Origin of the sequence: Streptomyces sp. P9-A4, assembly GCF_036634195.1 — a bacterium.
Taxonomy (GTDB): Bacteria; Actinomycetota; Actinomycetes; order Streptomycetales; family Streptomycetaceae; genus Streptomyces.
Genome location: NZ_JAZIFY010000001.1, coordinates 4,917,925 through 4,974,040, shown reverse-complemented (window position 1 = coordinate 4,974,040; position 56,116 = coordinate 4,917,925). Strand labels below are relative to the sequence as shown.

Below are 56,116 nucleotides of genomic sequence, written 5' to 3'. Positions count from 1 at the left end.
CGTCCCCCGTGCCAGCCAGCGCTCCTCCAGGGCCTGGGCCCCGTGCACCCGCTTCCACGCGGCCTCGTTCGAGGTCATCGGCAGGAGCGGCAGAAAGCGCACCGGGTCCATCGGCTCGTCCAGGTCGAGGTCCTCGACCAGACCGCCGGACTCGGCGACCAGCACCGAGCTGAAGGCGGCGCCCGGCCAGAGGGGATCGCCCACGTCGAGCGAGGCGCCCGGAGCGACGATCACCCCCTCGACCTGTGGGGTGGCGGCGAGGACCGCGAGCGGGCGCAGCACCTTGTCGGTGTCGGCGAGCCCGGCCCGTACGGTCAGGACCAGCTCGGCGCGCGGACCCTTGACCGGGTCGGCGAGCGCCGCGGTCGGATCGGCCATCGGCTGTGCGGACATGCCGAGGGTCGCGTACCGCACGAGATCGCCGTCGACGAAGCGCAGCACCTCGATCCGGTCCGTGCCGAGGAACGTCACCGCGGCCCGCGCGTCCGGTTCTCCGAGGGCCGTCCGCAACCGGGCCTCGACCAGAGCAAGAACTTCTCCCATGGGTTGAGCATAAAGCGCGTATGGAACGGGCAAAGGAAGGGATTGACCCTCAGTCGGCTGATAGTCTTGGCCGCTGGTCGGGAGTCCCGAACTCCCGACTACTCGTCACACGTCATCCCTCACGAGGGACCGGCCGGAGGAGGTGGGGCTGCGATGGACCGAAGTCGATCGGGCAGTACCAGTCGCTCTTCCGACCCGCACCCGAGCCCGGTGCGTACGTCTCTCCGGTGATTCCAGGTCCGCACGGATCTTCTTCTCCGGCATCTCGCACGACGGAAGAGCATTTCGCCTTTGCCTGTCAGTAGCGAACGCCGTCACCGCGACCATTCGGTGCCGCCCGCTTTGTGGACGACGTAGCTCCACGTCCCCATTCCGGGCTGTGCCGTGCTCGCCGACGGCCTCTCCGTGAAGGAGCATGCCCATGTCGATGATCCGTGACCTGCGCGCCGCCGTCCGCCCGAGCCTGCTGCACCCGCTGCGCAAGACCCCGACCGCGTACACCTCGTACGACCCCACCCGCGACCACTCGGCCTCCAGCGCCGTGGTCGACTGCGCCGTCTACCGCGACGGGCGTCGCATCGACGACCGCGAGTGCCTGACGCCGCGCGGCGCGATGAGCCAGGTGCGGGAGAGCGGCGGCTTCGCCTGGATCGGTCTGCATGAGCCGACCGAGGCCGAATTCGCCGGTATCGCCGCCGAGTTCGGGCTGCACCCGCTCGCCGTCGAGGACGCCGTCCACGCCCACCAGCGGCCCAAGCTGGAGCGGTACGACGACACCCTCTTCACCGTCTTCAAGACCATCCACTACGTCGAGCACGCCGAACTCACCGCGACCAGCGAGGTCGTGGAGACCGGCGAGGTCATGTGCTTCACCGGCCCCGACTTCGTCATCACCGTCCGGCACGGCGGCCAGGGCTCCCTGCGCAACCTCCGGCACCGCCTCCAGGGCGAGCCGGAGCTGCTCGCCAAAGGCCCCTCGGCCGTGCTGCACGCCCTCTCCGACCATGTCGTCGACGGCTACATCGCGGTCGCCGACGCGGTCGAACTCGACATCGACCAGCTGGAGATCGACGTCTTCTCGCCGGCCGCGAAGGGCTCCACGCGCGGTACGGACACCGGCCGGATCTACCAGCTGAAGCGCGAGGTGCTGGAGTTCAAGCGGGCCGTCACACCGCTCATGCGCCCGATGCAGCTGCTCAGCGAGCGGCCCATGCGGCTGGTCGACCCCGACATCCAGAAGTACTTCCGGGACGTCGCCGACCACCTCGCCCGGGTCCAGGAGCAGGTCGTCGGCTTCGACGAACTGCTCAACTCGATCCTCCAGGCCAACCTGGCGCAGGCGACCGTCGCGCAGAACGAGGACATGCGCAAGATCACCTCGTGGGCGGCGATCGTCGCCGTCCCCACGGCGGTCTGCGGCGTGTACGGCATGAACTTCGACCACATGCCGGAGCTGCACTGGAAGTACGGCTACCCGATGGTGCTGACCGGCATCATCGCGGTCTGCTTCACCATCCACCGCACCCTCAAGCGCAACGGCTGGCTCTAGGACTGTCTTCCGGATCATGCCGGGCTCGCGGGGCCTGGCATGATCCGGCCTGATCCAAAGGACAGGCCCTGGGTACTCTTCGGCCATGACCGACACGCTGCTCACCGGCGCCCTCGTCGAGGAGGCCACCAAGAAGTCCGGCCTCGTCTGGGTGCGCGGCACCGGACCCGCCCGCGCGCTCTGGCACGTCTGGCACGACGGGGCCGCCTTCGTCGTCGGCGACGGCCCCGGCGAGCAGCCGCTGCCGGGCCTCGCGGACGGCGGGACGGCCGAGGTCACGGTCCGCAGCAAGGACAAGGGCGGCCGGCTCGTCGCCTGGACCGCCGCCGTACGCGAACTCGCCCACGGTACGGACGAGTGGGACGCGGCGGTCGCCGAGCTCAAGGGCAAGCGGCTCAACGCACCCGACGGCGAGGCCATGACCGGCCGCTGGGCGCGCGAGTGCCGGGTGCTGCGCCTCGAACCCCGCGCCTCGACCACGGAGCTGCCGGACGGCTCGCTGGCCGCCGTACCGCTGCCGACGGAGGCCACGACCCGCGAACCGGTACCGGCGGGCCTCCCGAAACTCCTGTTCAAGCGCCGCAGGCGCTGATCACCTCAGCCTGCCGGACCGCTCAGGTCCGGGGCAGCTGCTTGCCGTAGTCGAGGGTCTCCCCCGTCGAAGGCGCGGCGAGCGGGAAGTCCTTGTTCCACTCGGAGAGCATCACGACGCCCGCGCCCCCGCCCCGCGCGAACCTCAGCGGGTACGGGGAGCCCTCAAGGGCCACGTCGAGAGTGCCGCCCTCGCCGTCCGCGCCGCCCTTCACCTTGACCGTGCGGACCCCGCCGATCTGGTCCCGGTCGCCCTTGACCATGTCGCCGTGCAGACCGATCAGCCCGTCGAGCAGCAGCCCCATGTCGGTGAAGCCGCGCAGCTGCTTGTACGAGGGGTCGCCCTGCGGCACCTTCACGTACTTGTCGTCGAGTTTGTCGGCGGCCTCGGCGTCCGCCTTCGTCGGCGTGTCGCCGCCCTTGTCGTCGTGCGCCCAGAAGTCCGCGTCGGCCTTGAGATAGAGCGCGTCGCCGACCCGCAGCAGCTCGAAGGTGCTGTTCTTCGTCACCACGGAGCCGGTGGCGCCGTCCTGCTTGAGGCGCATGTTCAGCTTGAACGTGTCGCCCTTGCTGACCAGGGTGCCGGAGAGCCGTACCGCCTTCGCCGCGTCCGCCACGGAGCGCGCCTTGCCCTCGATCTCGGGCGCGGAGAGCCTCCCCACGCCGTTGGTCCCCTCGTCCGGGTCGGCGGCGCAGGCGGTGACCCCCACGCTCAGACCGGCGCAGAGCGCCAGGGGCACGACGGCCCTGCGGATACGCGACGACGGGGCACGAACGGCCATCAGCGCTACCTCTCATGTCGTGGGGGACACGGGCCGCGGCCGTACCGGACTACGGGATACCGGGGCGGCGGCCGTCTGAACTGCCTGGTCCGCCGGGCGGCGGACCGCCGGCGTGCCGGTGGGGACGGCAGACCGCAGCGTACCCGGGCCGGGTGACGGCCCCGGCGGCAGCCGTACGGAGGCGCTGCCGGGGCGGGCCGGAACGCCACGGGCTAGCCTGAACGCGGCAAAGCTCGGCAATGACTCGAATCGTGCGGCACCGAGGAGGCGCGTGGCATGGCGGCAGGCGCCCCCCGGATCTTCGTCTCCCATCTCGCGGGAGTCCCCGTCTTCGACCCCGTCGGCGACCAGGTCGGCCGGGTCAGCGACCTGGTGGCCATGCTGCGGGTCGGCCGCAGACCGCCCCGGCTGCTCGGCATGGTCGTGGAGGTGCTGAGCCGCCGCCGGGTCTTCGTCCCGATGACCCGGATCACGGGCGTCCAGTCCGGCCAGGTCATCACCACCGGCGTCGTCAACATGCGCCGCTTCGAACGGCGCCCCACCGAGCGGCTGGTCCTCGGCGAACTCCTCGACCGGCGCGTCCGGCTGGTGGGGCCCGGCGGGGAGGAGGGCGAGGAGGTCACCGTCCTCGACGTCGCCATCCAGCAGCTGCCCGCCCGCCGCGACTGGGAGATCGACAAGGTCTTCGTCCGCAAGGGCAAGGGCGGGGTGCTGAGCCGCAAGGGCGAGACGCTGACCGTCGAGTGGTCGGCGGTCACCGGCTTCTCCCTGGAGGAGCACGGACAGGGCGCCGAGAGCCTGGTCGCCACCTTCGAGAAGCTGCGCCCCGCCGACCTCGCCAACGCGCTGCACCACCTCTCCCCCAAGCGGCGCGCCGAGGTCGCCGCGGCGCTCGACGACGACCGGCTCGCCGACGTCCTCGAAGAGCTGCCGGAGGACGACCAGATCGAGATCATCGGCAAGCTGAAGGAGGAGCGGGCGGCCGACGTCCTGGAGGCGATGGACCCGGACGACGCGGCCGACCTGCTGTCCGAGCTGCCCGAGGAGGACCAGGAGCGGCTGCTGACCCTGATGCAGCCGGACGACGCGGCCGATGTGCGCCGCCTCCTGGCGTACGAGGAGCGCACGGCGGGCGGTCTGATGACGACCGAGCCGATCGTGCTGCGGCCGGACGCCACGGTCGCGGACGCGCTCGCCCGGGTCCGACAGCAGGACCTGTCGCCGGCGCTCGCCGCGCAGGTGTACGTGTGCCGGCCGCCGGACGAGACGCCGACCGGCAAGTACCTGGGCACGGTGCACTTCCAGCGGCTGCTGCGGGATCCGCCGTTCACGCTGGTCAGTTCGCTGGTGGACAGCGATCTCCCGCCGCTCGGCCCGGACACCCCGCTGCCGGCCGTCACCAGCTACCTCGCCGCGTACAACATGGTCGCGGCGCCCGTGGTCGACGAGAGCGGTTCGCTGCTCGGCGCGGTGACCGTCGACGACGTCCTCGACCACCTGCTGCCGGAGGACTGGCGGGAGACCGAGTTCCACGAGGAGGGGGCGGGGCATGGCGGCTGAGCGCACACAGGAGCGGGACCGGGAGCGCGAGCGGACGGGTCCCCGCATCCGGCTCGACCTGCCGCGCGAGCGGCGGGCCCGGTTCCTCCCGGAGTACGACCCCGAGGCCTTCGGCCGGCTCTCGGAGCGGATCGCCCGGTTCCTGGGGACCGGGCGGTTCCTGGTCTGGATGACGCTGACGATCATCGTCTGGGTCCTGTGGAACATCTTCGCCCCGGGGCCGCTGAAGTTCGACGAGTACCCGTTCATCTTCCTGACGCTGGCGCTGTCCCTCCAGGCCTCGTACGCGGCGCCGCTGATCCTGCTCGCGCAGAACCGGCAGGACGACCGGGACCGGGTCAATCTCGAACAGGACCGGAAGCAGAACGAGCGGTCGATCGCGGACACCGAGTACCTGACCCGGGAGATCGCGGCGCTGCGGATGGGCCTCGGCGAGGTCGCCACCCGCGACTGGATCCGGTCGGAGCTCCAGGACCTGGTCAGGGAGCTGGAGGAGCGCCCCGGTCTATTCCCGTCCGGCGACTCCCGGGGAAGTGACGTACCCGACCGTTGACAGGCCTTTCATGGGCCGGTGGTATGCGCCGTACCATCATCGGTATGGCTACGGAAGACGCGGTGCTCGAAGCGCTGGCGACGGTGAACGACCCTGAGATCAACAAGCCGATCACTGAGCTCGGCATGGTCAAGTCGGTGGAGATCGAACCGGACGGCAAGGTCGCCGTCACGGTCTACCTGACGGTCTCCGGCTGCCCGATGCGCGAGACCATCACACAGCGCGTGACCGAGGCCGTCTCTCGGGTCGAGGGTGTCACCGCCGTCGATGTCTCGCTGGACGTGATGAGCGACGAACAGCGGAAGGAGCTGGCCGCGGCGCTGCGCGGCACGGGAGCGGAACGCGAGGTGCCGTTCGCGAAGCCCGGATCGCTGACACGGGTGTACGCGGTGGCCTCCGGCAAGGGCGGTGTCGGCAAGTCGTCCGTCACCGTGAACCTGGCCGCGGCGATGGCCGCCGACGGTCTCAAGGTCGGTGTCGTCGACGCCGACATCTACGGCCACAGCGTGCCGCGGATGCTGGGCGCCGACGGGCGTCCGACCCAGGTCGAGAACATGATCATGCCGCCCTCGGCACACGGCGTGAAGGTCATCTCGATCGGCATGTTCACCCCGGGCAACGCCCCGGTCGTGTGGCGCGGCCCGATGCTGCACCGCGCGCTCCAGCAGTTCCTGGCGGACGTGTACTGGGGTGACCTGGACGTCCTCCTGCTCGACCTGCCCCCGGGCACCGGCGACATCGCGATCTCGGTCGCGCAGCTCGTCCCGAACGCGGAGATCCTGGTCGTCACGACCCCGCAGCAGGCGGCGGCCGAGGTCGCCGAGCGGGCCGGCTCGATCGCCGTCCAGACCCACCAGAAGATCGTCGGCGTCGTCGAGAACATGGCGGGCCTGCCGTGTCCGCACTGCGACGAGATGGTCGACGTGTTCGGCACCGGCGGCGGCCAGCGGGTCGCGGACGGTCTGACGCGGACCACGGGCGCGACGGTCCCGGTCCTCGGCTCGATCCCGATCGACGTACGGCTCCGCGAGGGCGGCGACGAGGGCAAGCCCGTCGTCCTGTCCGACCCGGACTCCCCGGCGGGTGCGGCCCTGCGCGCCATCGCCGGCAAGCTCGGCGGCCGTCAGCGCGGCCTCTCCGGCATGAGCCTGGGCATCACGCCGCGCAACAAGTTCTGAGACCGGCCCGTTCCGGCAGAGGGCGCCCCTTCGGGGGCGCCCTTCGTCATGCCGTCAGGCGTACGCGTCGAGGTCCTTGATCTGTGAGAACCCGAGCCCGTAGGCGCTCATCCCCCGCCCGTACGCCCCGATGTGGACGCCGTCCGCGGACCCGGCGAGGACCCAGCCGAACTCGGACTCCCGGTAGTGGAACGGCACCGGGACGCCGTCCACCGGCAGCGACAGCGTCGACCACTCCGCCCCTTCGAGGTCGTCGGCGAGCTCGAAGGCCGTCTCGGTCTGCTGGTCCAGCCAGTTGTCGCGCGTCGCGTGGTCGAGCGAGGCGGGCCAGGTGTGGACGAGCAGCCCGCCGCCGGCCAGCCAGGCGGCCGAGGAGACGGTGGTGGCGTCGAGGACGCCGGTGCCGTCGCCGGTCCGCCGGACCGGGCTCGCCGCGACCGTGACCACGACCGCGAACCGCTCCTTCTCCGCGGCGCTCGCGTCCGACTTTATCGACGGCGCGTCACCGTGCCCGGTCGATCCGTGCTGGACACTGCCGTCCGCCGCCGTGCCGACCTGCATCAGCCAGCGGGGCCCGGTGAACGCCTCGTCGAGGCCGTACCAGGCGAAGGGCGCGCGCAGATAGCCCTCGGCGGTCCGCCGGGCCGTCGGTACGCCCTCCACCCGACTCGTGGTCTCCATCAAGGCCGCCTCCTCGTTCCGTCAACAGAGGGAGGATAGCCACCAGGACGCGTCGGGGCGGTGACAGCCCGTCGTCAGGTCGCGTCGGAGTCGTACGGCGGACGCTCGGTGGTGTCCGGCTTGTCCTGCTTCTTGAGGAGGTCCGGGGTGCCGCCGGCGGCCGTGACGGCGCCCGCGGAACCGTTGACCGGAGTGCCGTTGACCGGGGTGCCGGTGACGGCGGACGGCTGCGGTTCGCGGCCGTGGACCGCGTCGGCGACCTCGTTCATCTCCTTCTTGAGGTCGAAGCTGCCGCGCAGCTCCTTGAGTTCCTTGAGGTCCTCGTTCTGATCCAGCTGCTTGCGCAGGAACGTCTTGGGGTTGAGGTCCTCGAACTCGAAGTCCTTGAAGTCCGGTCCCAGCTCGCTGCGGATGTCCTCCTTCGCGCTGTCCGAGAAGTCACGGACCTTCCGGATGAAGCGCGAGACGTCCTGGATCACCTTCGGGAGCTTGTCCGGCCCGAAGACGAGCACGGCGAGGACCACGAGCGTCACCAGCTCGAGTGCGCCTATGTCGCTGAACACCTTGTAGCTCCTTCACGCCGGTCCAGGGCCCGGTCCACGGTACCCGCCGAAACTGCCGCGCGGGTACCTTCCGGTGGCCGCCACATGGCACTCAGGTGCCCTGCGAGGAGCCGAGGGTCAACGTCTTTGTCAGCTCTTTGCCGTTGCGGGTCAGCGTGAGCTCCAGCTTGTCGCCGGGGCGGTGGGCGCGGATCTTCACGATCAGCTCCTCGCCGTTGTGCACGCGCTGGCCGTCGACCTTGGTGATGACGTCCCCGGGCCGGAGTCCGGCCTGGGCGGCCGGGCCGCCGGGCGTGACGGAGGCGGAGCCGTCCTTGCCCTTCTCGCCGACGCGGGCGCCGTCGCCGTTGAACTGCATGTCGAGGCTCACACCGATGACGGGGTGGCGGGCCTTGCCGGTGTTGATGAGCTCCTCGGCGACGCGCTTGCCCTGGTTGATCGGTATGGCGAAGCCGAGGCCGATGGAGCCGGGCTGGCCGGCGCCGGCGCCCTCGCCCTCGCCGGAACCGCCGGCGGCGCGGATCGCGCTGTTGATGCCGACGACCCGGGCCTTGGAGTCGAGCAGCGGACCGCCGGAGTTGCCGGGGTTGATGGGGGCGTCGGTCTGGAGCGCGTCGACATAGCTGATGTCGGTGCCGTCGCCCTTCTCGCCGCCCGCCGTGATCGGCCGCTCCTTGGCGCTGATGATGCCGGAGGTGACCGTGTTGGAGAGGTCGAAGGGGGCGCCGATGGCGACGACGGGGTCGCCGACGCGGACGTTGTCGGAGTTGCCGAGCGGCAGCGGCTTGAGGCCGGAGACCCCGGTGACCTGGACGACGGCCAGGTCGTAGCCGGTGTCCTTGCCGATGAGCTTGGCGCGGGCGCTCTCGCCGCTGGAGAAGGTCACCGTGATGTCCTCGGAGGACGCGGCGCCGTCGACGACGTGGTTGTTGGTGAGGATGTGGCCCTTGGTGTCCAGCACGAAGCCGGTGCCGGTGCCGGAGGAGCCGTTGCCCTTGACGTGCAGGGTGACCACGCCGGGCAGCGCGCTGGCGGCGATCCCGGCCACGCTGTCGGGGGCCCGGCCGATGTCCTCGGCGTCGGCCTGCGGCAGTTCGACGGTGGTGATCCCGCCGTTCCGCTCGACGTAGGCGCCGATGCCGCCGCCGATGACTCCGGTGACGAGCGCGAACACGAGCGCTCCGGCGACGGCGAGCCCCTTGCGGGACTTCTTGGCGGGCGCGGGCGGGAGCGCGGGCCCGCCCGCCCCCCAGGGGTCGTACTGCACCCAGGGCGCGCCACCGGCGGGCGCGTGGGCCTGCGGGTGGCCCTGCGGGTGGGTGTGCGCCCCCGGGAGGGGCTGCGGCTGTACGGGGGGCACGTGGGCCTGCTGCGGCGGTACGGGCGCCGGCGGGCGCTGTACGGGCGGTGCGGGCGCCCACGGCCCCGGCTCGCCGTAGGGCGGCGTCCGGTACTCGTCGGGCGCGTGCAGCGGCTGCGGGGCGCCCTGCGCGGGGGCGGGGGCCTCTGCTGACGGGGCCTCGGGTCCCGGTGCCGGGGCGGTGTCCGTGGGAGCGGGGGCCGTGTCCGGGGCGGCGGGGGCCACGGAAGTCCCGTCCGCCGCGGCGGCGGTGTCGGTGAACGCGGCCGGCTCGCCCTTGGTGAGCAGCACGGTCGGCTCGGGCGCCGCCGCGACGGCCGGCGCTTCCGGCCCGTCGGCCGGGGCCGGCGAGTCCGTCACGTCCGTGCCGCCCGTGTCCCCGGCCGGCGGCTGGGGCGCGGGCAGCGGAAAGTCGCCGTCGCCGTCAGCGGTGCCGACCCCCGGGCCGGTGACGTCGTCGGCCGGAGGCGGCGAGGGTATCCGCGCCGCCTCCGGTGTGCTCGAAGGCCGGCTCCACCAGTTCGGCTTCCCGTTGTTCATGCTCTCCCCGCAACCGCTGGCCCGTCCGCGCCCCTGGGTCGGGCGCCGGTGTCCCTGGATTCAACCAGGTCGCGGGTCAGCGGTGGGAGCCGAGCGGCCCGGTCGTCGGACTCGCCGCCGGACTCGGCCCGGGGGCGAAGGCCAGCTGGAGCCCCGGACCCGTCGGCCGTATGAACGGCGACAGGGCGAAGAACGACTGCGGGACCGGGTCCTGGAGGCGTACGGCCGTCATCGGTGTCGTGGGGGAACGCACCGCGTCCCGCGGCACCGCGCCCGCCGGGACCGTGCCCTGACCGGCCTTGGACACCGGGCCGTGCGGCAGCCCGGCGGGCACCGCCGAGAACGGCGGGTCCCCCGCGACCGGCTGTCCGGCCTCGGCCGGCTGAGCGCCGGACCGGTCGCCGGAGCGGGTGCCCCGGGAGACGGCCGTGCCCGAGCCGGGACCCGCGGCGGTGGCGCGCAGCGGCGTGACCGCGCTGCCCGTGCCCTGGCCGCCGCGCGCGCTCGCGCTCACCGAGGCCTCCAGCGGCAGGGTGCCGCCGAGGGCGATGGCCGCGAAGGAGACCGCGCTGGCCGCCGCGAAGGCGAACCGGCGCCCGCGGCCGGAGCCGCCGGACACCCGGTCGCCGACCTCGTGGATACGGAAGCCGGTGTGCGGGGCGTGCGGGGTGACGACCGCGGCGGTGGCGAAGCCGTCGGACTTCAGTCCGCCGGCGCCGAGGAGTTCTTCGAGGGGCCCTCTCGGTCCTCCGGAGCGTCCGGGGCCACCGGGTCCGCCCGGTTCGCCAGGACCCCCGGGCAACCCCTGGAGGCGCGCGAGGAACCCTTCGGAGGGCGGCGGGGGCGCCGCGGAGGCGAAGACGCTCTTGAGGCTGCGCTGTGCGTCGGCCTCCGCCTTGCAGCGGGCGCAGGTCGCCAGGTGGGCGAGGACCCGCTCGCGGGCGTCATGGCCGAGTTCGCCGTCGACGAGCGCGGCCAGCCGGTCCCCGAGGTGGTGTTCCGCGGGGGTCGGCGACGAGGAACGCGATCCGCTCACGCTGTCCCTGCCTCCCATCCGACGGAGGCGAGGGCACGCTCCGCCCGTGCCTCGGGCGAGCGGTGCTTGAGCGCCTTGCGCAGGTGGGAGCGACCGCGGTGGATCCGGCTGCGGACGGTGCCGAGCTTCACACCGAGGGTCGCGGCGATCTCCTCGTACGACAGTCCTTCGATGTCGCAGAGGACGACCGCGGCGCGGAACTCGGGCGCGAGGGTGTCGAGCGCCTGCTGCACGTCGGCGTCGAAGTGGGTGTCGTTGAACACCTGCTGCGGCGACGGCTCGCGGCTGGGCAGCCGCTCGGCGGCGTCGTCGGCGAGCGCGTCGAAGCGGATGCGCTGCTTGCGGCGGACCATGTCGAGGAAGAGGTTGGTGGTGATGCGGTGCAGCCAGCCCTCGAAGGTGCCCGGCGTGTAGGTCGACAGCGAGCGGAAGACGCGGACGAAGACCTCTTGCGTCAGATCCTCGGCGTCGTGCTGGTTGCCGGTGAGGCGGTACGCGAGCCGGTAGACCCGGCCACTGTGCGTGCTGACGATCTCCTCCCAGCTGGGAGGGGTCCACGCCTGCGATTCCGCATCCGATGCGAAGGTCGCGGTGGTGGGAGCGGAGTCGGTGGAGCGGAAACGGTCAGCTGTGTCGGTCACGGATTTCGGCTCACCCGCCGACCTGAGAAGACGCCGAAGCACTCCTCCCCGATCCACAGGCGCAGCCGCACCTCCCCTGTCGGCTCTGGTGGTGTCCAGTGGAGCCCCTACCATAGCCACCTCGCCCGTTAGCTCCGGATAAGAATCTTTACGCGAATTTGGAACCGGCTCGCCCGGCTGCCTCCTGTCGCGTTCTTCCCCTGGTGAACGCCCGGTCCCATCTGCGGGTTCCCGCTCACAGCGGATACAGTCACCGTTGCGTCAACTACGGGGACAGGAGAGGGCCATTACCGCCAACCGGCAGACGAGCTGGTCGTTCGCCGACGCCTTTGTCGCCGAGGACGACGCTCTGCGCTGGGCCCGGGAGCGGGCCAGGGAGGCAGGGCTGCCCTCGGTGTCCCCCGGTACCGGCGGCGCGCTGCGCCTGCTCGCCGCGACGGCGGACGCCAAGGCGGTGGCCGAGATCGGAACCGGCACGGGCGTGTCGGGCATCTATCTGCTGCTCGGGATGCGGCCGGACGGCGTCCTGACCACGGTGGACCTCCAGCCGGAGCGGCAGCAGCTCGCCAAGACGGCGTTCCGGGCGGCGGGCTTCGCCGGCAACCGGGCCCGCTTCATCCCCGGCCGCGCCCTGGACGTACTGCCCCGGCTCGCGGACGGCGGCTACGACCTCGTGTTCTGCGACGGCGACCGGCTGGAGTACCTGGACTACCTCGCTGAATCGTTGCGCCTGCTGCGACCGGGAGGTCTGGTCTGCTTCGAGGGCGTCTTCGCGGACGGCCGCACGGTCGACTCGGCGGCCCAGCCGCCCGAGGTCCAGCGGATCCGCGAACTGCTCCGCGCGGTGCGCGAGAGCCACGAGCTCGTCCCCTCCCTGCTGCCGGTCGGCGACGGCCTGCTCTGCGCGGTCCGCCGGGGCTGAGACGCCCGCGGAACCCCCGTAGCACCGGACCTTCCGGCCCCCGTGGCCCCGTAGCACCGGACTTCCCGGCCCCCGTGGCCCCGTGGACCCCACCGAAGTTCCCCGCGCGCCCTCACCCGAGCCCCCCGCCCCCGGGCACACCACTGCCCCGGTACGGGCAGGCCGTACCGGGGCAGTGGTCAGGATGTCGAGGAGATTCGGGTCAGCCGACGACCTTCTTCAGGGCGTCGCCCAGCGCCTCGGCCTCGTCCGGGGTCAGCTCGACGACAAGCCGACCGCCGCCTTCGAGCGGAACGCGCATGACGATGCCCCGCCCCTCCTTGGTCACCTCGAGCGGGCCGTCACCCGTCCGCGGCTTCATGGCCGCCATGCTTGTTCCCCTTCCTGAAACCAGCTCTTTGTCAGCCGGGCAGCTCCATGATGTGGAGCACGCGTCACCGGCTTCGAACACATTGCTTCCAGGTCATTATCCCGCATGGCAGGACCCGATGACCAACATCGATTGGCATCGCTTCCGCAACGCGCTCCCGCAAAACCCCACATTTCGGCGGTCCGCCTGCGATACTTCGCCGCTCGGCGTCCGCCGGGAGCCTCCAAATCTTTGACGCACCTCACATGGGCGGTGCGGGTGATGTCCGCCATGCTGGGCTGGTCAACCACGCGAAGAGGCGAAGGGATCACGATGGCCGACACGGTTCTGTACGAGGTGAGCGACGGACTCGCCACCATCACGCTCAACCGCCCCGAGGCCATGAACGCCATGAACGTGGCGACCAAGGTGGCCCTCCGGGACGCGGTGGAGACCGCCGCGACGGACCCCGCCGTACGGGCGGTGCTGCTCACCGCGGCCGGCGACCGGGCGTTCTGCGTCGGCCAGGACCTCAAGGAGCACGTGGGGCTGCTCATGGCGGACCAGGAGTCCGGCACCAGCGAGACCATGAACACGGTCCGCGACCACTACAACCCGATCACCACGGCCCTCGCGGGCATGGCGAAGCCGGTGGTGGCGGGCGTGAACGGCGTCGCGGCGGGGGCCGGCTTCGGCTTCGCGCTCGCGGCGGACTTCCGGGTGGTCGCGGAGACCGCCTCGTTCAACACCGCGTTCGCGGGCGTGGCGCTCACCGCCGACTCGGGCGTGTCCTGGACGCTGCCCCGGCTGATCGGCGCGAGCCGGGCGTCCGACCTGCTGCTCTTCCCGCGCACGATCAGCGCGCAGGAGGCGTACGAACTGGGCATCGCGAACCGCCTGGTCCCGGCCGCCGACCTCGCCGCCGAGGCCGAGAAGGTGGCCCGGAAGCTGGCGGCGGGCCCGACGGTGGCGTACGCGGCCCTGAAGGAGTCCCTCGCCTTCGGCGCCGGCCACTCGCTCACCGAGGCGCTGGAGAAGGAGGAGGAGCTCCAGACCCGGGCGGGCGCCTCCGAGGACCACACGATCGCGGTCCGCGCCTTCGTCGCCAAGGAGAAGCCCACGTACCTGGGCCGCTGAGCCCGGCGGGAACCCGTTCGTACGGGTGGTGGGCGTGTCTATAAGATCCGCTCACCATTCGTACGCACGTACCTGGGGGGTTCCGTGCGTGGCGAACACCCAGTGGGAGGTCGAGAACGGGCGCGCGTGGATGGACTGGGTCTCCAGCGACACCCCGCGCCCGGCCGCTCTCCCGGCCGAGTCCAGGTTCGGCGACCTCAACAACGACGGCGTCGCCGACCTCCTCGAACGCACCGCGGACGGTCGTCTCTGGTTCCTCGGCGGTTTCCGCGACGCCGACTGGAACGCCAAGGGCCTCCTGGTCGGCGGCGGCTGGAACGGCATGACCCAGCTCGTCCGGCACGGCGACTACGACGGCGACGGCTGCGAGGACGTCTACGCCCGCGACCGGGCCGGCGTGCTGTGGCTCTACCCGGGCAACGGCAAGGGCTGGTTCAAGCCCCGCGTCAAGATCGGCGGCGGCTGGAACACGATGAGGGAGTTCGACGCGGTCGGGGACATCACCGGTGACGGCCGCCGTGACCTGGTCGCCCGGGACACCGCCGGCGTCCTGTGGACGTACCCGGGCAACGGCCGGGGCTGGTTCGGCGCCCGCAAGAAGGTCGGCGGCGGCTGGAACGCCATGAACCGGCTCGTGGCACCCGGCGACATGACCGGCGACGGCAGGTCCGACCTGGTCGCCCGGGACGGCTCGCGCGCCCTCTGGCTCTACCCGGGCACCGGCCGTGGCACGTTCGGCGCCCGGGTCAGACTGCCGTACGCCTGGCCTTCGGACGCCCCGGTGTTCTCCGTCGGCGACGTGACGGGCGACGGCGCGTCGGACCTGATGCGGCCGATCGACTGGAACCAGCTCTACATCTACGCCGGCAACGGCCGCGGCGGCCTCGCCGGCCCGCAGGCCGACATGGGCTGGGACTCCGCCGAACGCGTCCACGTCTTCTGATCCGACGGGACCACGGGCCCGGGGCGGGCTACCGTCCGCCCCGGGCCACGCAGTCCGCCACGTGGTCGTCCACCAGCCCGCAGGCCTGCATCAGGGCGTAGGCCGTCGTCGGGCCGATGAAGCGGAGCCCGCGCTTCTTGAGGGCCTTCGAGAGGGCCGTGGACTCGTCGGTGACCGCCGGCACGTCGGAGACCGTACGCGGGGCGGGGCGGGCCTCCGGATCGGGGGCGTACGACCAGATCAGCGTGTCGAGTTCGCCCGGGGACCAGCCGGCGAGCAGCTTCGCGTTGGCCAGGGTCGCGTCGATCTTGGCGCGGTTGCGGATGATGCCCTCGTCCACGAGGAGCCGTTCGCGGTCCGCGTCCCCGAACTCGGCGACCGAGGCGATCCGGAAGCCCTCGAAGGCGGTGCGGAACCCCTCGCGGCGGCGCAGGATCGTGATCCACGACAGGCCCGACTGGAAGGCCTCCAGACAGAGCCGCTCGAAGAGCGCGTCGTCGCCGTGGACCGGGCGGCCCCACTCCTCGTCGTGGTACGCCACGTAGTCCTCGGTCGACAGGCCCCAGGGGCAGCGGAGCCGCCCGTCCGGGCCCGGGACCGCCCCGCCGGCCGTCATGCCCCCTCGCCGTCCGCGTCACCGGCGGACGCGCCCGCGAGCGCCTCCTCCAGCTCGGCGATCCGGGAGTCCCGCTCGGCCAGTTCGGTGCCGAGGCGGACCAGGACGTCGTCGACGTCCGCCATCCGGTAGCCGCGGAGCCCGACGGGGAGGCGGAGCGCCTCGACGTCGGCGCGGTCGACCGGGCGGCTGGCCGGGAGGGGGTCGACGAGCTGCTCGGGCGCCACCTCGGGCAGCACCTCGCCCTCGCCGCCGCCGACCACGGCCAGGGTCACCGCGGCCACGACCACGACCATCGTGATGAGCAGAAACCAGAACACCTGCGCGCCTCTCCCCTGAGTGGAAATCGTCCCGTGCCGATCGTGCCACGTGCCACCGACGGCTAGGGTCGCAGGCGAACGGACACGAGGGAGGACAAAAGGGATGCTGCGCTTGGGACGGCGTGAATTCGGGCCGCACGAGCCGGTGATCATGGCGATCGTGAACCGGACCCCGGACTCCTTCTACGACCAGGGCGCGACCTTCCGCGACGAGCCGGCGCTCGCCCGGGTCGAGCGGGCGGTGGCCGAGGGTGCCGCGATCATCGACATCGGCGGGGTGAAGGCGGGCCCCGGCGAGGAGGTGACGGCCGAGGAGGAGGCGCGGCGCACGGTCGGTTTCGTCGCCGAGGTACGCCGGCGCCACCCCGATGTCGTGATCAGCGTGGACACCTGGCGGGCGGACGTCGGCGCGGCGGTCTGCGAGGCCGGGGCGGACGTGCTGAACGACGCGTGGGGCGGGGTGGATCCCGGGCTCGCCGAGGTGGCCGCGAAGTACGGCGCGGGGCTGGTGTGCACGCACGCGGGCGGCGCCGAGCCGCGGACCCGGCCGCACCGGGTCGCGTACGAGGACGTGATGGCGGACATCCTGCGCGTGACGGTGGGGCTCGCGGAGCGCGCGGCCTCGCTGGGGGTGCGCCGGGACGCGATCATGATCGACCCGGGCCATGACTTCGGGAAGAACACCCGGCACAGCCTGGAGGCGACGCGGCGGCTCGGGGAGATGGCCGAGACGGGGTGGCCGGTGCTGGTGTCCCTGTCGAACAAGGACTTCGTCGGGGAGACGCTGGACCGGCCGGTGAAGGAGCGGGTACTCGGGACGCTCGCCACCACGGCCGTCTCGGCGTGGCTGGGCGCCCAGGTCTACCGGGTGCACGAGGTCGCGGAGACGAAGCAGGTCCTCGACATGGTGGCGTCCATCGCGGGACACCGCCCGCCGGCGGTGGCCAGGCGCGGGCTGGCGTAGGCGCCTCTCCGCCCGGGTAGTCATGAGGCGGGCGGACGCAGCGCCGCCCGGCACGGGCGCCGTAGCCCCGCCCGGCACGGGCGCTCATGGCCCCGTCCGGCGCGGTCCCGGCGCAGCCGTCCCGTAGCCGCGGGCGCGGGCCCCCGCCCCCGCCCCGCACCCCCGCCCCACAGGTCGCGCTCACCTCACGTTCAGGCCGTGTCCACCTCCCCGTGGGCCGCGCCTCCGCCCGGTCGGGCCGCATCCAATTCCCCGCGAGCCGCGTCCGCCTTCCGGTTACGCCGCACCCGGTCCCATCTGCGAGGGACCGGGTGCGGCGTTTTCATGCCCCCGCCCCCTTGGGGCGCCCGGCCGAGGCGGGTTCTGTCGCACCTCTTCCCTCGGCCATGTGACGTGTGAAATTGTACCTCCGCTCCCCCCGCTTTGACGGAGCGCTGTCAATCGATCCCCCACTGTGCCGACCGTGCCACCCACACGGCCGCACAAGGCCTGGAGGCCTAGTTGAAATCCGCCCGGATAACCGGACTGCCGTACCGCGTACGGCTTCTGACCGCCACCGTGACGTCCTGTCTGGCCCTCGGAATGCTCGCCCCGATGAGCCAGGCCGCCACCCCCAGCCCGGCCCCCGCCGCGCCCCGCGCCACGCAGGCCGCGCCGCAGCCCGCGCCGGACCCCTCCCCCCAGACCCGCGAGGCCGACCGGGGGTTCGGGGCGATCCCCGCCGCCCAGCGGACCCCGTTCCTGCCGGCCACCAGCCCCGCCGCGACGGCCAAGCTCTCCACCTCGCGGGCCCTGACCGCCGCCGCCTGCAACGTCAGCGACTTCACCAGCCGCACCGGCGGCGCCCTGGTCGAGCAGATCAAGGCCTCGGAGGCGGGCTGCGTCAACCAGCTGTTCACCATCACGGGCGGGGACGCCAACGGCGCCTTCCGCGAGGCCCAGATGGTGACCGTCGCCAACGCGCTGCGCGACAACGCCACCGCGTACCCCGGCGACAACAGCACCTCGACCTACCAGCTGGTGCTGTTCCTCCGCGCCGGCTACTACGTCCAGTGGTACCACCCGACCGACGTCGGCACCTACGGCCCGAACCTGCAGACCGCGATCCGCGGCGCGCTCGACGGCTTCTTCGCCAACAGCCACTCGCGCGACGTCACCACCGCCAACGCGGGCACCCTCGGCGAGACCGTCACCCTGATCGACAGCGCCCAGGAGAACGTCCGCTACCTCCCGGTCGTCAAGCGCCTCCTCGACGGCTACGACGCGAGCACCTACAACTCCGTCGCGGGCATGCCGGGCGCCGTCAACAACGTCTTCACCGTGCTCTTCCGCGGCCACCAGACGGACGGCTTCCTCGCCGCCGTCCAGGCCGACCCGAGCCTGCTCGACAGCGTCTACGGCTTCGTCTCCCGGAACACCGCGCTCTTCGGCGGCGACTTCGCCTACCTGCCGTACAACGGCACCCGCGAGCTCGGCCGCTTCCTCAAGTACCCGGAACTCCAGGCCAAGATCAAGCCGCTCCTGCGGCAGCTCGCGGACCAGAGCGCCCCGAGCGGTCGGCTCGCCTACCTGTGGGCCGCCGTCGCCGAGATGGTCGAGGCGTACGACTCCTCGCACGCCGCCGACTACGGCACCGCGGACTCCGTCGCCCGGCTGCGCGCCGGCATCCTCACCATCAGCCACACGTGCAGCCCCTCCATCAAGGTGCTGGCCCAGCAGGTGACCCCCGAGAACCTGGCCTCCGCCTGCGACAGCCTCATGAAGCAGGACGCGTACTTCCACTCGGTGGCCCGTGACCGGGGCGCCGTCGCCGACGACCTCAACACCACCATCGAGGTCGTGGTCTTCGACACCAGCTTCGACTACCAGGTGTTCGCCGCCGCCATCTACGGCATCGACACCAACAACGGTGGCATGTACCTGGAGGGCAACCCCGCCGTCGCGGGCAACCAGCCCCGGTTCCTCGCCTACGAGGACACCCGCGTGCGTCCCGACTTCCAGGTGTGGAACCTGAACCACGAGTACACGCACTACCTCGACGGCCGCTTCAACATGTACGGCGACTTCACCGCCGGAGTGTCCACCCCGACCATCTGGTGGATCGAGGGCTTCGCCGAGTACGTCTCCTACTCCTACCGGAAGCTGCCCTACGACGGGGCGATCGCCGCGGCCGGGCGCCACACCTACTCGCTGAGCACCCTCTTCGACACCACCTACGAGAACACCAACACCGAGCGCACCTACCGCTGGGGCTACCTCGCCGTCCGCTACATGCTGGAGAAGCACCGCTCCGACATGGACTCCGTGCTCGCCAAGTACCGCGCGGGTGACTGGAACGGCGCCCGCACCATCCTCAAGGACACCATCGGCAACCGCTACGACGCCGACTTCGACGCCTGGCTGACCAGCTGCGCCGCCGGTGCCTGCGCCACCACCCCGGACCCGGGCCCCGGTCCGACCCTGCCCGAGTGCTCCGGCGCCGACGTCCGCCAGCTGGGCCAGAACTGCGCCCGCAGCAACGAGGCCGCGACCACCGGCAACTACGCGTACCACTACGTGTACCTGCCGGCCGGCGTCCAGCAGCTGAAGATCACCACCACCGGTGCCAACGGCAACGCCGACCTGTACTACAACGCGTCCAGCTGGGCCACCACGGGCAGCTTCACCGGCAGCTCCGTCAAGACCGGCAGCGTCGAGACCCTGACCGTGAACAACCCGCCCGCCGGGTACGTCTACATCAGCCTGTACGCCAAGGAGGGCTTCACGGGGGCGAGCGTCTCCCTCGAGTACTGACCCCACCGCACTGCCCCGGGTCACCGACCCCGGACCGTGAAAGGCCGCCCCGCCCCCGTACCGCACGGGGGCGGGGCGGCCCGCGTTCCGCCGCCCGCGTCCTAGGACCTGTCGTCACACTCCCGCACGCCGCGGGGCCGCCCTTCGGGCGACGACGGGAGTGTGACGACAGGCCCTAGCGGCCGACCTCCTTGGTCACGAGCCTGACCGCCTCCTCCACGTCGTCCGTGACGTGGAAGAGCAGCAGATCGCGCTCGGAGGCCTTGCCGCCCGCGACGACCGAGTCGCGCAGCCAGTCGACGAGCCCCTTCCAGTACTCCGTCCCGAACAGGACGATCGGGAAGCGGGTGACCTTGCGGGTCTGCACCAGGGTCAGCGCCTCGAACAGTTCGTCGAGGGTGCCGAGACCGCCGGGCAGGACCACGAAGCCCTGCGCGTACTTCACGAACATCGTCTTGCGGACGAAGAAGTAGCGGAAGTTCACGCCGATGTCGACGTGCTGGTTGAGCCCCTGCTCGAAGGGCAGCTCGATGCCGAGGCCGACCGAGACGCCCTTGGCCTCCCTGGCCCCCTTGTTGGCCGCCTCCATGGCGCCCGGGCCGCCGCCCGTGATGACCGCGAAGCCGGCCTCGACGAGCGCCCGCCCGATCCGTACACCCGCCTCGTACTCCGGCGAGTCCGCCTTCGTACGGGCCGAGCCGAAGACGCTGATCGCGCTCGGCAGTTCGGCGAGGGCTCCGAAGCCCTCGACGAACTCGGACTGGATGCGCATGACCCGCCAGGGGTCGGTGTGCACCCACTCCGAGTCGCCCTCGGTGTCGAGCAGCCGCTGGTCCGTCGTGCCCGACTGGACCTGGTCCCGCCGCCTGAGCACCGGACCGAGTCGCTGCTCCTCGGGCTTCGCCATTCCCTCGGGAATGCCCATGGCCTGCTCCCTCCGCCGATCGGCGGCCCACTGCGACCGCCAACTGATCTTCTGGTCCGGCCAGGGTAGGACGACAGAGGTGACGAAACGCGAAATTACGGAAGTCAGGAGGAGAGAAGTCAGGCGGTCAGCCAGTCGCGGAGCCGTGCCTCGCAGTGGTGGATCCGGTCGACGGGGACGTGCTCGTCCCGCTTGTGCGCGTAGATCGGGTCGCCGGGCCCGTAGTTGACGGCCGGCACGCCCAGCGCGCTGAAACGGGAGACGTCCGTCCAGCCGAACTTGGGCTGGGCGCTGCCGCCGACCGCCTTCATGAAGGCCTCGGCCGCCGGGTGCGAGAGGCCGGGCAGGGCGCCGGGGCTCTCGTCGTCGACGACCAGCTCGGCGATGTCGCAGTCGGCGAAGACCTCGCGGACGTGCGCCAGGGCCTCCGCCGGGGAGCGGTCCGGGGCGTACCGGTAGTTCACCGTGACCGTGCAGGCGTCGGGGATGACGTTGGTGGCGACCCCGCCCTGGATCGCCACGGCGTTGAGGCCCTCGTGGTACTCCAGGCCGTCGATGACCGGCTTGCGCGGCTCGTACGAGGCGAGGCGGGCGAGGATCGGGGCGGCGGTGTGGATGGCGTTCGAGCCCATCCAGGACCGCGCGGAGTGGGCGCGCTCGCCGGCGGTGTGCAGGATGACCCGCAGAGTGCCCTGGCAGCCGCCCTCGACCTGGGCGTCGGAGGGCTCCAGGAGGACCGCGAAGTCGCCTTCCAGCCAGTCGGGGTGCGCGGCGGCGATCTTCCCGAGGCCGTTGAGGTCGGCGGCGACCTCCTCGTTGTCGTAGAAGACGAAGGTGAGGTCCCGGTTGGGCTCGGGGACGGTGGCGGCGATCCGCAGCTGCACGGCGACCCCGGACTTCATGTCGGAGGTGCCGCAGCCCCAGAGGATGCCGTCCTCGTCGAGCCGCGAGGGCACGTTGTCGGCGATCGGCACGGTGTCGATGTGGCCGGCCAGGACGACGCGCTCGCCGCGGCCGAGGCTCGTGCGGGCGACGACGTTGTTGCCGTAACGGTCGACGGTGAGGTGCGGCAGGGCGCGCAGGGCCTGCTCGATGGCGTCCGCGAGTGGCTGCTCGGTCCCGCTGACGGACGGGAAGTCGACGAGGGCGGCGGTGAGCGCGGCACCGTCCTGCGAGAGGTCGAGCCGGGCGTCGAACGGAGTGATGTCAGCCATGTGCCGACCCTAACCCGGCCTCCAGTACGGTGGGCCCCGTGTCCGAGCCCACCCGCCCCGCCCGTCGCGGCCGCCTCGCCCGTTCAGCGGCTGCTTTCGTCGCGCTCCTCGGCCTCGCCTCCTATGTGGTCTTCCACCAGGTGACGGGGAGCAAAGGCACGCCCCGGTGCACTGTGGGCACCGGGGACAACCGGTACGAGTTCACTCCGGAGCAGGCGTCCAACGCGGCGACGATCGCGGCCGTCGGCACCACCCGGGGGCTCCCCGAGCGGGCGGTCACGATCGCCCTCGCGACGGCGCTCCAGGAGTCGGGGCTGCGGAACATCGAGCACGGCGACCGGGACTCGCTCGGCCTGTTCCAGCAGCGGCCCTCGATGGGCTGGGGGACGCCGGAGCAGATCATGGACCCGGTGTACGCGGCGGGGAAGTTCTACCAGGGCCTGGAGAAGGTCCCCGGCTACTCGCGGCTGCCGCTGACGGTGGCGGCGCAGAAGGTGCAGAAGAGCGGCTTCCCGCAGGCGTACGCGAAGCACGAGCCGGACGCCACCCTTCTGTCGGCGGCGCTCACCGGCCGGTCCCCGGCGGCCCTGTCCTGTACGACGAGCGACGCGGAGGGGCTGCCCGGCGATCCGGAGCTGGTCCGCGACGAGCTGGTACGCGCCTTCGGCGAGCAGGCGGCGCCGAAGGCGGTCACGGGCGGACCGACCGCGGGCCGCTCGGCCTCGGAACCGCCGGTGCTGACGGTGCCGGTGCGCGCGGCCCGGGGCTCGGGCGCGGCCCCCGGGGCCGGGGCGGACGAGCGGCGCGGCTGGGAGCTGGCGCAGTGGGCGGTGGCGCGGGCGGAGACGCTGCGCATCGCGGAGGTCACCTTCGAGGACCGGGTGTGGCGCGCGGGCGAGGCGCGCGGCGGCTGGTCGAAGGCTTCGGGCGCGCGGGCGACGGACGGGGCGACGGTCAGGATGCGGCTCGCGCAGTAGGGATCGCGCGGGGCTTCCGTAGTGCTACGGCTCCGCCCGGTCGCGGGGTTTCCGTGCCGCCGGAGGGTCCGTGGCCCCTCGCCACGACCGATCATCCGTGCGGTGGGAGCCGAGCGTTCGTACGGTCGTTCACCCTCGCGTGTCATGCGCCCGGTCCGCGCCCGGAGAAATTCACCACGCTTTCGAGCCGCTTCTCCCACCATGCGCCCCACCCGCCCCATCCCCTTGCTGCGCAAGGGAAGTGACGGTTCGCCAGGCGCCCGCGCAATGACACGTTCGTCCGTCTTCCTCCCCACCCGACAATACGACGCATTACCAACTCTTTGCCTTCGATCGCCGCAACCTCCCCCGCCCCAGGGCCGGTTGTCACTGCGTCCGCACAACACCTCGCACCTCGTCGAAGGAGCACCATGTCCCTCCCCCTGACCCGTCGGATCGCCCGCGCCGCCCTCATCATCGCGGCCGGAGCAGCCCCCGTGGTCGGTGCGGCCGGCTCCGCGAGCGCCCTGGACCACAGTCTCGCGCCGACCGGTGCCCTGGGCGGCCTCACCGCCCTGGACGCCGCCGGCGCCGGCACCGCCGTCGACTCCGCCTCGCAGACCGCCACCGGCGTCGTCGGTGCCACCGGCAGCAAGGCCGTCGGCACGGCCGTCCCCGCCGCCGGCAAGACCGTCGGCGCGGCGGGCAGGACCGCCACCCCGGCCGCCCAGAAGGTGGCCGGCGAGACGGCCGGCAGCGCGGGCGAGGTCGTCGGCAAGACCGCCGGCGCCGCCGCCGAGAGCGCCGAGGGCCCGACCGGCGGCGCCCTGGGCGGCGGCCTCGGCAACCTGCCCACCGGCCAGGCGCTCGGCGCCGCGCCGCTGGGCGGCCTGCCGATCGGCGGCTGACCCCGCGGGAACGCACGAGGGCCCGGGGAGCACCTGCTCCCCGGGCCCTCACCCGTACACGCTCGGCCGATGCGCGCTCAGCCGATGCGCGCTCAGCCGATGCGCGCTCAGCCGATGCGCGCTCAGCCGGTGCGTACTCGACCGGCGCGTGTCCAGCCGGTGCGTGTCCAGCCGGTGCGTGTCCAGCCGGTGCGCGCTCAGCCGAGCCGCTTCACCGCCGCCGCGACCCGCTCGTCCGTCGCCGTGAACGCGACCCGCACGAACCGCTCCCCCGCCTCGCCGTAGAAGTCGCCCGGAGCCACCAGGACGCCCTTCTCCGCCAGGTGGGCGACGGTCTCCCAGCACGGCTCGTCCCGGGTCGCCCACAGGTACAGGCTCGCCTCGCTGTGCTCGATACGGAAGCCGTGCGCCTCCAGGGCCGCCCGCAGCGCCGCCCGCCGGGCCGCGTACCGCTCGCGCTGCTCGGCCACGTGCGCGTCGTCGCCGAGCGCCGCCACCGTCGCCGCCTGCACGGGCGCCGCGGTCATCATGCCGCCGTGCTTGCGGATCTGGAGCAGCTCGCCCAGCACGGCCGCGTCACCCGCGACGAACGCGGCCCGGTAGCCGGCCAGGTTGGAGCGCTTGGAGAGCGAGTGGACGGCGACGATGCCCTCGTACGAACCGCCGCAGACGTCCGGGTGCAGGACGGAGACCGGGTCGGCCTCCCAGCCCAGCTCCAGGTAGCACTCGTCGGAGAAGATCAGGATCCCGTGCTCGCGCGCCCACGCCACGATCCGGGTCAGCTCGTCCTTGGAGAGGACCTTGCCGGTCGGGTTGGACGGGGAGTTGAGCCAGAGCAGCTTGACCGCGGCGGGGTCGAGGTCGGTGGCGGGGTCGTCGTAGACGACGGGCTCCGCGCCGCAGAGCCGCGCTCCCACCTCGTACGTCGGGTACGCGAGCCGCGGGTAGGCGACCTGGTCGCCCGCGCCGAGACCCAGCTGCGTCGGCAGCCATGCCACCAGCTCCTTGGAGCCCACCACCGGCAGCACGTTCTCGTGGACGAAGCCCACCGCGCCCAGACGCCGCTCGCACCAGCCGGTGAGCGCGTCGCGCAGCTCCTTCGTCCCCCACACCGTGGGATAGCCCGGCGAGTCCGCCGCCGCGACCAGGGCCTCCTGGATCAGGGCGGGGACCGGGTCGACGGGCGTGCCGACCGACAGGTCCACGATGCCGTCCGGGTGCGCCAGGGCCGTCTTCTTGTACGGCTCCAGCTTGTCCCACGGGAAGACGGGCAGGCGCGAAGAGACTGCGCTCACGGGTTGGCTCTCACTTCCTGTACGTACTCGGGGAGGCGTCGGAAAACGCCTCGGCCCCGTACGGCGGGCGACGCCGTACGGGACCGGATACGACCTGGTGCGGTCGATCAGCCGTTCTGCGGCGGCAGGGCGGCGATGAAGGGGTGGTCGCGCTCGATCTCGCCGAGCTTGGAGGCACCACCGGGCGAACCGAGCTCGTCGAAGAACTCGACGTTCGCCTTGTAGTAGTCCTTCCACTCCTCCGGGGTGTCGTCCTCGTAGAAGATCGCCTCGACCGGGCAGACCGGCTCACAGGCCCCGCAGTCGACGCATTCGTCCGGGTGGATGTACAAGGACCGCTTGCCCTCGTAGATGCAGTCGACGGGGCACTCCTCGATGCACGCCTTGTCCTTCACGTCGACACAAGGCTGCGCGATGACGTAGGTCACGCTGTCGTTCCTCCTCGATAGGGCTGGTCTGCGCGGGAGCGCGGCGTCGTCGATGCCCGCCTCTAGTATCTCCGTTCTTGGGGGCGATCCGAACAGGAGGGGCGGAGAAGCTGTGGAATTCACCGGCGGAGGGCGCCTTGAAGTCCGAATCACTGGCGCTGACGTGGGAAAACGTGTCTCCGTTCGGTACGTGACGGAGTCGCCCTCGGCGGGCGGAATGTTCACCGACGCGGTCGGAGTTCTCACATCATGGGACAACTCTGTGCTGCTGATCACACGAAGGAGCGGCGAGAGCGTCCGGATCACGGAATCCGCGCTCGTCGCGGGGAAGGTCGTCCCGGCCGCGCCGGCCCGCCGCCGGGGCCCCTCGGCCACCTTCCCCGAGCTGGCGCGGGCCACCGCGCGCGCGTGGCAGCCGGTCGAGAGCGAGGCGCTCGGCGAGTGGACCCTGCGGGCCGCCGACGGATTCACCCGCCGCGCCAACTCCGCGCTGCCGCTCGGCGATCCGGGGCTGCCGCTCGGGGACGCCCTGACCCGCGTACGCGCCTGGTACGAGGCCAGGAAGCTCCCCGCGTACGTCCAGGCCGCCACGGGCGCCGAGGGCACGCAGGAGCTGCTCTGCGCGGTGCTCGAAGGGCACGGGTGGCGGCGCGAGGTCTCCGCCGAGGTACGGATCGGGGCGCTGGCCCCGATCGGCGACCTGGACGCCGACATCTCCGCCGTACGCCTCTCCCGCACCGTCGACGAGGCGTGGCTGCGGCGCTACCAGCGCTCCGGCGAACCGAGCCCGGCGGTACGAACGGTGCTCACCTCCGGCCCGAGTGTGTGGTTCGCGTCCGTGGCGGGCACGGGAGGGGTGAGGAGTGAGATGACGGGTGAGGTGTCGGGCGAGTCGTCGGGTGGCGAGCCGGACGAGGCGCCGGCGGCGATCGGGCGGTGCGTCGTCGACGGGCGCTGGGCGGGTTTCATGGCCGTCGAGGTCGACCCGGCCCAGCGGCGCCGGGGCCTGGCGAGTGCGGTCATGACGGCGCTGGCCCGAAAGGCCCTCGACGAGGGCGCGTCGGCGGCCTGGCTCCAGGTGGAGGCGGACAACGACGGGGCGCTGGCGCTGTACGACGGCATGGGCTTCGCGCCCCACCACCACTACCACCACTACCGATGGGCGGAGGCGTGACGGAGGACGTACCACCAGGGGAAGACGGACTGGGGGACGGAGCGGGAGAGGGAGCGGGACCGGGATACGGAGTGGCCGGTGGTCCGGAGGGCCGGTCGGCCGACGGGTCGGGCGGCGCTCCCGACTGGCGGCGGGAGTTCGCCGAGGAGGCGCGGTCCGAGCGGCCCGACCTCGCCCGGCTCTGCCTGCTGATCGGCGCCGTGGCCGACCCCACCGTCAGCCGCCACACCCTGGACGAGGCCGAGATCGAACTCGACCGCCTCGCCGGACTCGTCCCCCACTCCACCCGCCTCACCGGCGACTGGACGGGCTCGCTCGCCGGTCTCCTCGGTCACCGCGAGGGCTTCGTCGGCGTGCCCGCCGACTACCAGCGCCTGGAGTCCTCCCTGCTGCACGAGGTGCTCCGGCGCCGCCGGGGCCTGCCGATCCTGCTCTCCGTCGTCTGGATGGAGGTCGCACGGCGGGCCGGCGCCCCGGTGTACGGACTCGGGCTGCCCGGCCACTTCGTCGTCGGCTTCGGCGACCCGGCCGACCTGAACCTCGCCGACCCCTTCGCGGGAGGCCGCGCCATGACCGGAACGGACGCCGAGCTCCTGGTGACGAGCGCGACGGGCGAGGCGCTCGACCGCTCCATGCTGCGGCCCGCCGAACCGGGCGCGATCGTGCTCCGGGTCCTGAACAACATCCGCGCCTGGGCGGCCCCGCGCCCCGAACGCTCCGACGTGGCGCTGTGGGCGGTGGAACTCTCCCTGCTGCTCCCCTCGCACCCGGCCAGGCTGCGCTACGAGCGCGCCGAGCTGCTGGTCCAGCGCGGGGATTTCCTCACGGGGGCGGCGGAGATGGAGGCGTACGCGCAGATCATGGACGCGGTGGACCCGGAGTCGGCGACGACGATCCGCCGCCGGGCCCAGGCGGCACGGGCACGCCTGAACTGAAGAGAAGTGGGGGCGGGGCGACCGGATTCGAACCGGCGTCCTCCGAGATGCCATCGCGGCGCATTACCTCTGTGCTACGACCCCGCCCTTGGGGTTCAAGGTAGTCGGCGGGCGGGTGGGGCGCGAGGGTTTTTGGCTCCGGGGCGTTCGGGTTCGTGGCGTACGGTCGTCGGGTGAGTGACTGGGACGGGGGTGCGGTGCGTGCTCGGGTGCGGGAGTTGGCGGTGCTCGACCCCGGGTGGACGCGCTCAGGGGCACCCACGCATCGGTACGAGCTGACGCCCGCCCTGCCCGAAGCCGCGATCACCGCATTCGAGCAGCGGCACGGCATCCGACTCCCCCGGACTACCGTGCGTTCGTCGCGGAGGTCGGCAACGGCCCCGCCGGTCCCGCCCACGGCCTGATGCCCTTGACCGCCCCCCGCCCCGAAGCCGACGAGGACGACCCCTGGGCCGTGGACGGCGAGTGGGAAGAGGACCGGCTGCCGGGACGGCTCGCCGCGCCGTTCGCCCTCACCGAACCTCTGCCCGGTGCGATCGGCGTACGCACGGCCGAGGAGTTGGTTCCCGGCACGCTCATGCTGGCCGATGAAGGGTGCGGCCTGTACATCCGACTGGTCCTGACCGGTCCCCGAGCGGGCGAGGTCTGGCGGCTCGACCCGGGCTGGGGCGGCTTCGTCCCGGCCCACCCCGACTTCCGCACCTGGTACACCACCTGGCTGCACGACGCCCCGCCCTCAGGCACGACACCCCCCGGGAGTCCGTCCGGTCCGCCCCGAGGCCCTCGAAGAGCCGGCCCGTAGAACCCCTGAACCCCCGCCCGACGTCGTCGGGCGGGGGTTCAGGTACTCGGCTCGGGGCCAGTGGCCTCGCCGGGGCGTCAGCCCTCGCCGCTCAGGTCGATCGTCTTCGTGCGTTCCGCCCTCGTCTTGCCCATCAGGGCGTCCCGCATCACGAAGGCCACGTCGTCGGCGGACACCTGGTGCTTGGTGCCGTCGCCCTTGGTGATCATGATGCCGTCGAAGGCCCCGTCGAGCAGTCGCTCGATGGCCTTCTTGTCGTAGACCTCCACCAGGCGGCCGTCGATGGCCTTCATCGAGAGGATCTGCGGCAGCGACCGCGTCGGGCCGAAGTCGATCTGCCGACCGCCCGCCTTGATCGTGATTCGGCCCGACATCGCCGGCTGGGCGAACTCCCTCATCGCCCGGTCCAGCTCCGCCTTGGTGATGCTCGGCTGCCTCGTCGTGACCGGCAGCTCCACCACCTTGTTCTGGCCCGTCTCCACCTGGGCGCGGAACGCGTCCCTCACCGAGATCATCGAGCGCTGGATGTCCAGGCCCTTGCCCGGCTTGCCCTCGACCGGCGTGACCTTGTCCGGGGCGAACACGATCGTCGCCTCGGTCCCCGACGCCGACGTGCCCGCCAGGTCCCTCAGCGCGACCGCGAGCTTCTCCTCGTCGACCGGGAAGACCGGCTTCGCGACCCGCTCCCCGCCGAACAGCGACCCGATCACCGAGACCGGGTTGTAGTCACTGCCCGCCGCGGCCCTCACCGTCTCCTGGCTGTCGAGCGCCAGGCCCGCCTTGTCCGGGGCCAGCTGGACCTTGGTGCCGCCGATGCCGAGCTGGAGCGGCGCGTGGGCGCGCTTGCCCAGGGCCGTGTCCAGCTTGTTGACGGCCTCCTCCTTCGTACCGCCACCGATGTCCACACCGAGGACCGTGGTCCCCTTGGGAACGTCGGAGTGGTTGAGGAGCAGACCCGCGCCGTACGCGACACCCGCGAGGCCCACGACTCCCACCGCGGCCATGACCAGCTTGGAGCGGCCCTTCTTCGCCGGCGCACGGCCGGCCGCCGGAGCGGGGCGCGGCGCCGGGGCCGGGGCGGGGGTCGCCCTGTCCTCGATGCGCGGGGTGAGGTTCGGCCGGGCCGCCTTCGGCGGGACCACCGGGATGCCGCTGGTGAGCGTGTCCCCCGAGACATGACCGTTGCCGCCGCCCTGCGGGCCCGGACCGGAGTTCGGCGCCGGTGCCTGCGGGGTGAGGATCGCGGTGTCGTCGGACATGCGCGGAGCGCCGCCGGGAGCACCGTGGGCCGCGTTGGCTCCGTTGGGACCGGGGAAGGGCGAGCCCTGGCCCGGCCCCTGCCCCTGACGCGGTCCCTGACCCTGCCCCTGACCCTGCCCCTGCCCCTGCCCCTGCCCCTGGAACGCCCTCGGGCCGCCCATGGACGCCGTGCCCATGACCGGGCCCGTGGTCGGGCCCGTAGGCGCCGCGCCCTGACCCGGGTACGCGGGCGTGCCGCCCGCCGGCGTCCCGTCGTACATCGGCGTCCCACCGGCCGGCGTGCCCTCGTACCTCGGGGTGCCGCCCGCAGGGGTCCCGTCGTACATCGGAGTCCCGCCCGCCGGCGTGCCCGTGTACATCGGTGTTCCGCCCGACGGTGTCCCGCTGTCGTACAGCGGGTTGCCCGCGCCCTGCTGGGCGGACGTCACCGGGCGGCTCGACGGTGTGTTGCCGACCGTGGGGACGCCCGAGGTCGCGGAGCCCGCGAAGCCCGTGCCCTGAGGCTCCGGCCCGAGGGGGGCCGGCGAGGGCTTCGGGGCCTGGGACGGCGCGGGGGCGGCGGCCGGGGTCTGGGGCGCCGCCTTGCGGGGCGCGAACCAGTCGCTGGTCTCCTTGGCCTTGGGGGCCTCCTCCGCCTGCGGCGGCTCGGGGGCCGCCACCGGCTCGGGCTCCGGCTCCGGTTCCGCGACGGGAGCGGGCTCCGGTGCGGGCGCCTCGTTGACCGTCTTGCGGACCACGACCGGCGGGATCGGACGCGAACCCGGGATGTTGATCCGGATACGGGTCGTCAGCGTCGTCTCGGTCTTGGGCTCCTCCGGCGGTGCGGGCGCGGCGGCGGTCTCCTCCGGCGCGTCCTGCGAGGGGTGGAGCGACGGATACTGGCGGGATCCGTACGGCGGTGTACCCGACGGGTACGCGGCTCCACCGCGCCCCTGGGCGCCGGAGGACGAACTGTCAGTCTCTCGACCAGTTTCACGACTCAAAGCAGGATCTCCCGGTTGGCTCCACCGCCCGCTCTTGCTGATGCTCGTGTAACCCGGGCGGTTCGGCGGCGCGCACCACCATACTGGCCGCCGCCGACACATACCCGACCGCTGGGTGACGTACGACGGTCAATCCGGCCGAAGTCAGGGCGTCCCGGGTCTCAAGTCGTGCTGCTCAAGGGGTCGGTCGCGGCAGCCGGGACAGAGTGGCGCAGATCACAGCGGCCGCCATGCCGCCGAAGAGGAAGAGCAGCTCGCCGGCCCCGCCGCCGAACACCCCGTCACCCTCGGGGCGTCCGATGCTGAGCAGGACGACGGCGACGAGCCAGCCGGCTCCGCCCGCGACGACGCCGACCTGGGTGCCGGTGGCGCGCAGTCCTCCGTAGAAGAGCGCGGCGGTGGCGAGGAGGGCGAGGAGCAAGCCGCCGGGGAACCAGGCGGCTTGGACGAGGGCGCCGGCCGTGCCGACCAGGACGCCGAGGACGGCCAGGGCCGCGTACCAGACGAGCCGGGCGGTGCGGGAGCCCGGGAGCGCCGGGGAGGTGGGGGTGCTCACGCGGTCACCCCCGCGAAGAGGTCGGTCTCGCGGGTGCCGGCGGGGGCGCCGGGGGCGCCCTGGACGAGTTCGTAGTACTCGGTGGTGAAGATCGGCTGGCCCAGGTCGTTGGAGAGGGCGAAGAACGGACCGTCGACCGCGACTTGGGTGGCGTGCGCGGCCATCGCCGCGCTCTTGCGGGCGGTGTGCTCGGGGCCCGCGTCGATCTCGGTGGTGATCCGGTCCTCGTCGACGACTCCGGGGACGTCGTCGATCGCGGCGACGGCGGGGAAGGCGGAGCCCTCGGCGCGCAGCCGGGCGAAGCCGGCCTCGGCGACCGGGCGCGGAACGCGGTTCCAGTAGATCTTGGCGATGGTGTGCGCCGGTCCGAGCTCGGGGCGGTAGGCGGGGTCGGCGGCCAGTTCGGCGGCGCGGGTGGCGACGCGGTGGGCCTGGATGTGGTCCGGGTGGCCGTAGCCGCCGTCGGGGTCGTAGGTGACCAGGACCTGGGGGCGGGTCTCCCTGATCACCTCGACGAGGTACGGGGCGGCGGTGTCGACGGCCGTGTTCCAGAACGCGTTGTCCCGCTTGTTCTGCTCGGCGCCCATCATCCCGGAGTCGCGGAAGCGGCCGGGGCCGCCGAGGAAGCGGTGGTCGGTGACGCCCAGCTCGGCCATCGCGGCGGCGAGTTCGCCGACGCGGTGCGGGCCGAGCCGGTCCTCGCGGTCCGGGGCCAGGTGGGCGAGTCCGGGCGGGATGACCTCGCCCTCCTCGCCGAGGGTGCAGGTGACGAGGGTGACGAGGGCACCCTCGGCCGCGTACCTGGCCATGGTGGCGCCGTTGTTGATCGACTCGTCGTCCGGATGCGCGTGCACGAGCAGCAGACGGCGGGCGGGGAGATCGGACATGTCCCCAGCCTACGAGGTCCGGCCGGAAGAGGGGTCAGGACGTGGGCGCGCTCAGAACTTGAGTCCGCCGATCATGCCCGCCACGTTCGTCGTGAGGGTGCTGATGGACGGAGCGATGGACGAGCTGGCCAGATAGAAACCCAGGAGCGCGCAGACCGCCGCGTGTCCAGCCTTCAACCCGGATTTCCGGATCAGAAGGAAGACGACGATCGCCAGCAGCACCACCACGGAGATCGAGAGTGCCACGGCGGTTCACCTCCACACTTCTTCGGTCGGATATTCGAGCGGTTCGGGCAGCGAGCATGTGCCAACGGGGTACGTACGCGAGGTACATACCCACCTAGCGCTACGGATCATAACTATCCGTGCCATCGCATCGATCGGCGGACGGAGGCACGAGGGGGGCGCACAGCGCTAGTTTCAGCCGTATGACCATGTCTCGACAGCAGTCGGCCACACCCTCGGCCGGGCTTTCCTTCCCCCGTCAGCACGCCCGGACCCAGCGGTTCACCCTGGGTGTTCCGCGGGCGTTCTCCGTCTCGCCCGACGGGGAGCGCGTGGTGTTCGTCAGATCCGGTTCGGGCACCGACCGTTCGCACCGGCTCTGGGTCCTCGACCTCCCCCGCGACGGCGGCGCGCCCTCGGAGCGGGTGGCGGCCGACCCGGAGGTGCTGCTCGCGGGCGCCGAGGAGGAGCTGTCGCCGCAGGAGCGGGCGCGCCGGGAGCGGAGCCGGGAGGGCTCGGCCGGTGTGGTGGGGTACGCGGTCGACGGGGCGGTGGAGCTGGCGGCGTTCGCCCTGTCGGGGCGGCTGTTCGCGGCGGAGCTGCGGGCCGGGACGGCGCGGGAGCTGCCGGTGCCGGGACCGGTGATCGACCCCCGTCCTTCGCCGGACGGGCGGTTCGTGGCGTACGTGACGGAGGGCGCGCTGCGGGTGGTGGGCGCGGACGGTTCGGACGACCGTGAACTGGCCGTTCCCGAGGACGAACACGTCTCCTACGGATTGGCCGAATTCATCGCCTCGGAGGAGATGACCCGGGACCGAGGTTTCTGGTGGTCACCCGCCTCGGACCGGCTGCTGGTCGCGCGGGCGGACGACCGTGCGGTGCGGCGCTGGTGGATCGCGGACCCGGCGCACCCGGAGCGGGAGCCGCAGCCGGTGGCGTATCCGGCGGCGGGTACGGCCAACGCGGACGTCCGGCTGTTCGTGGTGGGTCTCGACGGGGCCCGCACGGAGGTGCGGTGGGACCGGGAGCGGTATCCGTACCTGGGCCGGGTGCACTGGTCGGCGGCCGGGGCGCCGCTGCTGCTCGTGCAGGCGCGGGACCAGCGGGAGCAGGTGTTCCTGGCGGTGGACCCGGAGTCCGGGGAGACGAGGACGGTGCGGGCGGAGCGGGACCCGGTGTGGCTGGAGCTGCTGCCGGGGGTGCCGGTGTGGGCGCCGGACGGGCGGCTCGTACGGCTGGTGGACGTGCCCGGGACGGACGGGGCCGGCGAGAACGGGGCGGGGAAGGACGGTGCCCGGGTCCTGGCCGTCGGCGACGAGGTGCTCACCGATGCCGCCCTGCACGTCCGTGCCGTCCTCGACGTGGGCGAGGACGACGTCCTGGTGTCCGCGTCGGCGGGTGCGGCGGCGGTCGCGCCGGAGACCGGTGAGGTGCATGTGTACCGGGTGACCGGCCGGGGCGCCGAGCGGGTCTCCGAGGGCGTCGGGGTGCACGGGGCGGTGCGCTCCGGGGCGGTGACCGTCCTGGTGTCGGCGCGCCCGGAGTCGCCGGGGAGCGTGGCGCGGGTGCTGCGTGACGGCGAGCAGGTCGCGGTGGTGGCCTCGTACGCGCAGCAGCCGGTGATCACCGCCCGGGTGCGGCTCACGGAGGCGGGTGCCCGGCGGATCCCCTGCGCGGTGCTGCTGCCCTCGGGGTACGAGGAGGGGGACGGGCCGCTGCCGGTCCTGATGGATCCGTACGGCGGTCCGCACGGGCCGCGCGTGCTCGCCGCGCACAACCCGCATCTGACGTCCCAGTGGTTCGCCGACCAGGGCTTCGCGGTGGTCGTGGCGGACGGGCGGGGCACGCCGGGGCGCTCGCCGGCCTGGGAGAAGTCGATCGCGCGGGACCTCTCGCCGACGCTCGACGACCAGGTGGCGGCCCTCCAGGGGCTCGCCGGGCGGTTCCCGCTGGACCTGGAGCGGGTCGCGGTCCGGGGCTGGTCGTACGGCGGTTACCTGGCGGCGCGGGCGGTGCTGCGGCGGCCGGACGTGTTCCACGCGGCGGTCGTCGGGGCGCCGGTGACGGACTGGCGGCTGTACGACACCCACTACACCGAGCGGTACCTCGGCACCCCGCAGGACGATCCGGAGGTGTACGCGGCGCAGTCGCTGGTCACGGACGACGGTCTCTCGGGGCCGGAGGTGCCGGTGCGGCCGATGGTGATCGTCCACGGTCTCGCGGACGACAACGTGGTGGTCGCGCACGCGCTGCGGCTCTCCTCCGCGCTGCTCGCGGCGGGCCGGCCGCACGAGGTGCTGCCGCTGTCCGGGGTCACCCACATGACGCCGCAGGAGCAGGTCGCGGAGAACCTGCTGCTGCTCCAGGTGGACTTCCTGAAGCGGTCCCTGGGGATGGCGGACGGAGCGGGGGCGGAGCGGGGCTGAGTCACCAGCCGGGCGGCGGCGGGTAGGGCGGGGCCGGGGGCGGCGTCCCGCCCGCCGGGTGGGGGGCGGGCGCGGCGGCGGGGGCGCCGCGCCCGGCGAGCAGGGCGAGGACGGCGGCTCCGGCGAGCAGTCCGAAGAAGGCGGTGAGGACGCTCAGCCGGTCCGTGGTGGGGAGGTCACCGAAGTGGCCGATGACTTCGTAGCGGGTGTCCCGCGCGACCTCGGCGAGGCCGCCGGCGGTGAGGAACACCCCGGCGAGCAGTCCGAAGGCCCGGGTGTGGCGGGCGCGGGCGAAGGCGGAGAAGGCGGCGGTGCCGTAGAGGGCGAGGAGGACCAGCGACAGCCAGCCGGGCGGGGGCGCGAGGGCCGCCTTGATGACGGTGCGTCCGCCGGTGAGGCGGTCGACGGTGATGTCCAGGTGGGATTCGGTGGCCCAGTACAGCTCCCACAGCACCACGACGAGCGCGGCGACGGCGAGGAGGACTCCGGCGGCGACGGCGGGGCCGGTGCGGGGTCGGGTGGGGCGTGGTTCGTACGGGGCCGCGCCCGAGCGGCGGCCGACGGCGGCGGTGACGACGAGGCCGGCGGCGAGGGCGAGCGCGAGGAGCGCGGTGACGAGGGCTCCGTTGCCGGGCGCCCAGAGTCCGGGCAGGCGCAGGGCGAGGGTGGCGGCGCCGGTCGCGGCGAGTGCGGAGGCCGCGTGGCGCGAGCGGAGCGCTGCGACGACGGTGGCGACGGAGACGAGGAGGAGCACCGGGTCGGTCAGGGAGGTGGCGGACCGTCCGCGGAGGAGGAAGTGGTGGTCCCCCGCCCAGTACCACGCGAGGTCGGAGGGTGAACCGAGCGCGGCAAGGTCCTTGAGGATCCACACGGCGGTGAGGAGGGTGAGCGCGGCGCAGAGCGCGGCGCCCGTGAGACGTGCCGGTCGTGTCACAGTCACGGTCCCGATACTCACGGTCGCCACTCGCCGAAACAAGCGGTTCCGCGGAACCCGGTGGTGCGGGCGGCCGGCCGGGAGCTCGTCGAGTCCCGGCCGGCCGACGGCACCCGCACGGCCGTACGTCACGCAGTCTGGCGTGTCCGTATATCGGATCCGATTCCGGCGGGTTGCCCGCGTGTTAAGGCGATTCGGGGTCCGCGGTGCCGGTCCCGGGGGGCTCCGGGGTGCCGTTCTCCGGGGGGACCACCTGCTTCTCCTCCGCGAAGTGGCAGGCCGAGTCGTGCTTCGCCGGACTGTCGGTGAGGCGGAAGACCGCCGGGACCGCGAGGAGCGGGACTTCCAGGGTGCAGCGTTCCTGGGCCTTCCAGCAGCGGGTGCGGAAGCGGCAGCCGGAGGGGATGTTCGCCGGGGAGGGGACGTCGCCGCTGAGGATGATGCGTTCGCGGTGGGCGCGCGCCTCGGGGTCGGGGACGGGGACGGCGGACAGCAGCGCCTGGGTGTAGGGGTGGGTCGGGTGGTCGTAGATCTGGGCGTCGCTGCCGATCTCGACGATCCGTCCGAGGTACATGACGCCGACCCGGTCGGAGATGTGCCGCACGATCGACAGGTCGTGGGCGATGAACACGTACGACAGGGAGAACTCGGACTGCAGCTGGTCCAGGAGGTTGACGACCTGGGCCTGGACGGAGACGTCGAGCGCGGAGACCGGCTCGTCGGCGACGATGATCTCGGGCTGGAGCGCGAGGCCGCGGGCGATGCCGATGCGCTGGCGCTGGCCGCCGGAGAACTGGTGCGGGTAGCGGTTGATGTACTCGGGGTTGAGGCCGACGACGTCCAGGAGGTCCTGGACCTTGGCGCGGCGGGAGCCCTTGGGGGCGACCTCGGGGTGGATCTCGTACGGCTCGCCGATGATGTCGCCGACGGTCATGCGCGGGTTGAGCGAGGTGTACGGGTCCTGGAACACCATCTGGATGTTGCGGCGGACGGCCTTCAGGGCGCGCGGCGAGAGGGTGGTGATGTCGTCGCCCTTGTAGCGGATGGTCCCGGACGTCGGCCGTTCCAGGTTGACCAGCATCTTGGCGACGGTGGACTTGCCGCAGCCGGACTCGCCGACGATGCCGAGGGTCTCGCCGGCGACGAGGTCGAAGTCGACGCCGTCGACGGCCTTGACGGCGCCGACCTGCTTCTTGAAGAGGATGCCCTGGGTGAGCGGGTAGTGCTTGTGCAGGTCCCGGACTTCGAGGATGGCCTCTGCCGAATCAGCCATGGAGGCACTCCTTCCAGAAGTGGCAGGCGCTCGCGCGCGGCACCGGGGACTCGGTCACGTCGTACAGCGGGGGCACGTCGGTCCGGCAGACGTCCTGGGCCATCGGACAGCGCGGGTTGAAGGCGCAGCCGGGCGGGATGTGCAGCAGGTTGGGCGGCAGGCCCTTGATCGCGTACAGCTCCTGGCCCTTCTGGTCCAGGCGCGGGATCGATTCGAGGAGGCCCTTGGTGTAGGGGTGGGCGGGGGCCTTGTAGATCTCGTGGACGGGGGCGCGTTCGACGATCCGGCCGGCGTACATCACGGCGATCTTGTCGGCGACGTCGGCGACGACGCCGAGGTCGTGGGTGATGAGGATGAGGCCCATGTTGAGTTCGCGCTGGAGCTCGGCGAGGAGGTCCATGACCTGGGCCTGGACGGTGACGTCGAGGGCGGTGGTGGGCTCGTCGGCGATGATCAGTTCGGGTTCGAGGGCGAGCGCCATCGCGATCATGATGCGCTGGCGCATGCCGCCGGAGAACTGGTGGGGGTACTGGCCGACGCGTTCCTTGGCGGCGGGGATGCGGACCCGGTCCATCAGCTCGACGGCCTTGGTCCTGGAGTCCTTCCGGGACATGCCCTTGTGGACCCGGAACATCTCGCCGAGCTGGTCGCCGACGCTGACGACGGGGTTGAGGGAGGACAGCGCGTCCTGGAAGACCATCGCCATCTTGGCGCCGCGGATCCTGCGCCGTTCCTCCTCCTTGAGCTTCAGGAGGTCCTGGCCCTGGAAGAGGATCTCGCCCTGGGTGATCTTTCCCGGGGGGATGTCGAGGATGCCCATGACGGCCTGGGCGGTGACGGACTTGCCGGAGCCGGACTCGCCGAGGACGGCGAGGGTCTCCCCCGCGTCGACGGAGTAGTCGACGCCGTTGACCGCCTTGGCGACCCCCTCCCGGGTGTGGAACTCCACGTGCAGGTCGCGCACTTCGAGCAGCATGGGTCCCTACCTCAGCTTGGGGTCGAGGGCGTCGCGGACGGCGTCGCCGAGCATGATGAAGGCGAGCACCGTGATGGCGAGCGCGCCGGAGGGCCAGAGCAGCATCTGCGGTGCGTTGCGCACGTAGGGGGCGGCCGAGGAGATGTCGATGCCCCAGGAGACGGTCGGGGGCTTGAGGCCGACGCCGAGGAAGGAGAGCGTGGCTTCGAGCGAGATGTACGTGCCGAGGGCGATCGTCGCGACCACGATGACGGGCGCGAGGGCGTTGGGCGCGATGTGGCGGAGCAGCATCCGGTTGTTGGAGGCCCCGAGCGCGCGGGCGGCCTGGACGTAGTCGTTCTGTTTGGCGGTGATGACGGAGCCGCGGGCGATGCGGGAGAGCTGCGGCCAGCCGAGGAGCACCATGAAGCCGATGACGGGCCAGACGCTGTTGCTGCTGACGACGGAGAGCAGGACGAGGCCGCCGAGGATGACGGGGATCGCGAAGAAGACGTCGGTGATGCGGGAGAGGAGGCCGTCCCAGGCGCCGCCGTAGAAGCCGGCGAGGCCGCCGAGGACGGAGCCGAGGAGGGTGACGCCGAGGGTGGCGAAGAGGCCGACCTGTACGGAGGCCCTGGCCCCGTAGACCGTGCGGGTGTAGACGTCGCAGCCCTGGCCGTTGAAGCCGAAGGGGTGGCCCGGCTGGGAGCCCTCCTGGGCCTTGGAGAGGTCGCAGTCGAGCGGGTTTCCGCTGGCGATGAGCTGCGGCCAGATGCTGATGATGACCAGGAAGACGATGATCAGGCCGGAGATGATGAAGATCGGGTTCCGGCGCAGGTCCTGCCAGGCGTCGGACCAGAGGGAGCGGGGCTTCTTGTCGGGGCCGGTGCCTTCGGGGCCGCCCGGGGTCTTCTCCAGGGTCTCGGCCTCGGCCATCCCGAGGTCGGCGGTGCCTCCGGCGCCGGTCGAATCGATGGCTCGCCCGTCGTCGAACGGCTCAGGCTGCTCAGGCATAGCGGATCCTCGGGTCAAGGACGGCGTACAGGAGGTCGACGAGCAGGTTCGCCACCAGGAAGACCAGGACGAGGACGGTCACGAAGCCGACGACGGTCTGGGTGTTCTGGCGGAGGATGCCCTGGTAGAGCTGGTAGCCGACACCGTGGATGTTGAAGATCCGCTCGGTGACGATGGCTCCGCCCATGAGTGCGCCGACGTCGGTGCCGATGAAGGTCACCACGGGGATGAGGCTGTTGCGCAGCAGGTGGTGGGTGATGACCCGGCGGCGGGGCAGGCCCTTGGCGGTCGCGGTACGGACGTAGTCGGCCCGTTTGTTCTCGGCGATCGAGGTCCGGGTGAGCCGGGTGACGTACGCGAGGGAGACGGAGGCGAGGACGAGTCCGGGCACGATCAGCTCGTTCAGCGGTGCTTCGGTGGAGACGGCCGGTTTGATCCAGCCCCACTTCACGCCGAGGAGGAGCTGCAGGATGAGGCCGGTGACGAAGGTCGGGACGGAGATGACGACCAGGGTCAGCAGCAGCACGGTGGTGTCGACGGGGCGGCCGCGCTTCAGGCCGGTGAGGACGCCGAGGCTGATGCCGATGACGATCTCGAAGAAGATGGCGACGAGGGTGAGGCGGATGGTGACCGGGAAGGCGCTGGCCATCAGCTCGGTGACCTCCTGGCCGTTGAAGGCCGTGCCGAAGTCGCCGGTGAAGACGTTGCCCATGTAGGTCAGGTATTGCTGCCAGACGGGCTTGTCGAGGCCGAACTCCTTCTCGAGCTGGGCCGCGGTCGCCGGGTCGCACTGGCGGTCGCCGCACAGTCCGGCGATGGGGTCGCCCATCACGTTCACCATCAGGAAGATCAGCAGCGTGGCGCCGAAGAAGACCGGAATCATCTGCAGCAGTCGCCGGATCACATAACGACCCATGAGGGGCTCCGGGGGTTGGCTCCGGTAGGGGTTCGCTCCGGGAGGGGTTCGCTCCGGGAGGGGTTCGCTCCGGGAGGGGCGCGAGGAAGGCGTACGGCCCGGCTGACGCGGGGGTCCCGCGGGCCGGGCCGTTCGCAGCCGACCTGTTACGGCGTCACTTGACCTTGATCTGGTCGTAGACCGGGACGCTGAAGGGGTTCAGGGACACGTTGGTCACGCGGTCCGAGTAGCCGGCGCTGCCGTTCTGGTACCAGAGCGGGATGGCTCCCATGTCGTCGCGGAGGACGCCCTCGGCCTGCTGGAAGAGGCCGACGGCCTTCGCGGTGTCGGGCTCGGCGTTGGCCTGGTCGACCAGCTTGTCGAACTGGGGGTTCGTCCACTTGCCGTCGTTGGACGAGGCGTTGGTGTAGTACAGCGGCTGCAGGAAGTTCTGGATGAGCGGGTAGTCCATCTGCCAGCCGGCCCGGAAGGGGCCGGTGAGCTTCTGCGAGGTGACCTGGTTGCGGTAGTCGGCGAAGGTGCCGACGGGGTTGCCGACGCAGGCCTTGTCGTTGCCGAGGGCGCGGTTGATGGAGTTGCAGACCGCGTCGACCCATTCCTTGTGGGAGCCGGTGTCGGCGTTGTACGAGATCTTCAGCGTGCCGCCGGGGATGCCGCCGCCCTCGGCGACGAGCTTCTTCGCCTGGGCCGCGTCGTACTTGCAGAAGTCGCCGCAGACGTCCTTGTAGCCGCCTTCCTCGCCGAGGACCGGGGAGGTCCAGTCGACGGCGGGGGTGCGGGTCTTCTGGAAGATCGTCTCGGTGATCTGGGGGCGGTTGATCGCCATGGACAGGCCCTGGCGGAGCTTCTCCTGTCCGGGCTTGTTCCAGGCCGGGTCGTAGAACGGGAACGCCAGGGTCTGGATGATGCCGGCGGGGACGTTGATGTACCGGTCGCCGAGGTCGGCGGAGACGTTCTTGAGCTGGGAGGCGGGGATGTCGTCGACGAGGTCGAGGTTGCCGGCCGTCAGGTCGGTGTAGGCGGTGTTGTTGTCGGTGTAGACCTTGAGGTTCACACCGCCGTTCTGGGCCTTGTCGGTGCCGGGGTAGCCGTCCCAGCGCTTGAGGGACATCTGCGAGCCCTTGGCGTACGAGTCGACCGTGTACGGGCCGTTGCCGACGGGCTTCGAGAGCCAGCCGGCGTGGTCGTCGTAGAAGGCCTGGGGAAGCGGTGAGAAGGCCGCGTAGCCCAGGGTGACGGGCCAGGTGGAGAACTTCTGGATGAGCTTGACCGTGAAGGTGCGGTCGCCGGTGACCTTGAGGCCGGACATGGTCTCGGCCGTCGGTTCGCCCTTGTCGGGGTGGACCTTGTCGTAGCCCTCGATCTGCCCGAAGAAGTAGGCGTTCTTCTGGTTGTTCTTCAGGTGGGCGCCGTAGTTCCAGGCGTCGACGAAGGACTTGGCGGTGACCTTCTCGCCGTTGGAGAAGGTCCAGCCGTCCTTGACCGTGATCGCGAAGTTCGTCGAGTCGGTGGTGTCGATCTTCTCGGCGAGCATGTCCTTGGCCTCGCCGGTCTTCGGGTCGTACTGCTTGAGACCCCGGAAGATCATGGACAGCACCTTGCCGCCCTGCACCTCGTTGGTGTTGGCGGGCTCCAGGGGGTTCTGCGGATCGCCCCACGAGGAACTCACGATGCCGTCGGCACCTCCGCCGCCGCCGCTGTCGCCGCCACCGCAGGCGGTCGCCGCGAGGGCGACGGCGGTGGCCAGAGCGGCCCACTTGGCGTGCGTGGCTCCGCGCATGGAGTGCCTCCCGTGTTTCTTGCCGAGACTTATGCCCCCATATCACCCCAAGCCTGACGGGGTCGCATCTCGGCGGCGCCTGTACGGGGGCCCGCTACCCGACGGTCCGTCACGGCTGCACGGCACCCACCGGCGAGCACTCCTGCTCGTGGAAGCGCGGGATCTTCCCGCAGATCGTCACCTCCTGCCAGGGGCGGTCCGCCGCGACGGCGAGCATCCGGGTGTAGGTGTCGCGCTCGACCCGGATCTCCGAGCTCAGCTCGTGGCCGCCCTTGTCCTTGATCGTGACGGAGTCACCGATGGTCCCGCCCTCGATGCGGCCCCACACGGCCTGGCAGGCGGCGCTGTAGCGCAGCTCGATCTGCATGCCGCGCAGCCAGGTCTGCCGCACGGTGGTGGCGTCCCACTGACAGTCCATGGCCTGCGGCTCCCTGCGCAGGCAGGTGTCACTCGAACAGCCGACCTTGATGGTCCCGGCGGCCGGGACGCTCTTGGCGCCCTTCTTCCCGTCGGCGGTGGCGGACGTGGAGGGCCCGGCGGCCGTCCCGACCGGGTCGTTCCCGGGGGCGAGGACGAGGACGCTGATCACGGCGCCGAGGAGGGCCCCGAGGGTCACATAGCCGAGGGCCCGCGCGGCGGGCAGCCACGCGGCCGCCCTGCGGCGCCAGGGACCGGGCTCCGGCGGTACGGCCGGCCGCTTCGCCCGCAGGGTCGCCTTCAGGGCCGCCCACCGGGAGGGCCGCGGCTCGGCGGGGTCCGGGGCGGTGGGTACGGGGGCCGGGGCGGCGGCCTCGGTGGTGGTGGTCGTACTGGTGGCGACCGCGGCGGCCGGAGCCGGTGCGGCGCTCTGCGCGGGCGCCGCCTTCGGCGCGGGCCCGGCCGTCTGCGCGCGTCCGGCCGTCTGCGGGCCGGCCGTCTGCGCGGACCCCGGGCCGTCGGCGAGGGCCGCGGCGCGTTCGCTCGCGAGGACCTCGTCGAGGAGCGCGATCAGCGGCTCCTTCTCCTCCCCCGCCGCCGCCGCGAGCTGCTCGACGGCGACCCTGCTCGGCACCTGCTTGCCGTTGAGGAACCGCTCCCAGGAGGAGCGGCTGTAGTGGGTCCGGTCGGCCAGCCTGCCGTAACTGAGCCCGGATCTCTCCTTCATGGCGCGCATCCGGGCGGCCAGCCGGTCATGGGCCCCGCCCGATGCCCCGGAGCCGTATCCCCCCTCATCGAACACGCGAACTCTCCCCGTTCTGCTGATCGAACAGCTGCATGAACGGGGAGAGTACCGCGCCGATACGGCATTTCAGGAGTGGCTTGATCGGCGCGGCGCCCGGCCTGATCGGATACCGGTCGGGCGCCGTCCGGCCGGTGGATCAGTTGAGGAAGGTCACGTCCCAGTGGCTGCCCTCGTTGGCGTAGACGTTGCCCGAAGGAGCGGTGTAGAGGGAGGCGCCGTCACCGCGCTTGCCCGAGTAGGGGAAGGTGCCCGTCACGTAGTTGGTGAGGCAGCTGGTCATCGCGAAGTCCAGCTTGTAGCCGTTCCAGTGGCTGTAGGTGCCGCTGGCGTGGCCCGTCTCCGTACCACCGGTGATGGTCATCTGGCAGCCGCTCGCCCCGCGCAGGGTGACGGCGCCGTCGGCGGAGGCCACTCGCAGTCCGTCGAAGGACGTGCAGGCGGTGCTGTTGCGGTCGGAGCAGCCGCCCGAGGAGCTCCAGCTGATGCCGGCCGCGGAGAACTTGACAGTCGCCTGGGAGTGGGTCAGCAGGCCGCTGTTGCCGCCGCTGCCGCCGGAGGAGCCGGTGACCAGGGCGCGCCAGGTGTCCGGGCCGACGATGCCGTCCGCGTCGAGGCCGTGGGAGGACTGGAAGGAGCGGACCTTGGAGTCGGTGCCGTCACCGAACGCGCCGTCGACGGCGAGCCCCGCCCCGTACCGGTTGAGCTGCGTCTGGGCGGCCTTCACCCCGGCGTTGTTGTCGCCCTTGCGGACGGTGACGACCAGTCGGGACCAGGTGTCCGCGCCGACGACGCCGTCGGCGGACAGGCCGCTGGCGTTCTGGAAGCTGCGGACCTTGGCCTCGGTGCCGTCACCGAACGCGCCGTCGGCGGTGGTGGCGTAGCCGCGGGCGGTCAGCAGGTGCTGGACGGTGGTCACCTGGACGCCGGAGTTGCCGTTCTTGACCAGCGGCCAGTCGGCGGCGAAGGCGGGGGCGGCCTGGAGCACTCCGGCCACCAGGGCGGCGACGAGGGCGGCGAGCAGCGCGGCGGCGAGACCGGGCAGTCTTCTCGCGAGTGTCATGGGTGAATCCTCGAACTCTCTGGTCAGCACTGGTAGTTCGCGTCCGGGTGGACCGGCTCGCAGTAGCGGATGTGGAGGTGGTTGTCGTGGTTGGGGTACTGGACGGTCAGCCCCTCCGCGATCAGCTGCGGATCGTTGAAGAAGACGAGCTTCACGTGGCCGGGCGCCGCCGCGCGCAGGGCCTTGACCAGCTCGCGGGTGGCGCCCCGGTCGTAGGCGGCGGACTCCCAGGTGATGCGGGAGCCGGTGCACTGCGCCGAGTCGGTGCGCACGGGCCAGAAGTCGACGTCCATGCCCACCTGGTGGGTGGCGTGGCCGTAGATGGAGCCGCCGTGCTCGAAGGCGATGTCGCCGACGGGGAGCTTGCCCCGGCCGAGGGCGGCGAAGGTGCGGGCGCCGGCCTCCAGCTGGCCGATGGCGGCACCGGTGCCCCAGTCGGCGGAGGTGTTGCCGTCCGGGCTCTGGTTGCAGAGGGTGCCGGCGTTGTAGTCGGCGTACTCGTAGTGCCAGAGCAGGTTGGTCCAGGTGTCCGGGCCGACGACGCCGTCCGCGCCGAGGCCGGCGTGGCTCTGGAAGGTACGGACGGCCGAGGCGGTACCGGCGCCGAAGGCACCGTCGACGGTGAGGCCCGCGCCGCGCTTGGCGTTCAGCAGGTGCTGGACGGCCTTCACGGCCTCGCCCTGGCTGCCCTCCCGGACGGTCGGTGTCAGCGCCCGCCAGGTGTTGGGGCCGACGATGCCGTCGGAGCCGAGGCCGTGGGAGGACTGGAAGGAACGGACGGCGGTGTCGGTGCCGGCGCCGAAGACGCCGTCGGCGGTGAGCTGCGCGCCCTGCCCGTTGAGCAGGTACTGCAGGGCGGCGACGTCCGAGCCCCGGTTGCCCTTGCTCTGGGTGGGGACGAACGCGCCCGAGAAGGCGTGCGCGGGCGTGCCCAGGCCGATGAGCACGAGCAGTGCGGCGAGGGCCGCGAGGGCCGCGAGGGGGGCCGCCCCGAGGACGGGGCGGAGCGACCGGGTGGTCGGCGACATGGCGGAGTGCTTCTCCTTGTGGGGTGGAGGTGGGGCGGGGGCCTGGAGGTCAGGCGAGGAGGCGGCTGAAGGTGCGCGCGTCGGCCAGGCCGTCCGCGGGCAGCCCGGCGCCGTTCTGGAAGGTGGTGACCGAGGCCTGGGTGCCGGGGCCGAAGGCGCCGTCCGGGTCGGTCGGGATGCCCTTGGCCGTCAGCAGCACCTGGACAGCCTTGACGGCCTCGCCGGAGTCGCCCTGCCGTACGGGCACGACGAGTTGGTGCCAGGTCTGGTTGCCGGCGTAGCCGTCGGAGGTCGCCGTCATGAGCGTCTGGAAGTCCCGTACGGCCTTCTCGGTGCCCGGCCCGAAGCTGCCGTCCACGGTGATGGTGGCACCGCGCCGGACGAGCAGGTGCTGGAGCGCGCGGACCCGGTCGCCCGCGTCGCCGTTGTGCAGCAGCGGCCAGACGGGCGCCGTCGGGTCCCCGCCGATGCGGGCGGCCACGGCCTGGCGCAGCTGCGGGAGCATCGCGTACAGGCGGTCGCCGGGGCACTGGGTGGCGTTGAAGTCCCGGTGCCCGTAGATCTGGTAGGCGCGCAGCCCGTACTGGCGGCAGATGTGCGCGCACAGCTCGACCAGCGTCGCGTACTGCTCGCTCCGCGGGTCGACGGTCGTGTAGGTGCCCTCGTTCTCGATACCGATGGCGACGGTGTTCTGTCCGACGCAGTGCGCCGACTCCACGGTCTGGGTGCCGCCCTGGAGCGCGGCCAGGCTGCTGTGCCGGCCCTCCATGACGTAGGCGCCCCGGGAGACGGTGAAGTGCTGGCCGGTGTCGCTCCACTGACGGTCGTCCATCGCCCAGTTCTGCATGGAGCGGGCGAGCTGGAACGCCTGGGACTGCGAGTAGTCGGTCACGTTGGCCGTGGCCGTGTGGTGCACGATGATCTTCTGCGGCGGGGTCGGGAGGACCCGCACGGGGCTGCTCGCCGGGCGGGCGCCCCACGCGGTGGTGTCCGCGATGGCCGGCACGCCCGCGGCGTGGGCCCGGCCGGGCGCCCACAGGGGCAGCACGGCCGCGGCGCCGAGCGCGAGCCCGCCGGTGAGGAAGGCGCGGCGGCGGGGGTTCGGTACGGTTTCCGGGCTCATGAGGGTGTGGTCCTCCGCTCAGTAACTGCCGGTGCAGTGGGTCTGGAGGGTCTCCAGGGCGCGCGTCTCGCACGCCTTGGCGTAGATGTCCTTGTCGTTGACCATGGCCGTGTAGACGGTTCCGTAACCGCCGTAGTAGGCGCTCCGGGACACGCCCTGGGAGTTGTGGACACTGATCACGGTGTCGGCGGAGGCGCCGGAGGACTTACGGGCCCAGGCGGCGCGGCAGGTAGGGCTGTAGCGGAGTTCCACGCCCCAGTCGGCGGTCAGCACCGTGCGGGCGTCGTTCTGGCAGATCGTGGCGGCCGGGTCGAGACCCTCGCAGGAGGCCGCGTAGCAGGTGGTGGCCGCCGAGGCGGGGGCGGACGCGAAGAGCAGTCCGGAAGCGGTGAGCGCGAGCGCCGAACCGACTGTCGCGAGCTTGCGGGTGAGCGGGTTCACTGGGGGACTCCTTCTAGTACCACGACGAGCACTGCTGCCCGAATCCCATGACGTAGCCGCAGGACCGGGCGATGATCCCCTTGTCGTCGATCATCGCGGTCCACACGGTGCCGTTGCCGGAGTGGTAAGCGGACTGGCTCAGGCCGGTGTTGCTCTCCACCCAGATCGTCATCGCGGTGTCGGCGCCGGTGCGCGCCCAGGCGGCCCGGCAGGTGGGGCTGTAGCGCAGCTCGACGCCGAGGCCGGTGGTGGCGACGGTGCGGGCGTCGTTCTGGCAGACGGTCGTGCTCGGGTCCTTGCCGGTGCAGTCGGACCCGTAGCAGGACGTCGCGGCGGACGCCGGGGAGGAGGCGAGGAGCAGTCCGGACGCGGCGAGTGCGAGAGCCGAGCCGGCGGTGGCGAGCTTGCGGGTGAGTGTGTTCACGCGGGTGCCTCTCGTGTGTGGGGGCTCGGCCCAGGGCCTGTCGTCAAACTCCCGTCGTCGCCCGAAGGGCGGCCCCGCGGCGTCTGGTGCGTGCTCTCGGCGTGCCGGGCGGAAGCCCTCGTACTGGACGTACTCGGGCTTTCGCCCGGTGCGGCGAGAGCGCGTGCCAGGCGTCGCGGGGCAGGCGGGAGTGTGACGACAGGCCCCAGGGCCTGGCGGGAGTTCGACGACAGGTCCTAGTACCAGTCGGAGCAGCCCCATTCGTTGCTGGGGAGGCGACCGCAGGCCCGCGCCTGGAGGTTCGCGTCGTTGATCATCTGCGTCCAGACGGTGGCCCCGTTGCCGTAGTAGGGCGTCGTGTACTTCGCGGTCGAGTCCCGGCGCTCGACGGACACGGTGAAGGAGAACTCCGCGCCCCGGGAGTAACGCGCCCAGGCGGCACGGCAGGTGGGGCTGTAGCGCAGCTCCACTCCGGGGAAGTAGTTGTCCCTGACAGTGGTCGCGTCGTTCTGGCAGATCGTCGTGGCCGGGTCCAGGCCCGAGCAGGTGGACGCGTAGCAGGACGTCGCTGCCGAGGCCGGCGAGGAGGCGAGGAGGAGGCTCGACGCGGCCATCGCGAGGGCCGAGCCGGCGGTGGCGAGCTTGCGGCTGAGTGCGTTCACGGGAAGGTCTCCTTGGGGGAACTCGTACCGGGTCGCCGCGCGGACCCCTGCGGGCGTCGGCCGGGGACGACGGCCCTGCGGGAGGGCGCGGGAGGGCGCGGGACGGGTCACCACCAGAGGGTCCAGGAGGCCATGGTGTAGTCGGAGCGACGGTCGCAGGCGTACGCCATGATGTCCTTGTCGTCGACCATCCGGGTCCAGACGGTGCCGCCCGAGCCGCCGGGCTGAATGCTCTGCATCTCACGGCGCTCGTTCTCGACCTGGTAGTAGTGCCCCGCGACCGCGTTCTGCTTGCGTGCCCAGGCGGCACGACAGGTGGGGCTGTAGCGCAGCTCGACGCCGGTCTCGCTGGTGAGGACGGTCCTCGCGTCGTTCTGGCAGATCGAGGTCGCCGGGTCGAGCCCGTAGCAGCTGGTCGAGTAGCAGGACGTCGCGGCCGAGGCCGGCGAGGAGGCGAGCAGGAGGCTCGACCCGGCCAGTGCGAGGGCCGAACCGACGGTGGCGAGCTTGCGGGTGAATGCGTTCACGGCGATCCCTTGTCCTGAAGTGACGGGCAGCGGCGGCCCGGTGGGCCGCGCTCCTCGTGGTCGAGGGCGGCGGCCCGGCGGGCTGCGGCTCGGCACACGCTGCCAGTCCCGCCCGCCGTCCCGGCCGTCCCGGCGGACCGCGACCGTCCCGCGGGAGGGGCCGGCGGGGCGGGGCGGACACGACGGCCGAGGCGGGGGCGCGGACGAGGGGTGACATCCCGTCGGGCGCACGGGACGGTGCGGGGGACGCGGGACGGGAACGGGACGGCGGTAGGGGTGTCCCGTGGGACGTCCCGGGGGGGCGCTTCCCGGAGGGAGGGCGTCCCGGGGGCGGGGTGAGGGTCCCGTCGGCCATGCGAAAGGCCCCCGGTCACCCTTGCGGGTGGCGGGGGCCTTTCGGTCACTGCGGGTCGGTGCGTCAGTGCACCGGGACGACCTGCTTCTCCTCGGCGAAGTGGCACGCCGAGAGGTGCGCGGCCGGGGTCTCCTGACCCTGGAAGCGCTCCGGGATCGCGAGCAGCGGCGTCTCCTGCGAGCAGCGCTCCTGCGCCTTCCAGCAGCGGGTGCGGAAGCTGCAGCCCGACGGCGGGTTCGCCGGCGAGGGGACGTCACCGGTGAGGATGATCCGCTCGCGGTGCGCGCGGGCCTCCGGGTCCGGCACCGGCACCGCGGACAGCAGCGCCTGGGTGTACGGGTGCGTCGGGTGCTCGTAGATCTGCTCGTCCGTACCGATCTCGGCCATCTTGCCGAGGTACATGACGCCGACGCGGTCCGAGATGTGCCGGACGATCGACAGGTCGTGCGCGATGAAGAGGTAGGAGAGGTTGAACTCCTCCTGCAGCTTCCCCATCAGGTTGATGACCTGCGCCTGGACGGACACGTCCAGGGCCGACACCGGCTCGTCGCAGATGATGATCTCCGGGTTGAGCGCGAGGCCTCGGGCGATGCCGATGCGCTGGCGCTGACCGCCGGAGAACTGGTGCGGGTACCGGTTGATGTACTCCGGGTTCAGACCGACGACGTCGAGCAGCTCCTGCACCTTGCGGCGCCGGTCGCCCTTCGGGGCCACCTCGGGGTGGATGTCGAAGGTCTCGCCGATGATGTCGCCGACCGTCATACGCGGGTTGAGCGAGGTGTACGGGTCCTGGAACACCATCTGGATGTTGCGGCGGACGGCCTTCAGGGCGCGCCCGGACAGCTTGGTGATGTCCTGGCCCTTGTAGAAGACCTCGCCCGCGGTGGCGCGCTCCAGGTTCATCAGGAGCTTGGCGACGGTGGACTTGCCACAGCCGGACTCGCCCACGATGCCGAGGGTCTCGCCCTGGTAGAGGTCGAAGGAGACCCCGTCCACGGCCTTGACCGCGCCGACCTGCTTCTTGAACAGGATGCCCTGCGTCAGCGGGAAGTGCTTCTTCAGACCGCGCACCTGGAGGATCGGTTCGCCGCGGCCCGCGGGGGCCTCGACGGCGGCCACGGCCTCGTCGTTCTTGCTGAGGTCAGCCATGGATCGTCTCCTTCCAGAAGTGGCAGGCGCTCTTACGGCCCGGGAGATCCGCGCCGTCCTGCTCGGTGACCGGCACCAGGGCCGGGATCTCCGTGCGGCAGATGTCGTCGGCCTTGGGGCAGCGCGGGTTGAAGGCGCAGCCGGTGGGCACCTTGAGCAGGTTGGGCGGCAGGCCCTTGATCGCGTAGAGCTCCTGGCCCTTCTGGTCCAGGCGCGGGATCGACTCCAGGAGTCCCTTGGTGTAGGGGTGGGCCGGGCGCTTGTACAGCTCGTGGACCGGGGCCTGCTCGACGATGCGGCCGGCGTACATCACGGCGATCTTGTCCGCGACGTCGGCGACGACGCCGAGGTCGTGGGTGATCAGGATCAGACCCATGTTGTACTCGCGCTGGAGCTCCGCGAGGAGGTCCATGACCTGGGCCTGGACGGTCACGTCGAGAGCCGTGGTGGGCTCGTCGGCGATGATCAGGTCCGGCTCCAGGGCGAGCGCCATGGCGATCATGATGCGCTGGCGCATACCGCCGGAGAACTGGTGGGGGTAGTCGGAGACCCGCGCCTTGGCGGCGGGGATCTTGACCTTGTCCATCAGCTCGATGGCCTTGACCTTGGCGTCCTTCTTGGACATGCCGTGGTGCACCCGGAACATCTCGCCGAGCTGGTAGCCGACGCTGAGGACCGGGTTGAGGGAGGACAGCGCGTCCTGGAAGATCATGGCGATCTTCCGGCCGCGGATCTTCCGCCGCTCCTCCTCGGACATCTTCAGCATGTCCTCGCCGCGGAACAGGATCTCGCCCTGCGGGATCTTGCCGGGCGGCATGTCGAGGATGCCCATGACGGCCTGGGCGGTGACGGACTTGCCGGAGCCGGACTCGCCGAGGACGGCGAGGGTCTCGCCGGCGTCCACCGAGTAGTTGACGCCGTTGACCGCCTTGGCCACACCGTCACGGGTGTGGAACTCCACGTGCAGGTCGCGGACTTCGAGCAGCGGACCGGTGTGGTCGGCTCCGTCGCGGGGCGCGGGGACGGCCGCGGTCTTGTCGATGATGCTCATCTTTTACGCCCTCCTCAGCGCAGCTTGGGGTCGAGGGCGTTGCGGACGGCTTCGCCGAGCATGATGAACGCCAGAACGGTGAGGCTCAGCATGATCGAGGGCCAGAGCAGGACGTGCGGGGCCACTCGGATCTGGGCGACACCGGCGGAGATGTCGACACCCCACGAGACGGTCGGGGCGGCGAGGCCCAGACCGAGGAACGACAGGGTGGCCTCGGCCGAGATGTAACCGCCGAGCGCGATGGTCGCGACGACGATGACGGGGGCCATGGCGTTCGGCAGGATGTGCCGGAAGAGGATCCGGGTCGTGCCGGCGCCGAGGGCCTTGGCCGCGTGGACGTAGTCGGCCTGCTTGACCGTGATCACGGCACCGCGCATGACGCGGGTGATCTGGGTCCAGCCGAGGAACGCGAGGGCGAAGACGACGACCCAGACGGTCCGCTCGACGAACGACTGCAGGACGACCATGGCGCCGAGCAGGAACGGGATGCCGAAGAAGACGTCGGTGATCCGGGAGAGGAGCGCGTCGACCCAGCCCCCGAAGTAGCCCGAGATCATGCCCATGATGCCGCCGACGACCGTGACGATCGCGGTGACCGCGACGCCGACGATGATCGAGGCGCGGGTGCCGTGGATGAGGCGGGCGTAGACGGAGCGGCCCTGCTGGTCGTAGCCCAGCCACTCGGGCGAACCGACGTTGCCCAGCTCGGGCTTGCTCAGGAAGTGGTGGACCAGGTCACCGGCGGTCGGGGACGCGCTGGTGAAGAGGGTCGGCCACACCGAGATCAGCAGCAGCAGCGCGATCAGCGCCGACGAGATGATGAAGTACGGGTTGCGGCGCAGGTCGGCCCAGGCGTCGCCCCAGAGGCTGCGGGCCTTCTCCGCCTTCGCGGCCGGGGCCGCGTCCACGGAGGGCGGGGCGATGGCGTCCTCGACTGCCGCGGCAGCGGTCTTGGTCACGTCAGGCATACCGGATCCTCGGGTCCAGGACCGCGTACAGCAGGTCGATGAGCAGGCTGGTGACGAGGTAGACGATCACCAGGACGGTGACGAGGCCCACCAGGGTCGTACCTTCACGCCGGGAGATCGACTCGGCGATGACGCCGCCGATGCCCTTGATGTTGAAGATCGCCTCGGTGACGACCGCGCCGCCCATCAGGGCGCCGATGTCGGTGCCGAGGAAGGTGACCACGGGGATCATCGAGTTGCGCATCAGGTGGACGCCGATGACCCGGCGTCGCGGCAGGCCCTTGGCGACGGCCGTGCGCATGTAGTCGGCGCGCAGGTTCTCCGCCATGGAGGTACGGGTGAGCCGTGCCACATAGGCGAGGGAGAGGCCGCCGAGCACAATGGCCGGAGCGAGCATCTCGCTCAGCTGCGGCTCGGTGCTGACGTTCGGCGCGATCCACTCCAGGTTGAACGCGAACACCATCTTGATGATGTAGCCCAGGACGAAGACCGGGATCGAGATGATCAGCAGGGTGAAGATCAGGATCACGTTGTCGGCCAGACGGCCGGCGCGCAGACCACCGATGACGCCCAGACCGATGCCGAAGATCAGCTCGATGGCGAACGCCAGGGCGGCGAGCTGGAGGGTGATGGGGAACGCGTCGCCCAGCACCTCGGTGACCGGCCGTCCGTTACGGATCTGGGTACCGAAGTCCAGGTGCAGGATCATGTCCCGCATATAGAAGAAGTACTGCTGCCATGCAGGCTTGTCGAGACCCAGCTCATGGCGCTTCGCGGCGAGTGTCGCCGGGTCGGCGCCCTTGTCGCCGAACATCGCCAGCACGGGGTCGCCGGGCAGGGCGTGCACCATGGCAAAGATCAGCAGGGTCGTCCCGAGGAAAACCGGGATCATCTGGAGCAGTCGTCGTGCGACATAACGCCCCATCATGCCTCCGTTGAGATGTGACAGCGGCAACCGACGGGCCCTCCCTCGACAGCGGTACCCGTTTCCGGGTACGGCTATGTCGTGGAAGGGCCCCCCAGCCACTGCGTAAGGCACCGACACGGGACTGACGATCTGTCGATCCGTCAGTCCCGTGACGGCGTGCGGACTACGCTTGGGTGATTACTTCTTGACCTCGACGCCGGTCAGGATCGGGTCGCCGTCCTGGCCGTACGCCACGCCCGAAACCTTCTCGGAGAAGCCCGCGTTGACCTTGTAGTACCAGAGCGGGATGGACGGCATGTAGTTGATCAGGTCCTTCTCGATCGCCTGGTACGCCTTGACGGACTCGTCAAGGGTCGCGGCGGAGTCGGCCTTCGCGATCTTGGCGTCCAGCTCCTTGTTGGAGAAGTCGCCCTGGTTGCCGCCCGCGCCCGTACGGAACAGGTCCGAGATGAAGTTGGCGTTCACCGGGTAGTCGAGCACCCAGCCGGAGCGGTAGAGCGACTTGACCTGCTTCGTCTTACGAGCGGTCAGGTCGGCCTGGAAGTCCGGCTTGCCGTCGCCGACGCACTGGACGCCGGTGGACTGCTGGATGGAGTTGCAGACAGCGTCCACCCACTCCTTGTGTCCGCCGTCGGCGTTGTACTGGATGGAGATCTTGTTGTTCGGAACGCCACCGCCGGCCTTGATCAGGTCCTTGGCCTTGGCGGGGTCGAACTTGGTGACGCCGGCGCCACCGTCCTCCTGGAAGCCCAGGACGCCCTTCGCGACCCAGCCGGTCGCGGGCTCACGCGTGCCGTTCAGCACCGTCTTGGTGATGGTGGCACGGTCGATCGCCATGGACAGACCCTGGATGACGCGCGGGTCGATCTGCTTCGGCTTCTTCCACTGGTCGGCGTAGAAGGCGACGGCGATGGTCTGGACGGCGGAGTACGGCTGGTCCACGGCGCGGTCGCCGAGGTCCTGGCGGTAGACCGGGAGGTCCTTCGGCGCGATCTGACGCAGGACGTCGACGTTGCCCGACTTCAGGTCCTCGTACGCGGCCTCGAGGGTGGTGTAGTTCTTGAAGACCACACCGCCGTTCTTCGCCTTGTTCGGGCCCTTGTAGCCGTCGAAGCGCGTGACCTCGATCTTCTTCTTGTGGTCCCAGCTCTTGAACTTGTAGGGACCGTTGCCGACCGGCTTCTGGCCGCCGGCGACCGGGTCCTTGTAGAAGGACTCCGGGAGCGGCGCGAAGACGATGTAGGCCAGCTTGTGCGCGAAGTACGGAACGGCCTTCGAGAGCTCGACCTTGAAGGTGGTCTCGTCGACGACCTTCAGACCCTCGAGCTTGTCGGCGGTCTGCTTGGCGCCCTCGGCGTCCGGGTGGACCTTGTCGTAGCCCTTGATGTCCGCGAACCAGGACGCGAGGCCCTGGGCGTTCTTCAGGCTGGCGTTCCAGTTCCACGCGTCCACGAAGGACTTGGAGGTCACCGGGGTGCCGTCGTGGAAGGTCCAGCCCGGCTTGAGCTTGACCGTCCAGGTCTTCGAGTCCGTCGTGGTGACCGACTCGGCGTTGATCATCGACAGCGAGCCGTCGGCCTTGTAGTCGACCAGGGTCGAGAACAGGCCGGACATCACGGCGGAGCCGTTGGACTCCATCGTGTCGCCGGTGAGCAGGGGCTTCTCAGGCTCGCCCAGCTCGATGGAGAAGATTCCGTTCGGGTCAACAGCGCCCTTGGCGTCACTGCCGCCGTCGCTCTTACCCCCGCCACAGGCGGTCGCAGCAAGGGCAACGATGATCGCGCCCGTTACCCACTTGGCGCTCTTGGCACCGCGCATGGGTTCCTCCTCATGAGTCCACTTTGTCACTACAAGAAGGGCACTCCGAGTTTCGCCGACACCCCTGACGGCTTTGCACTCAAGTACCCCGAGTGTGCTCGTGAGTCGGCACTCCCCACAGTGCGTGACCCATTGACCCGAGCTCAATGGAGCCAACTATTAAGTACGTCCGGGCTGTAAACCACACTTAAGTGGTCTCGTTTTGACAACATCACTACACGTCCGGATACCGAAATCCGGACAAACTGAGCACAGACAGACACCCCCGAAACGGACCGTTAACACACGTACCGGAGAGCGATGGCCGCTATGCGGACACCGGGCCTCTGAAATGAAGTTGACGGAAGTTGACGAAAAGCCCGGACCCCCACAGTGCTGTGGGGGTCCGGGCTCGGGTGCTGACGTGCCGTCAGCCAAGAGCGGCGTAGATCACACAGGACCGTGATCTACCCCGCCGCCACCGGCCGCATGCGGCCGGACTCGGCTCAGTTGTTCTTGGCGCGCGAGGACGCGCGGCCACGCGCGTTCTGGTCCAGGATGACCTTGCGGATGCGCACGGCCTCCGGGGTGACCTCGACGCACTCGTCGTCGCGGCAGAACTCCAGGGACTGCTCCAGGGAGAGCTTCCGCGGCGGGACGATCGCCTCGAAGGAGTCGGCGGAGGCGGAGCGCATGTTGGTGAGCTTCTTCTCCTTGGTGATGTTCACGTCCATGTCGTCGGAGCGCGAGTTCTCGCCGACGATCATGCCCTCGTACACCTCGGTGCCGGGGTCGGTGAACAGGACACCGCGCTCCTGGAGGTTCGTCATCGCGAAGGCGGTGACGGCGCCCGCGCGGTCGGCGACCAGCGAACCGTTGTTACGGGTCGTCAGCGTGCCGAACCACGGCTCGTGGCCCTCGTGGATCGAGTGGGCGATGCCCGTACCGCGGGTGTTGGTCAGGAACTCCGTACGGAAGCCGATGAGGCCACGGGACGGAACGACGAACTCCATGCGGACCCAGCCGGAGCCGTGGTTCGACATGTTGTCCATGCGGCCCTTGCGGATACCCATGAGCTGCGTGACCGCGCCCATGTGCTCCTCGGGGACGTCGACCGTGAGGCGCTCGACGGGCTCGTGCGTCTTGCCGTCGACCTCCTTGGTGACGACCTGGGGCTTGCCGATGGTCAGCTCGAAGCCCTCGCGGCGCATCTGCTCGACCAGGATGGCGAGCGCGAGCTCACCGCGGCCCTGGACCTCCCAGGCGTCCGGACGCTCGGTGTCGAGCACGCGGAGCGAGACGTTACCGATCAGCTCGCGGTCCAGACGGTCCTTGACCTGGCGGGCGGTGACCTTGCGCTGCTTGACCGCGGACTTGGCCTCCGCGCCCTTGCCGGTGCCACCGCGGCCGACGAGCGGCGAGGTGTTGGTGCCGATGGTCATGGAGATGGCCGGCTGGTCGACCGTGATCAGCGGCAGCGCGATCGGGTTCTCCGGGTCGGCCAGGGTCTCGCCGATCATGATGTCGGGGATACCGGCGACGGCGCAGATGTCACCGGGGCCGGCGACCTCGGCGGGCTTGCGGGTGAGCGCCTCGGTCATCATCAGCTCGGTGATGCGGACGTTGGCGATGGTGCCGTCCGTCTTGATCCACGCGACCGTCTGGCCCTTGCGCAGCTCGCCCTGCTCGACGCGGAGCAGCGCGATGCGGCCGAGGAAGTTGTCGGCGTCCAGGTTGGTGACGTGCGCCTGGAGCGGCGCCTCCTCGTCGTACGACGGGGCCGGGACGTGCTCCAGGATGGTGGAGAAGAACGGCTCCAGGCTGTCGCTGTCGCTGGGAACCGTGCCGTTCTCCGGCTTGGTCAGCGAGGCGATGCCGTCACGGCCACAGGCGTAGACGATCGGGAACTCGATC

General features: G+C 71.4%; 54 protein-coding genes, 1 tRNA gene and 1 pseudogene (2 of these 56 running past the window's edge). 16 read left to right on the top strand and 40 right to left on the bottom strand.

The annotated features are described in order from the left end of the window. On the bottom strand, window positions 1–543 hold the 5' portion of the coding sequence (locus tag V4Y03_RS22590; protein WP_317876586.1) for a suppressor of fused domain protein. Its footprint begins 42 nt before the window's first position; the window shows 543 of its 585 coding nt (coding positions 1–543); the start codon lies at window positions 541–543; the stop codon falls past the left edge of the window. Between the two features lie 421 nt (window positions 544–964). On the opposite strand from V4Y03_RS22590, the gene V4Y03_RS22585 reads away from it, so the two are divergent. Together V4Y03_RS22585 and V4Y03_RS22580 are read left to right on the top strand one after the other, a co-directional pair. After that, the gene (locus V4Y03_RS22585) at window positions 965–2,092 is read left to right on the top strand and encodes a magnesium and cobalt transport protein CorA (protein WP_056551431.1); all 1,128 of its coding nucleotides are present in this window, start codon (window positions 965–967) and stop codon (window positions 2,090–2,092) included. 85 nt (window positions 2,093–2,177) lie between these two features. After that, window positions 2,178–2,684: a hypothetical protein gene (locus tag V4Y03_RS22580; RefSeq protein ID WP_317876587.1), complete on the top strand. Its 507-nt coding sequence runs from the start codon at window positions 2,178–2,180 to the stop codon at window positions 2,682–2,684. A 22-nt stretch (window positions 2,685–2,706) separates the two neighbouring features. Here V4Y03_RS22580 and V4Y03_RS22575 read toward each other — a convergent pair whose 3' ends face one another. Continuing rightward, a complete protein-coding gene (locus tag V4Y03_RS22575) occupies window positions 2,707–3,465 on the bottom strand; it encodes a hypothetical protein (protein ID WP_317876588.1) in 759 nt (252 codons plus the stop codon). A gap of 276 nt (window positions 3,466–3,741) precedes the next feature. On the opposite strand from V4Y03_RS22575, the gene V4Y03_RS22570 reads away from it, so the two are divergent. From V4Y03_RS22570 to V4Y03_RS22560, 3 genes are read left to right on the top strand one after another with little or no spacing between them, the layout of a single operon-like run. Then, the gene (locus V4Y03_RS22570) at window positions 3,742–5,025 is read left to right on the top strand and encodes a magnesium transporter MgtE N-terminal domain-containing protein (protein WP_317876589.1); all 1,284 of its coding nucleotides are present in this window, start codon (window positions 3,742–3,744) and stop codon (window positions 5,023–5,025) included. Continuing rightward, entirely contained in the window at window positions 5,015–5,578 is a 564-nt protein-coding gene (locus V4Y03_RS22565; protein ID WP_317876590.1) for a DUF1003 domain-containing protein, read from the top strand. Before V4Y03_RS22570 ends, V4Y03_RS22565 begins: the two co-directional genes overlap by 11 nt. Window positions 5,579–5,622: 44 nt before the next feature. Next, a complete protein-coding gene (locus V4Y03_RS22560) occupies window positions 5,623–6,756 on the top strand; it encodes an Mrp/NBP35 family ATP-binding protein (protein WP_317876591.1) in 1,134 nt (377 codons plus the stop codon). Between the two features lie 54 nt (window positions 6,757–6,810). Here V4Y03_RS22560 and V4Y03_RS22555 read toward each other — a convergent pair whose 3' ends face one another. The 5 genes from V4Y03_RS22555 to sigE all read right to left on the bottom strand — a co-directional run bounded on the left by V4Y03_RS22555 (window position 6,811) and on the right by sigE (window position 11,691). Beyond that, on the bottom strand, window positions 6,811–7,437 hold the full coding sequence (locus V4Y03_RS22555) for a hypothetical protein (protein ID WP_317876592.1): 627 nt from the start codon (window positions 7,435–7,437) through the stop codon (window positions 6,811–6,813). A gap of 74 nt (window positions 7,438–7,511) precedes the next feature. Then, on the bottom strand, window positions 7,512–8,000 hold the full coding sequence (locus tag V4Y03_RS22550; protein ID WP_317876593.1) for a sec-independent translocase: 489 nt from the start codon (window positions 7,998–8,000) through the stop codon (window positions 7,512–7,514). 91 nt (window positions 8,001–8,091) lie between these two features. Next, window positions 8,092–9,900, bottom strand: a complete 1,809-nt coding sequence (locus V4Y03_RS22545) for a S1C family serine protease (protein ID WP_332436107.1) — start codon at window positions 9,898–9,900, stop codon at window positions 8,092–8,094. 76 nt (window positions 9,901–9,976) lie between these two features. After that, complete coding sequence (locus V4Y03_RS22540) at window positions 9,977–10,936, bottom strand: anti-sigma factor family protein (RefSeq protein ID WP_332436106.1); 960 nt, start codon at window positions 10,934–10,936, stop codon at window positions 9,977–9,979. Next, window positions 10,933–11,691 carry an RNA polymerase sigma factor SigE gene (gene sigE / locus V4Y03_RS22535; protein WP_317877500.1) on the bottom strand — a complete coding sequence of 253 codons (759 nt, stop codon included), beginning with the start codon at window positions 11,689–11,691 and terminating at the stop codon, window positions 10,933–10,935. The genes V4Y03_RS22540 and sigE overlap by 4 nt, the downstream gene beginning before the upstream one ends. Before the next feature lie 142 nt (window positions 11,692–11,833). On the opposite strand from sigE, the gene V4Y03_RS22530 reads away from it, so the two are divergent. After that, the gene (locus tag V4Y03_RS22530) at window positions 11,834–12,499 is read left to right on the top strand and encodes an O-methyltransferase (RefSeq protein WP_317877499.1); all 666 of its coding nucleotides are present in this window, start codon (window positions 11,834–11,836) and stop codon (window positions 12,497–12,499) included. Window positions 12,500–12,701: 202 nt separating this feature from the next. Here the strand turns inward: V4Y03_RS22530 and V4Y03_RS22525 are convergent, their stop codons facing one another. Continuing rightward, window positions 12,702–12,869, bottom strand: a complete 168-nt coding sequence (locus V4Y03_RS22525; RefSeq protein ID WP_009997451.1) for a DUF3117 domain-containing protein — start codon at window positions 12,867–12,869, stop codon at window positions 12,702–12,704. A 312-nt stretch (window positions 12,870–13,181) separates the two neighbouring features. Between V4Y03_RS22525 and V4Y03_RS22520 the strand changes: the two genes are divergently transcribed. Together V4Y03_RS22520 and V4Y03_RS22515 are read left to right on the top strand one after the other, a co-directional pair. Continuing rightward, window positions 13,182–13,985, top strand: coding sequence for an enoyl-CoA hydratase/isomerase family protein (locus V4Y03_RS22520; RefSeq protein WP_332436105.1), 804 nt, complete (start codon window positions 13,182–13,184; stop codon window positions 13,983–13,985). 88 nt (window positions 13,986–14,073) lie between these two features. Further along, window positions 14,074–14,928 carry an FG-GAP repeat domain-containing protein gene (locus V4Y03_RS22515; protein WP_332436104.1) on the top strand — a complete coding sequence of 285 codons (855 nt, stop codon included), beginning with the start codon at window positions 14,074–14,076 and terminating at the stop codon, window positions 14,926–14,928. 28 nt (window positions 14,929–14,956) lie between these two features. Here the strand turns inward: V4Y03_RS22515 and V4Y03_RS22510 are convergent, their stop codons facing one another. Beyond that, window positions 14,957–15,544 carry a DNA-3-methyladenine glycosylase I gene (locus V4Y03_RS22510; RefSeq protein WP_317877495.1) on the bottom strand — a complete coding sequence of 196 codons (588 nt, stop codon included), beginning with the start codon at window positions 15,542–15,544 and terminating at the stop codon, window positions 14,957–14,959. After that, window positions 15,541–15,864 carry a hypothetical protein gene (locus V4Y03_RS22505; protein ID WP_332436103.1) on the bottom strand — a complete coding sequence of 108 codons (324 nt, stop codon included), beginning with the start codon at window positions 15,862–15,864 and terminating at the stop codon, window positions 15,541–15,543. Before V4Y03_RS22505 ends, V4Y03_RS22510 begins: the two co-directional genes overlap by 4 nt. Before the next feature lie 103 nt (window positions 15,865–15,967). Here V4Y03_RS22505 and folP point away from each other — a divergent pair, with 103 nt between their 5' ends. Together folP and V4Y03_RS22495 are read left to right on the top strand one after the other, a co-directional pair. Further along, complete coding sequence (gene folP, locus V4Y03_RS22500) at window positions 15,968–16,828, top strand: dihydropteroate synthase (protein WP_317877493.1); 861 nt, start codon at window positions 15,968–15,970, stop codon at window positions 16,826–16,828. A 501-nt stretch (window positions 16,829–17,329) separates the two neighbouring features. After that, window positions 17,330–19,621, top strand: coding sequence for a M9 family metallopeptidase (locus V4Y03_RS22495; RefSeq protein ID WP_443079817.1), 2,292 nt, complete (start codon window positions 17,330–17,332; stop codon window positions 19,619–19,621). A gap of 175 nt (window positions 19,622–19,796) precedes the next feature. Here the strand turns inward: V4Y03_RS22495 and V4Y03_RS22490 are convergent, their stop codons facing one another. After that, on the bottom strand, window positions 19,797–20,546 hold the full coding sequence (locus tag V4Y03_RS22490; protein ID WP_317878247.1) for a TIGR00730 family Rossman fold protein: 750 nt from the start codon (window positions 20,544–20,546) through the stop codon (window positions 19,797–19,799). A gap of 119 nt (window positions 20,547–20,665) precedes the next feature. Further along, on the bottom strand, window positions 20,666–21,760 hold the full coding sequence (gene dapE / locus V4Y03_RS22485) for a succinyl-diaminopimelate desuccinylase (protein ID WP_332436102.1): 1,095 nt from the start codon (window positions 21,758–21,760) through the stop codon (window positions 20,666–20,668). A gap of 29 nt (window positions 21,761–21,789) precedes the next feature. Here dapE and V4Y03_RS22480 point away from each other — a divergent pair, with 29 nt between their 5' ends. After that, window positions 21,790–22,737, top strand: coding sequence for a hypothetical protein (locus tag V4Y03_RS22480; RefSeq protein ID WP_332436101.1), 948 nt, complete (start codon window positions 21,790–21,792; stop codon window positions 22,735–22,737). Window positions 22,738–23,147: 410 nt separating this feature from the next. Further along, entirely contained in the window at window positions 23,148–23,624 is a 477-nt protein-coding gene (locus V4Y03_RS22475) for an ATP-binding protein (RefSeq protein ID WP_332436100.1), read from the top strand. Between the two features lie 197 nt (window positions 23,625–23,821). Here the strand turns inward: V4Y03_RS22475 and V4Y03_RS22470 are convergent, their stop codons facing one another. Both V4Y03_RS22470 and fdxA read right to left on the bottom strand, forming a co-directional pair. Further along, on the bottom strand, window positions 23,822–24,919 hold the full coding sequence (locus V4Y03_RS22470) for a bifunctional succinyldiaminopimelate transaminase/glutamate-prephenate aminotransferase (RefSeq protein ID WP_332436099.1): 1,098 nt from the start codon (window positions 24,917–24,919) through the stop codon (window positions 23,822–23,824). 107 nt (window positions 24,920–25,026) lie between these two features. After that, window positions 25,027–25,347, bottom strand: a complete 321-nt coding sequence (fdxA, locus tag V4Y03_RS22465) for a ferredoxin (RefSeq protein WP_015035968.1) — start codon at window positions 25,345–25,347, stop codon at window positions 25,027–25,029. Window positions 25,348–25,459: 112 nt separating this feature from the next. Between fdxA and V4Y03_RS22460 the strand changes: the two genes are divergently transcribed. Beyond that, a complete protein-coding gene (locus V4Y03_RS22460) occupies window positions 25,460–26,521 on the top strand; it encodes a GNAT family N-acetyltransferase (RefSeq protein ID WP_332436098.1) in 1,062 nt (353 codons plus the stop codon). Between the two features lie 71 nt (window positions 26,522–26,592). Then, window positions 26,593–27,456: a transglutaminase-like domain-containing protein gene (locus V4Y03_RS22455; protein ID WP_332436097.1), complete on the top strand. Its 864-nt coding sequence runs from the start codon at window positions 26,593–26,595 to the stop codon at window positions 27,454–27,456. Window positions 27,457–27,463: 7 nt separating this feature from the next. On the opposite strand, the gene V4Y03_RS22450 is transcribed toward V4Y03_RS22455, so the two are convergent. Further along, a tRNA-Ala gene (locus tag V4Y03_RS22450) sits at window positions 27,464–27,543 on the bottom strand. A gap of 316 nt (window positions 27,544–27,859) precedes the next feature. Here V4Y03_RS22450 and V4Y03_RS22445 point away from each other — a divergent pair. Next, window positions 27,860–28,258 (top strand): hypothetical protein, encoded by a 399-nt coding sequence (locus V4Y03_RS22445; protein ID WP_332436096.1) that lies wholly within the window; start codon window positions 27,860–27,862, stop codon window positions 28,256–28,258. Between the two features lie 77 nt (window positions 28,259–28,335). Here the strand turns inward: V4Y03_RS22445 and V4Y03_RS22440 are convergent, their stop codons facing one another. The 4 genes from V4Y03_RS22440 to V4Y03_RS22425 form a co-directional block, all read right to left on the bottom strand. After that, window positions 28,336–30,501 (bottom strand): hypothetical protein, encoded by a 2,166-nt coding sequence (locus V4Y03_RS22440; RefSeq protein ID WP_443079816.1) that lies wholly within the window; start codon window positions 30,499–30,501, stop codon window positions 28,336–28,338. A gap of 175 nt (window positions 30,502–30,676) precedes the next feature. Continuing rightward, window positions 30,677–31,057, bottom strand: a complete 381-nt coding sequence (locus tag V4Y03_RS22435; RefSeq protein WP_332436094.1) for a DUF6113 family protein — start codon at window positions 31,055–31,057, stop codon at window positions 30,677–30,679. Next, on the bottom strand, window positions 31,054–31,944 hold the full coding sequence (gene mshB / locus V4Y03_RS22430; RefSeq protein WP_317875734.1) for an N-acetyl-1-D-myo-inositol-2-amino-2-deoxy-alpha-D-glucopyranoside deacetylase: 891 nt from the start codon (window positions 31,942–31,944) through the stop codon (window positions 31,054–31,056). Before mshB ends, V4Y03_RS22435 begins: the two co-directional genes overlap by 4 nt. 51 nt (window positions 31,945–31,995) lie before the next feature. After that, on the bottom strand, window positions 31,996–32,190 hold the full coding sequence (locus V4Y03_RS22425) for a hypothetical protein (protein ID WP_015035959.1): 195 nt from the start codon (window positions 32,188–32,190) through the stop codon (window positions 31,996–31,998). A 182-nt stretch (window positions 32,191–32,372) separates the two neighbouring features. On the opposite strand from V4Y03_RS22425, the gene V4Y03_RS22420 reads away from it, so the two are divergent. Continuing rightward, window positions 32,373–34,595 carry a S9 family peptidase gene (locus V4Y03_RS22420; protein WP_332436093.1) on the top strand — a complete coding sequence of 741 codons (2,223 nt, stop codon included), beginning with the start codon at window positions 32,373–32,375 and terminating at the stop codon, window positions 34,593–34,595. Between the two features lies 1 nt (window position 34,596). Here V4Y03_RS22420 and V4Y03_RS22415 read toward each other — a convergent pair whose 3' ends face one another. From V4Y03_RS22415 to typA, 21 genes and pseudogenes are all read right to left on the bottom strand, one after another. Further along, entirely contained in the window at window positions 34,597–35,535 is a 939-nt protein-coding gene (locus tag V4Y03_RS22415; protein ID WP_332436092.1) for a hypothetical protein, read from the bottom strand. Between the two features lie 178 nt (window positions 35,536–35,713). Then, window positions 35,714–36,802, bottom strand: coding sequence for an ABC transporter ATP-binding protein (locus V4Y03_RS22410; RefSeq protein WP_317877742.1), 1,089 nt, complete (start codon window positions 36,800–36,802; stop codon window positions 35,714–35,716). After that, window positions 36,795–37,778, bottom strand: a complete 984-nt coding sequence (locus V4Y03_RS22405; RefSeq protein ID WP_317877741.1) for an ABC transporter ATP-binding protein — start codon at window positions 37,776–37,778, stop codon at window positions 36,795–36,797. The genes V4Y03_RS22410 and V4Y03_RS22405 overlap by 8 nt, the downstream gene beginning before the upstream one ends. 6 nt (window positions 37,779–37,784) lie before the next feature. Continuing rightward, the gene (locus V4Y03_RS22400; protein WP_317877740.1) at window positions 37,785–38,771 is read right to left on the bottom strand and encodes an ABC transporter permease; all 987 of its coding nucleotides are present in this window, start codon (window positions 38,769–38,771) and stop codon (window positions 37,785–37,787) included. Next, window positions 38,764–39,687, bottom strand: a complete 924-nt coding sequence (locus V4Y03_RS22395) for an ABC transporter permease (RefSeq protein WP_332436091.1) — start codon at window positions 39,685–39,687, stop codon at window positions 38,764–38,766. Before V4Y03_RS22395 ends, V4Y03_RS22400 begins: the two co-directional genes overlap by 8 nt. A 154-nt stretch (window positions 39,688–39,841) precedes the next feature. Then, complete coding sequence (locus V4Y03_RS22390) at window positions 39,842–41,467, bottom strand: peptide ABC transporter substrate-binding protein (RefSeq protein WP_317877738.1); 1,626 nt, start codon at window positions 41,465–41,467, stop codon at window positions 39,842–39,844. 109 nt (window positions 41,468–41,576) lie between these two features. Continuing rightward, the gene (locus V4Y03_RS22385; RefSeq protein WP_332436090.1) at window positions 41,577–42,686 is read right to left on the bottom strand and encodes a helix-turn-helix domain-containing protein; all 1,110 of its coding nucleotides are present in this window, start codon (window positions 42,684–42,686) and stop codon (window positions 41,577–41,579) included. A gap of 139 nt (window positions 42,687–42,825) precedes the next feature. After that, window positions 42,826–43,413, bottom strand: coding sequence for a peptidoglycan-binding domain-containing protein (locus V4Y03_RS22380; RefSeq protein ID WP_443079883.1), 588 nt, complete (start codon window positions 43,411–43,413; stop codon window positions 42,826–42,828). A gap of 48 nt (window positions 43,414–43,461) precedes the next feature. Then, window positions 43,462–43,749, bottom strand: a pseudogene (locus V4Y03_RS22375) (peptidoglycan-binding domain-containing protein); the annotation flags it as partial. A gap of 23 nt (window positions 43,750–43,772) precedes the next feature. Further along, window positions 43,773–44,777, bottom strand: coding sequence for a penicillin-insensitive murein endopeptidase (locus tag V4Y03_RS22370; protein ID WP_317878686.1), 1,005 nt, complete (start codon window positions 44,775–44,777; stop codon window positions 43,773–43,775). 49 nt (window positions 44,778–44,826) lie between these two features. Then, a complete protein-coding gene (locus V4Y03_RS22365) occupies window positions 44,827–45,900 on the bottom strand; it encodes a peptidoglycan recognition protein family protein (RefSeq protein ID WP_332436089.1) in 1,074 nt (357 codons plus the stop codon). An 18-nt stretch (window positions 45,901–45,918) separates the two neighbouring features. Beyond that, a complete protein-coding gene (locus V4Y03_RS22360) occupies window positions 45,919–46,341 on the bottom strand; it encodes a DUF2690 domain-containing protein (protein WP_332436088.1) in 423 nt (140 codons plus the stop codon). A 13-nt stretch (window positions 46,342–46,354) separates the two neighbouring features. After that, on the bottom strand, window positions 46,355–46,765 hold the full coding sequence (locus tag V4Y03_RS22355; protein WP_332436087.1) for a DUF2690 domain-containing protein: 411 nt from the start codon (window positions 46,763–46,765) through the stop codon (window positions 46,355–46,357). Window positions 46,766–47,001: 236 nt separating this feature from the next. Continuing rightward, window positions 47,002–47,427 (bottom strand): DUF2690 domain-containing protein, encoded by a 426-nt coding sequence (locus tag V4Y03_RS22350; protein WP_317878962.1) that lies wholly within the window; start codon window positions 47,425–47,427, stop codon window positions 47,002–47,004. Between the two features lie 107 nt (window positions 47,428–47,534). Continuing rightward, window positions 47,535–47,954 carry a DUF2690 domain-containing protein gene (locus V4Y03_RS22345; protein WP_332436086.1) on the bottom strand — a complete coding sequence of 140 codons (420 nt, stop codon included), beginning with the start codon at window positions 47,952–47,954 and terminating at the stop codon, window positions 47,535–47,537. A gap of 418 nt (window positions 47,955–48,372) precedes the next feature. Further along, window positions 48,373–49,458, bottom strand: coding sequence for an ABC transporter ATP-binding protein (locus tag V4Y03_RS22340; RefSeq protein WP_056551508.1), 1,086 nt, complete (start codon window positions 49,456–49,458; stop codon window positions 48,373–48,375). Continuing rightward, window positions 49,451–50,509, bottom strand: coding sequence for an ABC transporter ATP-binding protein (locus V4Y03_RS22335; protein ID WP_317873512.1), 1,059 nt, complete (start codon window positions 50,507–50,509; stop codon window positions 49,451–49,453). The genes V4Y03_RS22340 and V4Y03_RS22335 overlap by 8 nt, the downstream gene beginning before the upstream one ends. Window positions 50,510–50,523: 14 nt before the next feature. After that, entirely contained in the window at window positions 50,524–51,477 is a 954-nt protein-coding gene (locus tag V4Y03_RS22330) for an ABC transporter permease (RefSeq protein WP_317873511.1), read from the bottom strand. Next, window positions 51,470–52,402 (bottom strand): ABC transporter permease, encoded by a 933-nt coding sequence (locus tag V4Y03_RS22325; RefSeq protein ID WP_317873513.1) that lies wholly within the window; start codon window positions 52,400–52,402, stop codon window positions 51,470–51,472. The genes V4Y03_RS22330 and V4Y03_RS22325 overlap by 8 nt, the downstream gene beginning before the upstream one ends. 180 nt (window positions 52,403–52,582) lie before the next feature. Then, window positions 52,583–54,223, bottom strand: a complete 1,641-nt coding sequence (locus V4Y03_RS22320) for a peptide ABC transporter substrate-binding protein (RefSeq protein ID WP_317873510.1) — start codon at window positions 54,221–54,223, stop codon at window positions 52,583–52,585. A gap of 485 nt (window positions 54,224–54,708) precedes the next feature. After that, window positions 54,709–56,116 carry the 3' portion of a translational GTPase TypA gene (gene typA, locus V4Y03_RS22315; protein ID WP_317873509.1) on the bottom strand. It continues 494 nt past the right edge of the window, so the window shows 1,408 of its 1,902 coding nt (coding positions 495–1,902); its start codon lies beyond the right edge, outside the window — the gene reads right to left on this strand; the stop codon is at window positions 54,709–54,711.

Excerpts from the sequence above, each read along its gene's own strand:
- V4Y03_RS22585 (WP_056551431.1), top strand. The coding sequence starts at position 965 with ATGTCGATGATCCGTGACCTGCGCGCCGCCGTCCGCCCGAGCCTGCTG.
- V4Y03_RS22580 (WP_317876587.1), top strand. The coding sequence starts at position 2,178 with ATGACCGACACGCTGCTCACCGGCGCCCTCGTCGAGGAGGCCACCAAG.
- V4Y03_RS22575 (WP_317876588.1), bottom strand. The coding sequence starts at position 3,465 with ATGGCCGTTCGTGCCCCGTCGTCGCGTATCCGCAGGGCCGTCGTGCCC.
- V4Y03_RS22570 (WP_317876589.1), top strand. The coding sequence starts at position 3,742 with ATGGCGGCAGGCGCCCCCCGGATCTTCGTCTCCCATCTCGCGGGAGTC.
- V4Y03_RS22565 (WP_317876590.1), top strand. The coding sequence starts at position 5,015 with ATGGCGGCTGAGCGCACACAGGAGCGGGACCGGGAGCGCGAGCGGACG.
- V4Y03_RS22560 (WP_317876591.1), top strand. The coding sequence starts at position 5,623 with ATGGCTACGGAAGACGCGGTGCTCGAAGCGCTGGCGACGGTGAACGAC.
- V4Y03_RS22555 (WP_317876592.1), bottom strand. The coding sequence starts at position 7,437 with ATGGAGACCACGAGTCGGGTGGAGGGCGTACCGACGGCCCGGCGGACC.
- V4Y03_RS22545 (WP_332436107.1), bottom strand. The coding sequence starts at position 9,900 with ATGAACAACGGGAAGCCGAACTGGTGGAGCCGGCCTTCGAGCACACCG.
- sigE (WP_317877500.1), bottom strand. The coding sequence starts at position 11,691 with ATGGTAGGGGCTCCACTGGACACCACCAGAGCCGACAGGGGAGGTGCG.
- V4Y03_RS22525 (WP_009997451.1), bottom strand. The coding sequence starts at position 12,869 with ATGGCGGCCATGAAGCCGCGGACGGGTGACGGCCCGCTCGAGGTGACC.
- V4Y03_RS22520 (WP_332436105.1), top strand. The coding sequence starts at position 13,182 with ATGGCCGACACGGTTCTGTACGAGGTGAGCGACGGACTCGCCACCATC.
- V4Y03_RS22510 (WP_317877495.1), bottom strand. The coding sequence starts at position 15,544 with ATGACGGCCGGCGGGGCGGTCCCGGGCCCGGACGGGCGGCTCCGCTGC.
- folP (WP_317877493.1), top strand. The coding sequence starts at position 15,968 with ATGCTGCGCTTGGGACGGCGTGAATTCGGGCCGCACGAGCCGGTGATC.
- V4Y03_RS22490 (WP_317878247.1), bottom strand. The coding sequence starts at position 20,546 with ATGGGCATTCCCGAGGGAATGGCGAAGCCCGAGGAGCAGCGACTCGGT.
- dapE (WP_332436102.1), bottom strand. The coding sequence starts at position 21,760 with ATGGCTGACATCACTCCGTTCGACGCCCGGCTCGACCTCTCGCAGGAC.
- V4Y03_RS22475 (WP_332436100.1), top strand. The coding sequence starts at position 23,148 with ATGTCCCTCCCCCTGACCCGTCGGATCGCCCGCGCCGCCCTCATCATC.
- V4Y03_RS22445 (WP_332436096.1), top strand. The coding sequence starts at position 27,860 with ATGCCCTTGACCGCCCCCCGCCCCGAAGCCGACGAGGACGACCCCTGG.
- mshB (WP_317875734.1), bottom strand. The coding sequence starts at position 31,944 with ATGTCCGATCTCCCCGCCCGCCGTCTGCTGCTCGTGCACGCGCATCCG.
- V4Y03_RS22420 (WP_332436093.1), top strand. The coding sequence starts at position 32,373 with ATGACCATGTCTCGACAGCAGTCGGCCACACCCTCGGCCGGGCTTTCC.
- V4Y03_RS22410 (WP_317877742.1), bottom strand. The coding sequence starts at position 36,802 with ATGGCTGATTCGGCAGAGGCCATCCTCGAAGTCCGGGACCTGCACAAG.
- V4Y03_RS22405 (WP_317877741.1), bottom strand. The coding sequence starts at position 37,778 with ATGCTGCTCGAAGTGCGCGACCTGCACGTGGAGTTCCACACCCGGGAG.
- V4Y03_RS22400 (WP_317877740.1), bottom strand. The coding sequence starts at position 38,771 with ATGCCTGAGCAGCCTGAGCCGTTCGACGACGGGCGAGCCATCGATTCG.
- V4Y03_RS22395 (WP_332436091.1), bottom strand. The coding sequence starts at position 39,687 with ATGGGTCGTTATGTGATCCGGCGACTGCTGCAGATGATTCCGGTCTTC.
- V4Y03_RS22390 (WP_317877738.1), bottom strand. The coding sequence starts at position 41,467 with ATGCGCGGAGCCACGCACGCCAAGTGGGCCGCTCTGGCCACCGCCGTC.
- V4Y03_RS22370 (WP_317878686.1), bottom strand. The coding sequence starts at position 44,777 with ATGTCGCCGACCACCCGGTCGCTCCGCCCCGTCCTCGGGGCGGCCCCC.
- V4Y03_RS22365 (WP_332436089.1), bottom strand. The coding sequence starts at position 45,900 with ATGAGCCCGGAAACCGTACCGAACCCCCGCCGCCGCGCCTTCCTCACC.
- V4Y03_RS22340 (WP_056551508.1), bottom strand. The coding sequence starts at position 49,458 with ATGGCTGACCTCAGCAAGAACGACGAGGCCGTGGCCGCCGTCGAGGCC.
- V4Y03_RS22335 (WP_317873512.1), bottom strand. The coding sequence starts at position 50,509 with ATGAGCATCATCGACAAGACCGCGGCCGTCCCCGCGCCCCGCGACGGA.
- V4Y03_RS22330 (WP_317873511.1), bottom strand. The coding sequence starts at position 51,477 with ATGCCTGACGTGACCAAGACCGCTGCCGCGGCAGTCGAGGACGCCATC.
- V4Y03_RS22325 (WP_317873513.1), bottom strand. The coding sequence starts at position 52,402 with ATGGGGCGTTATGTCGCACGACGACTGCTCCAGATGATCCCGGTTTTC.
- V4Y03_RS22320 (WP_317873510.1), bottom strand. The coding sequence starts at position 54,223 with ATGCGCGGTGCCAAGAGCGCCAAGTGGGTAACGGGCGCGATCATCGTT.